The following is a 54,220-nucleotide window of genomic DNA, read 5'->3' as shown; positions in this document are numbered from 1 at the left end:
TTTGCGCTATCTTTATCTATAGTATATTGGGAGTTATTATGACGATTCTTTCAAATGTTGATACAATCCTCTTCTAATAAGTTCCTCCTCGATCAATTTTATAAAATCATGATTTAATTCCAATTTTTGTGCTTTCTTATAGGATTCAACTAACAATTGATCAGATAATTGTTCCATATTCGCCCTCGCCGTATTGGCTCGCACCTCCTTGAAAGTCGTCCACCTTGTAACAGTTATTATCCTATCATTAATCAAAAATTAGAACAACTTGAATAACTTGTTGATAACCTGTGTATAAAGTGTTCACAATTACTGAATATAACGGTAAGAATATTGTTTGAAAGCTGTGTATTATGTTGATAATTTTATCCACAGGTTGAAAAATGATATAATTTGTCGAACGATTTTTAGAATATTTCGATAAAAATAAATAATTAGGTATTGAGTTATTAGCAAAATTTTCTTTGAAACATGCTTCTGAATTGTATATGATGAAGGTTAGTTACAGAATTATTGAGGTGAACGACTTTGTTAAAATTATTTTTACCAGATGATCATGTTGAAACCGTTTTGGAGGTTACTCCAGAATTTCTACAAAATAAAGGAATTAAAGGTGTCATAACTGATTTAGATAATACACTCGTTGCTTGGGATCAACCTGAAGCAACCCCAGAAGTAATAGAGTGGTTTAGTGAACTGCGAAGAGCAGGTATACAGGTAACCATTATTTCAAATAACACTGAAGATCGAGTATCTTTCTTTTCTAAACCATTAGAAATCCCTTTTATATCTAAAGCAAGAAAGCCAATGCAGACGGCATTTCACAAAGCCATAAAGGAAATGGGACTATCCAAAGATAAAGTGGTCGTCGTTGGTGATCAGTTACTGACGGATGTATTTGGAGGTAATCGGGCTAACTTACATACTATATTAGTAGTACCTGTTGTCCAAACAGATGGTTTTTGACGAAATTTAATCGAAAAATAGAACGACGGTTGTTAGAGTATTTTAAAAGAAAAGGGAAATTAAACTGGGAGGATAAATAATGGAAGAGTTATATTGTCAAGGCTGCGGTGCTCCTATCCAGACTGAAGATGAATCAAAAGTAGGGTATGCTCCTAAATCAGCTTTAACGCGAGATGAAATTGTTTGTAAACGATGTTTTAGACTTAAGCACTATAATGAAGTACAAGATGTCGATATGACAGCAGATGACTTTTTAGATATGTTACATGAGATTGGGCAGAGAGATGCATTTGTTTTAAAGGTTGTTGATTTATTTGATGTACATGGAAGCTTTATACAAGGATTGAACCGTTTTGCAGGAAATAATCCAGTTGTTTTAGTTGGAAATAAGGTAGACTTGTTACCTAAATCAATCAATTTTAACAAGGTTAAAAACTGGATGAGAAGAGTCGCTAAAAACTTTGGGCTAAAAGTTCAAGAGGTCTATTTGGTGAGTGCAACTACTGGAACAAATATGAAAGAATTAGCCTTTGAATTGGAACGAATTAGAGAAGGTAAAGACATATTTGTTGTTGGAAGTACCAATGTTGGTAAGTCAACTCTTATCAATTATTTTATTCAAAACTCAACAGAAGAAAAAGACGTCATCACAACTTCTTATTTTCCTGGTACAACGTTAGGTTTTATTGATATACCTCTTGACGACAGATCTAGCATGATCGATACACCTGGAATTATTAATCACTATCAGATGTCACATTTTCTATCTAAAAAAGATTTAAAAACCGTAACTCCGAAGAAAGAGGTCAAACCTAAAGTATTTCAGTTAAATGAAGGTCAAGCGTTGTTTATCGGTGGTTTAGCTCGTTTCGATATTGAACAAGCTGACCACAATATTGGCTATGTATGTTATTTTTCAAATGATTTAAACATTCACCGAACGAAATTAGAAAAGGCAGATGAATTATATGAAAATCATCTAGGTGAGTTGTTATCCCCTCCATCTGAAGAAACGTTAAAAATGGCCTAAGATGACAAAAGAAACATTTAAAATTAATGGTCAACAAAAAAACTGATTTGGTATTTTCGGGACTTGGCTGGATTACAATTCCAGAAGGACCTGTAACCGTAACTGCATATGTACCTAAAGGTGTAAGAGTTATTAAACGTGAAGCGATAATCTAGGGAGGCTTTACATTTTGTATCGACTAGGACTAATTGGTCATCCAGTGAATCATTCTAATTCGCCGGACATTCATCATTTCTTTTTAAAACAAACAAATAATAATGGAACCTACCGTTTATTTGATTTGCAAGCAGAAGAACTTGAAGAGTTTCTAAAGAACATGAGACATTCAGATTTAAATGGAATAAATGTTACGGTACCTTATAAAGAAAGAGTGATTCCCTTTTTAGATGACCTTGATGAACATGCCCAAAAATTAAACGCAGTCAATACAATTAAACGAAAGGGAAATCGTTTAATCGGGTATAATACAGATGGAGAAGGTTATATAGAATCCCTAAACCAGACCTACCCTAATTTTTATAACCAGATTAATAATCAATCAATATTGATTCTGGGTGCTGGAGGGGCTGCTAAAGGGATTTTTTATAGCCTTAAGTCTCATGCTCCTAAACAGTTAGATGTTGCCAATCGTACAATTTCTAAAGCGAGTAAGATGACTAACCATTATGAGCATAGTCAGGAAATGGATTTGGAGTATGCAGAAAAACAACTTGATCAATATGATTTAATTATCCAAACAACCAATGTAGGCATGGAACCTAATGAGAATGAATTAATTATTAGCCCAAAACTATAAAAGAAAAACGCAATTGTAAGTGATATTGTTTATAAACCTAAAAGGACTTTATTTCTTACAGAAGCGGAAAGGTACGGTGCTCATTTAATGTTTGGTGAATCCATGCTTTGGTATCAAGCTGCAAAATCATTTAATATATGGACTGGAGAATCTGTAGAACATACGATTCGAATATAAATTAGAAAGGCGTGCATAATTTGCTTACTGGTAAACAAAAACGGTTTTTAAGAAAAGAAGCTCATCATCTTAATCCAATTTTTCAAGTTGGTAAGGATGGAGTTAATGATAATATGATAGAACAAATCAATGATACTCTAGAAAAAAGAGAATTGTTAAAAGTGAGTATTTTACAGAATTGTTTTGAGGATAAGCATTCAGTGGCTGAACAATTAGTAAAAGGAACTGGGGCAGAACTAGTCCAAATTATAGGAAACATAATCGTTTTATATAAGGAATCAGAAGAAAACAAAACTTTAGAACTTCCATAAAGGGTGCTAATGATGAAAAAAGTGGGTTTATTTGGTGGTACATTTGATCCGCCGCATAAAGGGCATCTTAAGTTATCGCAAACAGTCCTAAATACGTTAAATTTAGATGAAATTTGGTTTATACCTACCTTTAATCCGCCCCATAAGAAAGGTGCAGTCGCGACACCTGAGCAGCGTCTAACAATGCTAAATAAACTTTTAGAAGATGATCAAAGGTTAAAGGTATCTACGATTGAATACGAATTAAAGGGTAAATCTTATACGTATGAGACTGTCAAACGCCTTTGTAAAGAATATCCAAATACAATGTTTTATTTCATCATCGGCGGGGATATGGTTGAGTATTTACCTAAGTGGTACAAATAGAAGAATTAAACGTTTAATTCAATTTGTTGGTGTTAACCGTAAAGGGCATCACGCTGTCAATCAAAGAGGCGTTCTGATGGTTAACATGGATGAGGTTCCTGTTTCTTCTTCAGAAATACGGAAGGATATTAAAGAAGGTAGACTTCCTCAAGGGTTAACTGAAAGTGTGTTACATTATATAAGGGAGAATGAGCTTTATGAAGATTGATCAAGCTTTAGCCGAGTCAAAAAAAAAGTCCTGACAACTAAACGTTATGAACATGTTGAACGTGTAACAGAAACAGCGATTAATCTAGCCAAACGATATAATGGTGATGAATATAAAGTAGGGTTAGCAGCAGCTTTACACGATTATGCAAAAGATATGGACCCCCATATCTTGAAGTCTGGATTGAAGCGGAAGTAGACTTACCAAAAGATTTATTACATTATCATCCTGAACTTTGGCACGGGCCGGTAGGGTCTAAAATGGCAAATAAGCTGTTTTTAATTCAAGATCAAGATATACTTGGTGCTATTCGTTATCATACGACAGGACATCAGTTAATGAGTTTAGTTGAAAAGATTGTCTTTTTAGCTGATTATATTGAACCAGGTAGGAACTTCCCTGTCGTCCACCTCGCAAGGGAATTGTCTGAAAAAGATTTAGATCAAGCATGTCATTATGCTTTAGAGAATTCAATACAATTTTTAATAAGTAAAAACATCATGTTTATCCTGATACATTTTTGCTTATAACGCTTTAACAAACAAGCTGTCAAAATAAATATTGGAGGTTTAAAGATGGATAGTGAGCAATTATTAGAAATAGCAGCAAAAGCATGTGATGATAAACGTGCAGAAAATATTGTTGCATTAGATATGAAAGATGTTTCACTTATTGCCGATTATTTTTTAATTTGTCATGGAACTAATGAACGTCAGGTAGATGCCATTAGTAAAGGGATTAAGGATGCCGTAGAAGAACAAGGCTTTCATGTAAAGAAAATTGAAGGACGAGATCAGTCACGCTGGGTTCTAGTTGATTTGGAACATGTTGTCGTCCATATTTTCCATAAAGATGAACGTGAATATTACAATTTAGAGAAACTTTGGGGCGATGCTGATCGAGTTCAGTTAACTCTTTAATTTAGGGGCAAAATAATGTATGACAAATTAGCAGAAGTATATGATTTACTATTGGAAGACGCTCCGTATGAGGAGTGGATAGCATTTACAAAAATGTTTTTACCTAACTCCTCATCTCGTATGTTAGATATGGGCTGTGGTACAGGTACAATCTCTTCTCGATTATCACAGCTTGGTAATAAAGTTGAGGCATTTGATCTGTCGCCTGATATGATTGAAGTTGCGCAAAGTAAGCACCCATCCATTTCATTTATACAAGAGGACCTTAGAACGTTCAATTACGATCACAAATTTGATGCAATCATTAGTTATTGTGATGTTCTCAATTATATAACGAACGAAAATGAATTATTTCATATATTTGAACGAGTTTATAAGCATCTAAATGATGATGGAGTTTTTAGTTTCGATGTGCACTCTATAAGCTATATAAACTGGTTAATTGACCAAGAAATTTTCTCAGAAGTACGTGAGGACGTCAGTTATATATGGATGACTCAGGAAGGTGAATCATTTGATGAAGTGAATCATGATTTGACCTTTTTTGTGAAAGATTCTTCAGGTTTGTTTAAACGGTACGATGAATTTCATACACAGAGGGCTTTTTCAACTAATATTTATAAAGATTTACTGAACCAAACTGGGTTTCAGAATGTGAGGATATACGAAGATTTTAATCCTAACCCTGTTGAAAGGATCAGTGAAGACGCAAATCGCATCTTCTTCGTTTGTAATAAATAAAATAAACTAAAAAAATTCAAGTAGAATCTAATGCTGTAAAAGCAAAAGTAAACTACTTGAATTTTTTTAGTTTTTGAATAAAATATTTAATATCAAAGCTATTTTGGATTTGTATTGTTAACTAGATGGTCGATGTGTTCTTTCTCGGTATAAAACTTATCATGCGTAGCATTGAAGACATGATCAAATACGTTAATGAACGAATCTTCTAAAGCTACCATACCTTCCCCTGTAATACCGCCTTTCACCATTACTTTTTCTTTTAATGATGAAAAATCATATATTTGATCTTTGAACAGTTGACCATAACCAATGATCATTTGTTCCACTAAAGTAGTAGCTTGATCTTTGGATATTCCTGTTTTATCTACAGCTGATTTAATCATTTCTTCAAGAATATAACTTATAAATGCTGGACCACAAGAAACAATATCTGAAGCTATTCTTACGTGTTCCTCTTCAATTTCAACAGGTTTAGAAAAGTGTTTACACGTTTGCCAAATAATTTGTTTTTGATCATCGTTCATCTGTTCTGAAAAGGTTAATAAAGTAACCCCACTAAGTGCCCGATTAGTAATACTAGGAATCATTCTGGTTACGGAACATGGCAAGATGCTTTCAAGGTTCTGAACAGAAACCGAGCTTGTGATAGAAATGACACATTGATTTTCACTTAATTCGTCTTTTAACTTATATGCGATATCAACTATTTCTTTAGGTTTTGCGCAAAGAAAAATCATATCGCATTCAGATGCAATTGATTCTAATGTTTGAACGACATGAACATTAGGATAATCTCGTTTTAAACCATAGGCTTTCATAAATGTTCTATTATATAAAAAGAGTTGATGTTGGTCGACAGCTTGACTAGAGGTTAGACCATGTAAAATGACTTGCCCCATATTACCTGTGCCAACTATTCCCCACTTCATTGAATTACCCCCTTAGTAGACGATAGACGAATCAAAAATACTAACTCACCACTATGTATATGAAGGAAGGTTTAAATCATGCCTATAAATAAATTATGGTTATGGATACCCGTTGGATTAATACTAATAGTTTTTCTGTTTTGGCCAGAACAGGACGAGGAACTAGTCGTTCATAATTCCATGGATCAAACTGAAATTGTAGAAACCAATATAGAAAGTAAAGAAAGTGATGACCTAGAACGTAATCAAGTTGTGGTTGATGTTAAAGGTGAAGTCAACAAACCTGGAGTTTATGAATTGAACCAAGGACAAAGGGTAGTGGACGTAATTGAAATGGCGGGCGGAATGACAGCAAATGCTGATGAAACAAGTGTCAATTTAGCCATGTTATTATCTGACGAAATGGTTATTCATGTTTTAGCAAAACAACAAAATATCGGTGATGGAGATCAATCTGTTACGACGACTAATCAAAATAACAAAATTAGAATTAATGTCGCAGGAGTTGATGAACTTACACAAATACCGGGTATTGGCGAGGCGAAAGCAGCGGCGATTGTTCAGTACCGAGAGGAGAATGGATACTTTAAGACTGCTGAGGACTTACTAAATATTAGCGGGATTGGTGAGAAAACGTTAGAGAGAATGAAAGAATTTATTATGGTACCATAGGACAAATCATTTATAATGAAATGTATAAATGGATAGGGGGAATCGAAATGGAACGTATATCTTGGGATCAATATTTTATGTCACAAAGCCATTTATTAGCTTTAAGAAGCACGTGCGAGCGATTATCTGTAGGCGCCACAATCGTACGGGATAAACGAGTGATTGCTGGTGGCTATAACGGAAGTGTATCAGGAAGTGTACATTGTATTGATGAGGGATGTAAAGTGATCGACGGTCATTGCGTAAGGACGATTCATGCTGAAATTAATGCGATTTTACAATGTGCAAAATTTGGCGTTCCTACTGAAGGGGCTGAAATTTATGTCACTCATTTTCCTTGCTTAAATTGTACCAAAACGATTATTCAAAGTGGGATTAAGAAGATTTTCTATGCAACAGATTATAAAAATCATCCTTATGCACTTGAGTTGCTTCAAGAAGCTGGTGTAGAAGTTGAACAAGTAGAGTTAGACTATCTTCATATTGACACAAATACAAAAGATAAATTATATTTTATTTCTCAGTTACTGCGAAAGCTTGAGGAGAACGGTTCAGAAGAAGATGATTTAAAACAATTAAGACACGAGGCAAATCGTTTATTTTCTAATGTAGAATGATGAAAGGTCATTGGTGGCTAGTAGCCCTATTCTACATGGTGGGCTATTTACCAAATGGATGGGATTTTGTTTAATCTGTCTTTTAATGATTATTTGGCATAGAAAGATTATACGAAATCCCTTTCTATTGATTATGGCTCTTGCTTTTTTCATAATTGCTTCAATAACTTCCCTGCAAATTAAGATTCCTCATAAAGATTTTGGCTTATACGAAGGCCACGTTAAAATTGTGTCAAATCCTGAATTAGAGTCGGATCAAATTAAATTTATAGGAGAAACATCATTTTCAAAAGTATCATTTATTTCAAAAGAAATCGGTAAACCCGTTTATCACGGTGCTACATGTCGTATTACGGGACATTTAACAGTACCAGAACCTGCTACAAATTCTGGTCAATTTGATTATCAAGACTATTTGGCCAAGCAGGGAATAAGTTATGTAGGATATAATGTGCAAATATTGGAATGCGAAGATAGGTCATGGCTGTCTTATTTATTTCGGTTTAGAGATGTATTAAAAGAGCAATTAAACCTACATCTTAGTGAAGAGACGCAAAGTTGGGTAGTCGCGCTTTTATTTGGCGATCGCAACCAACTTTCTGATGAGGTCATTGACACTTTTCAATACTGGGGATTGTCACATTTACTGGCGATTTCGGGACTTCATGTTGGCATTATCTTAAGTATTTGTTACTTGATATTAAATAAATTATTACATGTTACAAGGGAACAAAGTAATATATTACTTTTACTCATGATACCAATCTATATAGTGTTAGCCGGTTCACAACCACCTGTGATGAGAGCCGGAATGATGGCTATTTTAATAATCTTATTTAGTTTAAGTAAAAAAATTAAAATGGATTCTTCTGATTTAATTTCTATAGTTTTAATTGTCTTGCTCATTATGGATCCTTATTTAATGTATCAATTATCTTTCCAATTTTCGTTTGCTGTTACATTTGCATTAATCCTTTCAAAAAGGCTGTTGAAAAATCAATCTTGGATCATGCTATCCCTCAGAATCAGTCTTATAAGTCAATTGGTCATCCTTCCCTTACAGTTTTATTACTTTTATTACACTAATGTGTGGTCGTTTTTAATTAACTTAATTTACATTCCATATTTTACACTACTCGTGATTCCAGCAGTCATGGTTATATTTATAACTGTGTTGCTCATCCCTAATATTACACCTTTTTGGATCAGCTTTTCCTAACCATTCACAACAAAATGACTGATCTATTGTTTCTTATTGGCCAACCTAAGTTTTCGTTATGGGTTGTTGGTAGACCTCATTTGTTGTTAATCATTGTTTACATCCTCATATTTATATACTTCATGAAAAGTTGGGAAGAAAAGAAGTCTAATCGAACAATTATATTGGCTATATGTCTTGTAGTGATTTGGTTCATTCCATTCGTTCAGAAAACATTAGATGACTCGCTCACTATTACAATGTTAGATGTAGGACAGGCAGAGTCCATCGTAGTTGAATTACCACGTAATCAAGGTACCTATGTTATTGATGTGGGCGAAGAAGTGACGTTTTCGAACGAAATAAAACACAATAATTATAAGCAAATTATAAAACCTTTTTATGGTCGAAAGGAATATCTGCAGTAAATGGTTTAATCATTAGCCATTTTGATCATGACCATGCAGGATCGATAAAACCATTCATTAAAGAATTTAATCCATCGATCTTATATACCCATCCATTTAACAACAGTAACTATGTTCAGCATGTGAAGCTTGAGAGTGGCGATATGATTAAAAAAGGTGAATTAATAATAAAAATTCACTCACCTAGTCAGGCTAATATAAGTCATGAAGAGAATGACCGTTCTTTAGTATTTGAATTTAATTATGAAGATTTTAATATGTTATTTACGGGTGATATTACGAAAAGTGTGGAAAAAAGTTCTCATATCTTCAAAGACCATTCAAGATATTGATGTACTTAAAGTAGCTCATCATGGAAGTAAAACATCTACGACTATGGAATTTATTAATGCTATACAAGCAGAAGTTTCATTAATTTCTGTTGGAAAACGCAATCCATTTGGTCACCCTCATAGCTCGGTACTTGAACACTTAAAAGCTTCTGGTATGACCATTTATAGAACTGATCTTAATGGCGCAATTACTTTAAAATATGCGGATGGACAAAGCACAATTATTAAGAATCATCCATAAGTTAAATTAAAGCATAAAAAAGACTGCATCTAATGATACAGTCTTTTTAACCATTCATTGTTCAATCTCTACTCTTTATTAAGAACCAACCACTTTGAATACAGTTCCAATAAAGAAAATAACCAAGAAGAAAATGAATGAGAAGCTGAAACCTTTGATTGAATCGACGACATCATTATTTTTGATTGTACATCATTTTCAAATTCGTTCACGGTTATCCCTCCTACGCTACATTTTAGTATAATTCATCTTCTTAAAAAAATCTATTACTTTTTACGTTTTCAAAAATCTGTAGAAATTTGTGAACTGTTAAGAGTTAACAGCAATATTCTAATCGATAACGCACAAAATAATAATACAACAAACGCCGCTAAAAATAAAATTACCCGGGATTTTATTTTTGGCGTTTATATAGATATTGGGGGGGAGCTATCATGTTCCCCTCTTTATAATGTTATAACCTCTTGTCAACTGTGCCTCTTCGTTATACGATAAAATGGCATAGAAAGGTGTTGAATAAGATGCACGCACAGGAATTTATTAATGGTAAATCCCATCAACTGGTTCCTATTTATGTATTATATGGAGAAGAATCCTACTTTATACAAGAAGTAAAAAGACGCATAGAAAGTCAACTCAAAAAGAAAGATCCAGAATTTGACCGAAATACATATGACATGGAAACGACTGCTGTTCAAGAAGCCATTCATGATGCAGAAACTTTTCCCTTCTTTAGTGAGAATAAGTTAATTGAAATCCAAAGAGCTTATTTTTTAACAGGTCAGAAGGTTAAAACTGAAATAGAACATCAAATAGACGTTTTAGAAGAGTATGCGAATAATCCTGTTGATTTCTCAACTTTAATTATGATCGTACCTTACGAAAAGATGGATCAACGTAAAAAAAATCGTTAAAAACGTTAAAAAAACAAGCAACATTTATCGACTGCAGCTCACCAAAAGCCTACGAAATGGCAGAAGTTATAAAGCAGTTAGCAGAAAACAAAGGATTGCAATTAAATAAAGATTTAATTGAATTAATGACTGAACGTGTCGGTGAACATATTGAAGCTGCTCAGCATGAATTGGACAAGCTCCAATTATATTTTATGGACAAGGAGCCCACACTAGAAGAAGCTAAAGAAATTATTTCTATACACGCCGAAGCTAATACATTCAATTTAATTGATTATTTAGTTGAATTTAAAATTGGTGAAGCGGTTCAATTAATTAAGGAGTTAAAAAAACAAATGAAGAACCGATTGGATTATTAGCACTCGTTAGTTCTCAAATACGGTTAATTTTACAGACAAAACTTTTAAAACAAAAGGGATATCAGCAACAACAAATTGCTAAAACAATCCAATCACATCCATATGCCGTCAAAATGGCATTAAAGAGGGAAAGGAAATTTACGGACCGAGCTTTGAAAGATATGTTATTGGAAGCAACTATAACAGATGAAAAATGAAAACAGGTAAGGTAGAACAATGGCTCGCTTTAGAGCTGTTTTTACAACGTGTTGTGCAAAGGTTAAAGCAAGCTAGCTAAAACAATCTAATAAATCATATAAAAGAGGTTGGGACAAAAGTAATATAGCTTTTCTATAAACGAATATTGAGTGTTATTAGCGTAGTCAAAATGCAAGACTCCTGCAGGAACAGCACGAGCTGAAAATCACGCCAAACGAACGGGAGTGAGTTTGGGGAAGTTGAAGCCGTGCCTGCGGAAAGCGAAGCATTTTGACGCAGCTAAAAATGAAGACGAATATTAGGGATTGATCTCTCCTCTAATATTCGTCTTCTTCTAGATTAATTAATATTTTGTCCCAGCCTCTTTTGCTCTGTATTAGTTAGCTAGTTGATTAACTTTTGTCATTAGTGAGCTCTTCTTACGGTCACCATTGTTTTGTGAATGATGCCTTTTTGAACGGCTTTATCAATTTTGCTAACAGCTGTTGTTAACGCTTCTTTCGCAGCATCAGCATTTTTCTCATGAACTGCTTTTTCTACACTTTTAACTGCAGAACGCATGTCTGATTTTACTGATAGATTGCGCATACGAGCATCGTGGTTTACGCGGATACGCTTAGTAGCTTGTTTTGTGTTTGCCACTTTTCTTCACCTCCTGATGAAAATGTCCCGTGATCAATTTTCTTAATTATGGACAAAAGTCATTTTATCAAAGCCAGCGTAAGTTTTCAATAGTTTGCTGTTAAGATATTTCTCTTGTCATGTTTTTGCATAGCTTCATCGTTTAATTTGAATAACTCTGGCAACAATAAGGTTGATAGGAGGGATATCAAATGGAACGACGAGAATTTAAACCTAGAACTGACCTTGCTGTTGAAGCTCAAGAGATGTTTGTAGAACAAAATCCAGATAAGAAACACGAATTAGACGGTATTATCATTAATGAGTATAAAAAGGAGAATACAAATTAACACGTGTTGAGATTGATAAGAAAGGATCTGAACGAGTCGGTAAGAAACCAGGAAATTATATCACGATTGAGTCTCAAGAACTAAGGAAAATGGATCCAGAATTCGGTAGAAAATCTTCAATCATTTTAGGAGAAGAGATTAAAAGATTAATGGAAGAACATACAATTCCAGACGATGCAAGGTGTTTAATAGTCGGGTTAGGTAATGGGTATGTGACCCCTGATGCTTTGGGACCAAATACAGTAAATAAGCTATATGTAACGTCGCACTTATTTAAATTACATCCAGAGATGATTGGGGAAGGTGATCGATCAGTATCTGCGTTTACACCTGGCGTAATGGGTCTAACAGGAATGGAAACTAGTGATATTATTTTCGGAGTGGTTAGAAAGACGAATCCTGATTTTATGATCGTTGTTGACGCACTAGCAGCTCGTTCTATTGATCGAGTTAATACAACCATTCAGCTGTCGGATACCGGTATTAATCCTGGCTCAGGTGTTGGAAATGACCGAAAAGAAGTTAGTAAAGAAACATTAAATATTCCTGTGTTTTCTTTAGGGATTCCAACAGTAGTTGATGCTGTTACGATAACTAATGACACAATTGATTATATTTTAAAGCATTTTGGACGAGAGATGGAGGAAGGAGACAAACCTGGTAATGCTTTAACACCAGCGGGAATGGATTTTGGTGAGAGACGTGAATTTACTGATGAGGATTTACCAGATGAGGAAGCTAGACAAACTTATTTGGGTATCGTAGGTGCTTTAAAAGAGGACGAGAAAAGACAACTTATTAGAGAAGTTCTAAGACCTACTGGACATAACTTAATCGTCACCCCAAAAGAAGTAGATGAAGTTATTGAGTATATGAGTGAAGTTGTTGCATCAGGCATTAACCAGGCCTTACATGATTCGGTAACACCTGAAAATGCAAAGCATTATTTAAATTAAATGGTTCTACCTTTTCAACTTACTGAATAGAGTTTTAATAGAACTTCAGTAGAAAGGTTGAAAAGGTGTATGAATAAAAAGTTCCAAATAAATTGGTCCAAGTTACAAAAAGTTAAGAAACACCCTTTTCTATTATTTCAAGTCTTCTTTATTTGTTTAATCTTGTTTGTACCAATCTTTTCTATAAAACCATTTAGTGAAGCATCGACGAACTTTTTTAGAAGGTTGGCTCAATCAAATCGACGGTGCTTCCTATTCATTTTTATGACAATCGATCAACCGATTTTGGACGGGCTGAACGACCAACACACCGAACCTCTAACATTATCCAGTTTCGCTTTTCCAATCTTTACGAATTTGCCCTATCAAGATACGCGATTGTTATTTGGGCATGAATTACCAAGATTTCCGAACACAAATAGCACCATTGCCATCGCTGGTGAGGGAACCAATATGTTTTCAACAGTTATAGAAACTGAACCGCCAGATTACATGTTTGATAATCAAGAATCAGATCCTCAAGAAGAACAACCTCAAGTAAATGTTGATGATGAAAACATACTTGTATATACCACTCACAATCGAGAATCCTTCTTACCGCATTTACCAGAAGGTACTTCAATTAATACGGTATATCATGAAACTAAAAACGTGATGCAGCTCAGCAAAAGATTTGGAGATAAACTTAAGGCATTTGGATTAAATCCGTATATTGATCGTACAGATTATTGGAAACAGTTACCACCGGGTGGTTACGGCAAATCCTATGATTATTCCAGAAATATTGTAAAAGAGGTTATGAGTAAGAATAATGACATGAAATACCTTATTGATATTCATAGAGATGCCATGCCTAGAAGTAAGACAACTGCAAAAATCAACGGTAAATCAGTAGCTCGCCTCGCTTTCGTGGTAGGCGGCGAAAACAAAAATCATGAAAAGAATTTACAATTTGCATCTAAACTCCATGATTTAATTGAAAGTAAATATCCCGGCTTAAGCGTGGCGTTATTATAAATGAAGGTCCAGGAACAAACGGTGTTTATAACCAGGATTTATCTAATAAAGCGGTGATCGTTGAAGTTGGTGGGATCGAGAATAACTTTGATGAGCTAAATTTTGCGATTGATGCGCTAGCAGAAGCATTTGGTGAGTATTATTTTGAGCAAGAAGGCGCAGTAAATCAATAATTAAAGGAGGATGATGATGAGAGTATTATTTTGGGTAATCGTCTGCTTTTTTATCTTTTACTTAGGGATGCAAACGGCTAATAACCATGCTGAGCCAGAGCAAAATATTATAGAAACAGAGGCTGATTTTAATCAGTCTAGCGTGACAGAGGAATCATTTAATGACGTTCATGATCAAGTTTTGAGTGATGATGTAGAATCTAAATCCAGTTCGTTTTATAGCATTGCGGTATTTTTAGAAGATGTCGTTAAAACATTATTCTCAGTCATCTTCCAATTCCTTTATCGATTTAGTGCCATGTTTTTTGATTAAATACTGACGATTAAGTTTTGTAAAGAAACTCACCTTTGTAGGTGGGTTTCTTTTTGCTCAGTAAAAGATTGAATAATATAGGCTCAATTGCTATAATCGAGCTAGTGTTATTGGACGTAGAAACAGGAGTGATGAAAGTTGACTAAACAACAGAATGTCCGAAATTTTTCGATTATCGCCCATATTGACCACGGGAAGTCAACATTAGCAGATCGAATATTAGAGAAAACGAAAGCTCTGACTGATCGAGAAATGAAAGAACAGTTTCTTGATGCAATGGATTTAGAACGTGAACGTGGAATTACCATTAAACTTAATGCCGTACAGCTTAAATACGGAGCAAACGATGGTGAAGACTATTTATTTCATTTAATTGATACACCTGGACACGTCGATTTTACATATGAAGTTTCGAGAAGTTTGGCCGCTTGTGAAGGTGCTCTACTAGTAGTTGATGCTGCTCAAGGTATTGAAGCTCAAACGTTGGCCAACGTATATCTTGCACTTGATAATGATTTAGAAATTATTCCAGTGATCAATAAAATTGATTTGCCAAGTGCCGATGTTGATCGAGTAAAACAAGAAATAGAAGACGTAATAGGTATAGATGCTGACGATGCAATTCTAGCTTCAGCAAAAGATGGAGTTGGAATTGATGAAATCTTAGAGAGAATCGTCACAGATATTCCTGCTCCAGCAGGTAAACCTGAAAAACCAACAAAGCACTTATTTTTGATTCGTTATATGACCCTTATAGAGGTGTCATCGCCTACATATGTGTGAAAGAAGGTAGCGTTAAAGTTGGCGATCAAATCAAAATGATGCAAACAGGTAAAACCTTCGAAGTTAATGAACTTGGTGTTTTTACACCTAAACCTATTAGTAAGAAAGAATTATCGGTAGGAGATGTCGGGTTCTTAACGGCTTCCATTAAGAATGTTGGAGACTCACGTGTTGGTGACACTATTACATTAGAGAACAATCCTGCTGCCGAACCATTACCAGGGTACAAGCGTTTAAACCCGATGGTATATTGCGGCTTATTCCCGGTAGATGCTGATAATTACAACGATTTACGTGAAGCATTAGAGCGTTTGGAATTAAATGATTCATCTTTACAATATGAACCAGAAACATCGCAAGCACTAGGTTTTGGCTTTCGTTGTGGATTCTTAGGCTTATTGCATATGGAAATTATTCAAGAACGAATCGAACGCGAATTCAATATTGATTTAATAACTACAGCTCCAAGTGTTATTTATGAAGTAGAATTAAATGACGGTCAAATGATTAACATTGAAAATCCTTCACTAATGCCAGAAACTAAAAATGTTAAAGAGGTACGTGAACCATTTGTTCAGGCTACTGTGATGGTCCCAAATGATTTTGTTGGTCCAGTTATGGAGATTTGTCAGAAGAAGCGCGGCCAATTCATTGATATGCAATATTTAGACGATAATCGTGTAAATATTGTATATGAAATTCCTTTATCTGAAATTGTTTATGATTTCTTTGACCAATTAAAATCTCAGACTAAAGGTTATGCTTCGTTTGATTATGAATTAAGTGGCTATAAACCATCTAATTTAGTTAAAATGGATATCTTACTGAATGGTGAACCGGTTGACGCGTTATCATTTATCGTTCACCGTGAATTTGCTTACCATCGCGGGAAACATATTGCCGAGAAATTGAAGAAGATTATTCCTAGACAGCAATTCGAAGTACCAGTCCAGGCGGCAATTGGAAATAAAGTGGTTGCAAGAACAACCATCAAAGCCATGCGTAAGAACGTATTATCTAAATGTTATGGCGGAGACATTTCGCGTAAAAGAAAACTTCTTGAAAAGCAAAAAGAAGGTAAAAAAAACGTATGAAAATGGTTGGTAAAGTTGAAATTCCACAGGAAGCATTTATGTCTGTTTTAGAAATGGATGATGATTCTTAAGGGCGGCCAAATGGTCAGCCCTTTTATCTTGTGTTAAAGGAGGTGGCAAAATGGATCGTTCAGTATATATACACATTCCTTTTTGTCATGAGATTTGCCATTATTGTGATTTTGCTAAAATATATTATAATCGTGATTTGGCAGATCAATATCTTAAGAACTTAAGGAAAGAGATGGAATTTTACTTAGGAAATCAAAAAATTTCACCTCGAACTATATATCTAGGTGGAGGGACACCTACTAGTCTGAATTCGGAACAACTTGAATATTTAATGAAGTCGATTCATAAGTTCATTGATGTAAAACAAGTTGAAGAGTTTACAATTGAAGCAAATCCTGGAGAGTTTGAAGAATCACATGTTAAAGTTATGAAAGATTATGGGATTAACCGCGTGTCATTAGGTGTACAAGTGTTAGATGATGATTTTCTGAAAATGTTAAACCGTAATCATACTGTTGATGATGTACAAAATACGGTAAGAATGTTAAAGGGGTTCAATCTAAATAATATTAGTATGGATTTTATATATGCATTACCAGATCAATCAATCGAACACTTTAAGAAAACCTTAAATTTAGCATTAGACTTTGATTTGCCTCACTACTCAGCTTATGCACTTCAAATAGAACCTAGAACGGTATTTCATATGAGACATCAGCAAGGTAAGTTAACTAAACCCCCAGAAGAGGACGAGGCAGAAATGTTGTCTATGCTCATGGAGATGATGGAGCAAGCTGGTAAATCACACTATGAAATAAGTAATTATGCTGAAGAAGGCTATGAAAGTAGACATAATTTAACTTATTGGAATAATGAGGAGTATTATGCATTTGGAGCCGGTGCTCATGGTTACGTTAATGAAGAACGTTATGTCAATATAAGACCTGTTAACCATTACAATGAAGCAATCGAAAAAGGAAAAAACCAATATTACACGTTGACCCTATTACCTTAAAAGAAAAAATTGAAGAAGAGATGTTCTTAGGGTTAAGAAGAGCACTAGGAGTTGATAACCGAAGTTTTACTAAAAAGTACGGTGTTTCAATGTATGAGTTATATAAGAGGGAAATACAAGATTTATTACAGAAAGGCTGGATTGAGAAACAAAATGAGCGAATCTTCCTTACCAAAGATGGTATGATGTTTGGTAATGATGTCTTTGCATCATTTTTATTGGATGAACAGACATATAAAAAAGTCTTTAATAATTGACAGGTTTATATGATTTTGATAATTTATTATTAGAATTAGCACTCGAATCAATTGAGTGCTAACAGGGGTGATAGATTATGCTAACAAATCGTCAACTACTAGTATTAAAAGTGATTGTTGATGACTTTATTGAGTCAGCTCAGCCTGTTGGTTCTCGTAATATTGCTAAGAAAGAGCAAGTTTCTTTTAGCCCTGCTACAATCCGGAATGAAATGGCGGATTTAGAAGACATGGGTTTTTTAGAAAAAACTCATTCATCTTCAGGACGAATTCCTTCTGAAAAAGGGTATCGTTATTATGTGGATCACATTATGTCACCACTTAAATTATCTAATCATGAGGTCAATCAGATTCAACAATCTTTTAGTGAAAGAATGATGGAGCTAGAACGAGTGATGCAAAATTCTGCTCATATTCTATCTGAGTTGACGAGATATACAACACTTGTATTAGGGCCCCAAGTATATGAAACGAAATTAAAACAACTTCAAATTGTTCCTTTAAATAATCAATCAGCAATTGCGATTTTGATTACGGATAAAGGACATGTTGAGCATCGTTCATTTGCTATTCCAAAAGATTTAGACCATTCAGATTTAGAGAAAACGGTTAATATCTTAAATGAAAAGTTAAGCGGTGTTCCAATTATTTATTTAGACAGATTTATAGATACTGAAGTAAAAGGGTTATTGAAAAAGTATACTAGTGATTTTCAAAAATCATATCAGTTACTTAATCAGGCCTTATTTACAGAACAGCCGACCAACCTTTATGTAAGTGGTAAAACAAATATATTAACCCAACCTGAATTTACAGATGTCGATAAAATTAGATCACTATTTGACATTATGGAAAGTGAAGAGCAAATTGCACCAGTTCTAAAAAGTGAAGATGAAGGTTTGCATATTTATATTGGCCGGGAAAACAAAATCAAAGAAATGAATAATTGTACACTAATTACAGCTACTTATTCATTAGATGACGACCAAGTTGGTACAATTGCATTACTTGGGCCAACTCGCATGGATTATGCAAAGGCCGTTTCGATCCTGGATTTATGGAGTGGTCAAATGACGAAGACACTGCAAACCTGGTTTAATGACTAGTAAAAGAGGAAATGCTTATATTGTTAGTGTCATGTGTTAATTATTTACCGTTATAAGGTAATAAAACTTGGCTTATGCGTGGCCAAGTTTTATTGCGGTTAAATACTTGTCATTTTTAAAATTAATGGTATATTTAACAATTGGAAATGGAAGGGAATTCGCTGGAGGTGACGAAATGGATGAAAAAACAATGAATCAAGAACAACAAGAAGAATTGACAAATGAAGAGCCTAAAAATGATCAAAATGAATCTGTTAATGAATCACAAGATTCAGAACAGGAATCACTAAAAGACCAAGTTAAACAACTTGAAACCGAAAATGAGGAATTAAAAAATAAATACTTAAGAACTCAGGCTGACTTTGATAATTTCCGTCGTCGAACGCAGAAAGAACGCGAAAACGACTTGAAATATAAGTCACAGGAACTTGTAGGTGAAATCTTACCTGTTTTAGATAACTTTGAAAGAGCCCTACAGACAGAAGTCAGTGGTGAAGGTAGTCAGTCGTTTGTCGATGGAGTAAAAATGGTTTATAACCAGTTAAATCAAGCACTTGAAAAAGCAGGGGTTGAAGAAATTCAAGCAGAGAATGAAGAATTCGATCCCAATATGCATCAAGCTGTCATGCAAGTAAGTGAGGAAGGTTATGAATCAAATCAAATTGTAGAAGTCTTACAAAAAGGCTATAAATTAAAGGATCGGGTTATCCGACCAGCAATGGTTAAGGTTAATGAATAATAAACAATAATTGACGTTATGAATAAGGGAGGATTTAATAATGAGTAAAATTATCGGTATTGACTTAGGTACAACAAACTCATGTGTAGCAGTTATGGAAGGTGGCGAAGCTAAAGTCATCCCAAATCCAGAAGGAAATCGTACGACACCATCAGTTGTTTCATTTAAAAATGGTGAGCGTCAGGTTGGTGAAGTAGCAAAACGTCAAGCAATAACTAACCCAAATACGATTCAATCAATTAAGCGTCACATGGGAACTGATCATAAAGAGGAAATTGAAGGAAAAGAATATACTCCTCAAGAAGTCTCAGCAATCATTTTACAACACATTAAATCTTACGCTGAAGATTACCTCGGCGAAGAAGTAACTAAAGCAGTTATTACCGTACCTGCTTATTTCAACGATGCTGAGCGTCAAGCAACTAAAGATGCAGGTAAAATTGCAGGATTAGAAGTTGAACGTATTATTAACGAGCCGACTGCTGCAGCATTAGCTTATGGAATTGATCAGGATCAAGACCAAACAGTTCTAGTATATGACTTAGGCGGCGGTACTTTTGACGTATCAATTCTAGATATTGGCGACGGTACGTTTGAAGTTGTTTCTACTGCTGGTGATAACAAACTTGGTGGTGACGACTTTGACCAAGTCATTATTAACCATATGGTAGAAGAATTCAAGAAAGAAAATGGCATTGACCTTTCTCAAGATAAAATGGCATTACAACGCTTAAAAGACGCAGCTGAGAAAGCTAAGAAAGATCTTTCAGGTGTTGCGCAGACACAAATCTCTTTACCATTCATCACAGCTGGTGATGCTGGGCCATTACACTTAGAGATGAACTTAACTCGCGCTAAATTTGAAGAGTTAGCTTCTGATTTAGTAGAAAGAACAATGAAACCTACACGTCAAGCGTTAAAAGATGCAGATATGAGTGCTTCAGAAATTGATAAAGTTATTTTAGTAGGTGGTTCTACTCGTATTCCAGCAGTTCAGGAAGCTATTGAAAAATCAGTTGGAAAAGAACCTTCTAAAGGTGTAAACCCAGATGAAGTTGTAGCTTTAGGTGCAGCTATTCAAGGTGGCGTTCTTCAAGGTGACGTTAAAGACGTTGTTCTATTAGACGTAACACCACTATCATTAGGTATCGAAACAATGGGCGGCGTATCAACTAAGCTAATTGAACGTAATACAACAATTCCAACTAGTCACTCACAAGTGTTCTCAACAGCTGCAGATAACCAAACAGCTGTAGACATTCACGTCTTGCAAGGTGAGCGTGAAATGGCTCAAGATAACAAAACACTTGGTCGTTTCCAGTTAACGGATATTCCACCAGCGCCTCGTGGTGTACCTCAAATCGAAGTTAAATTCGATATTGATGCCAATGGTATTGTTAACGTAAGTGCTAAAGATATGGGTACAAACAAAGAACAGTCTATTACAATCAAATCTTCTTCAGGTCTATCAGATGAAGAAGTTGAACAAATGGTTAAGGAAGCAGAAGAAAATGCGGAAGAAGATAAGAAGCGCCGTGAACAAATCGAACTTCGTAACGAGGCGGATCAGTTAGTCTTCCAAACAGATAAGACGATTAAAGATTTAGGCGACAATGTCACTGATGAAGAGAAACAAAAAGCAGAGGATGCAAAAGAAGAACTTAAAAAAGCTTTAGAAGGCGAAGATTTTGAAGATATTAAAGCTAAGAAAGAAGCTTTAGAACAAGAAGTTCAAAACCTTTCTGTAAAGCTTTATGAACAAGCACAACAACAAGCTCAGCAAGAACAAGGTAAAACTGATGAAGGCGATGAAGTTGTTGATGCTGACTATGAAGAAGTAAACGAAGACGATAAAAATAATGTACTAAAAAGTCAAAGTCAGGGCATTCTTGGCTTTGACTTTTTTCAGCACAATATGATTTTAAGGTTTGATTCTAAATATTCTTATAATCACTTAATGAATTGCAGTAACTTAGACTGTAATGTTATGATAAAATTTATGCGATAAGGTACGGGAGAGTGATCAGAGGTTGAGTAAACGAGACTATTATGAAGTGCTTGGTGTATCAAAGGATGCATCAAAAGATGAAATTAAAAAAGCATACCGTAAACTAGCCAGAAAGTATCATCCAGATGTGAGTCAAGAAGAAAACGCAGCAGATAAATTCAAGGAAGTCAAAGAGGCTTATGAAGTATTAAGTAATGCCCAAAACGTCAGCAGTATGACCAATTTGGCCACGCAGGGACACAGCAAGGTGCAGGTCAAGGTGGCTTTGGTGGCTTCGAAGACTTTGGTGATTTTGGTGATATTTTTGATATGTTCTTCGGGGGTGGCGGAAGAAGAAGCCGTGACCCAAATGCCCCAAGACAAGGTCAGGACTTACAATATACAATGGAAATTGATTTTGAAGAAGCGATTTTTGGTAAGGAAACTACAATCGAAATACCAAAAGAAGAAACGTGTGACACATGTGATGGTTCTGGAGCGAAACCAGGAACATCCGTTCATACATGTCAGCACTGTAATGGCACAGGTCAGTTAAACGTGGAACAAAATACTCCATTTGGTAGAGTCGTGAACCGTAGAGTTTGTCATCATTGTCAAGGAAGCGGTAAGCAAGTTGAAGAAAAATGTAACACATGCGGTGGAGATGGGAAAGTAAAAACTCGCAAGAAAATTGATATTCGCATTCCTGCTGGTGTGGATGATGGACAGCAAATTCGTGTTACTCGTCAAGGTGGACCTGGGGTTAACGGAGGACCTTCAGGTGATTTATATGTTGTTATTCGTGTCAGACGACATGAATTCTTTGAGCGTGACGGTGACGATATTCTCTGTGAAATGCCTATTACATTTACCCAGGCTGCACTCGGTGACGAAATAGAGGTACCGACTGTGCATGGCCGCGTTAAATTAAAAGTACCAGCTGGTACACAAACGGGCACGCATTTTAGACTAAAAGGCAAAGGGGCACCTAATGTTCATGGACATGGTCAAGGTGACCAGCATATTTTAGTAAAAGTAATTGTGCCTAAGAAATTAAATGACAAGCAAAAAGAATTACTAAGAGAATTCCATGAATTAAGTGGCGATGAGTCATTAGATGAACAACAAGATAATCTATTTCAGCGAATGAAACGCGCCTTTAAAGGGTAATGTTTATCAGGTTAAAAAAAGTCGAAGTGAGTGATTCGTATGAAGTGGTCCGAGTTAAAAGTTCACACCACAAACGAAGCAATAGAACCGATTTCTAACATTCTTCATGAAGCGGGAGCAAGCGGAGTCGTTATTGAAGATCCACAAGATTTATATCTAAAGGACGATGTTAAGCTATTCGGAACAATATATGAACTTGACCCTAATCAATATCCTGAAGAAGGCGTATATATTAAAGCGTACCTTCCAGTTAATAGTTTTTTAGGTGAAACAGTAGATGAAATTAAGCTAGCCATCAGTAACCTAGTTAAATATGGTATTGATATTGGTAAAAACAATGTAACGATTTCAGAGGTTAATGAGGAAGATTGGGCAACCGCTTGGAAAAAGTATTATAAGCCAGTTAAAATATCTGAAAAAATTACCATTATACCGACCTGGGAGGAATACGAACCTGTCAGCAGTGATGAAATTATCATAGAGCTAGACCCAGGTATGGCTTTTGGTACTGGTACACACCCAACAACTGTATTATCTATACAAGCATTGGAACAATATGTTGATGAAGGGGATATAGTCTATGACGTTGGGTCTGGCTCAGGTGTTTTAACCATTGCTGCTGCGCTGTTAGGTGCTAGACATATCAAAGCTTATGACTTAGATGAAGTAGCTGTTAAAAGTACGCAAAATAATGTTAAACTAAATCAAGTACAAGACCGCATCGAAGCTAAACAGAATAACCTGTTAGAAGATGTTGAAGCTGGTGCAGATGTCATTGTGTCTAATATTTTAGCTGAGATTATTTTAGAATTTATTGACGATGCCTTCAGTAAAGTGAAACCAGGTGGTTATTTTATTACTTCAGGTATAATTCAAGGTAAGAAAAATGATGTGAAAGATGCATTAACATCAATTGGATTTGACATTGTGGAAGTGAATGCAATGGAGGATTGGATTTCAATCGTAGCAAAAAGCCTGAATAAAAGAGGTTTAAATTATGCAACGTTATTTCGTTCCATCCCATCAATGGTCTGAGCAAAATTTAGTTATTAAAGGTGATGACTATCACCATATTGTAAATGTCATGCGCATGAAAGAAGGACACTCCATTATTTGTGTTACAAATGGTGTGTCTTATGTTTGTGAAGTTCATGACATTCAGGATCAAACGGTAGAATGTTTAATTATTAAAAAATTAAACGAAAATCAAGAATTACCTGTTAAGGTGACATTAGCACAAGGATTGCCTAAGGGTGATAAATTAGACTTAATAGTCCAAAAGTCAACAGAACTAGGACTTGAGCATTTTATTCCATTACAAATGGATCGTACTATTGTAAAATGGGATCATAAAAAGGAACAAAAAAGCTAGAACGACTTGAGAAAATTGCTAAGGAAGCAAGTGAACAATCACATAGGTCTGTCATCCCTACAATTAATCAGAAACTAACCTTAAAGGAACTATTTAATAACCCTAGTATGATCACCTTTGGGTTGCTAGTGAACTAGTCGCAAAAGACCACAAGAACTGTTCACTTAAATTTAGAAATATGATCAATCAAGTTGAAAAGGGAGACCACATTTTAATAATAATTGGCCCTGAAGGTGGATTTTCTGATCAAGAAATCGAGTTCTTAAGTGACCATAACTGTCAGTCTATTCGACTTGGCCCAAGAATATTGAGAACAGAAACAGCGCCATTATATGCTTTATCAGCTATTTCATTTTATTTTGAAGAATGGAGGTGCGAAGTGTGACTACTGTTGCGTTTCACACTTTAGGGTGTAAGGTAAACCATTATGAAACAGAAGCCATTTGGCAATTTTTTAAAGAACATGATTATGAGCGCGTTGATTTTAACCAACGTTCTGATGTTTACGTGATTAATACGTGTACTGTAACAAACACTGGTGATCGTAAAAGTCGCCAAGTAATACGTCGTGCCGTCAGAAAGAACCCTGAAGCGGTCATTTGTGTTACAGGTTGCTATGCACAAACGTCCCCAGATGAAATTATGGAAATCCCTGGTGTCGATATTGTGATTGGTACACAAGAACGCCGTAAAATGCTTGAGTACATAGAACAATACAAACAAGATCGCGAGCCAATTAATGGTGTTAAAAACATTATGAAAACTCGTGTGTTCGAAGAATGGATGTACCACAATTTACAGATCGTACAAGAGCATCATTAAAAATCCAAGAAGGTTGTAATAACTTCTGTACATTTTGCATCATTCCTTGGGCTAGAGGGTTAATGCGTTCTCGTCCACCTGAGGAAGTCGTTAAACAAGCTCAGCAATTAGTAGATGCTGGATATAAAGAAATTGTTCTAACGGGTATTCACACAGGTGGATACGGAGAAGACTTAAAAGACTATAATTTAGCACAGTTACTACGCGACTTAGAGTCTCAAGTAGTTGGTCTTAAAAGAATTCGAATTTCATCAATAGAAGCTAGCCAAATTTCAGATGAAGTAATCGAGGTTTTAGACCAGTCAGAAAAGGTAGTACGTCATCTACACATCCCGTTACAATCTGGTTCTGACACCGTGCTTAAACGTATGCGCAGAAAGTACACGATGGAATTTTATATGTCACGTGTCAAAAAAGTAAAAGAAGCCTTACCAGGTTTAGCCATTACATCTGATGTAATTGTTGGATTCCCGGGTGAAACTGAAGAAGAATTTATGGAAACATATCGTTCAATTCAAGAGATTGGTTTTTCTGAACTTCATGTGTTCCCTTATTCACAGCGTACTGGTACTCCTGCTGCACGTATGAAAGACCAAATCGATGATGAGATCAAACACGAACGCGTACGTCAACTAATTGAGTTATCAAACCAGCAAGCTAAAGAATACGCATCACAGTATGAAGATGAAGTATTAGAAGTTATACCTGAAGAAAAGTACAAACGCGATCCTGAAAGTGGACTATATGAAGGCTATACTGATAATTACCTAAAAGTTGTATTCCCTGCAACTGAAGATATGGTAGGAAAGATTGTTAGAGTGAAAGTTAAAAAAGCTGGCTATCCATATAATGAAGCAGAATTTGTACGCGTAATGGATGATGCCCCAATTAAAAGGCAGTTAATCAATAAGGAGTGTATGAACATGACAAAAACGAATTTAGCATCCATGATTGACCATACTCAATTAAAGCCTGAAACTCAGGCGGAAAAGATTAACCAAATTTGTAAAGAAGCTAAAGAAAATAGCTTTGCATCGGTTTGTGTAAATCCAACATGGGTTTCACATTGTCATGAGTTATTAAAAGAATCAGATGTAAAAGTATGTACAGTAATTGGATTCCCACTAGGAGCAACAACTTCAGAAACAAAAGCTTTTGAAACTAAACAAGCAATTGAAAATGGTGCTACTGAAGTGGATATGGTAATCAACATTGGTTCACTTAAAGATAACCGTTATGAAGAAGTTGAACGTGATATCCAAGCGGTGGTTGATGCTGCAAAAGACCAAGCACTTGTTAAAGTAATTATTGAAACGTCACTTTTAACTAAAGAAGAAAAAGTAAAAGCATGTGAACTTGCTAAAAAGGCAGGAGCCGATTTTGTTAAGACGTCAACTGGATTCTCAGGTGGCGGTGCAACCGTTGAAGATGTTCGTTTAATGAGATTAACAGTTGGACCTGAAATGGGCGTTAAAGCCTCAGGTGGCGTAAGGAGTTTAGAAGATGCTAACGCTATGATTGATGCAGGAGCAACACGTATAGGTGCTTCATCAGGCGTTGAAATTGTAAAAGGCGAAACGTCAAATAGTGATTATTAATTAGAAAAGGTGATCCCATCTCGGGGTCACCTTTTTACTAAATATTATTATTAATGACTATTCTGGTAGAATGGTTTGGGCTTTCCGGTGGTTTGTGTATAAACGTTAATAATTTAATAAATGGTTTCATGAAAATGAAGAACAAAATCCCTGTTAACACGTTATAACCAACCGCGGTCCATACGATTTGTTGCTGCGGAACTGCTGAGACCCATTCTGCAAAATGTATGATTGGGTTCGCAATAAAATAGGGAACGTAATTATAGCCCCTAAGACATTTATCCAAATGTGTGCATAAGCTGTTATTCTAGCATGGTATGGTTGTTTAAGTGACACTAAGTAAACGGTAAAGCACGTCCCAATATTCGCTCCGATTAGAACATAGTAAATTTGTATTAATGGAACCGTTCCTTCGCTCGAAAAGCTCATTAACATCCCAGTTGCAACTGTAGATGATTGTATAATCATAGTAAATAACATCCCAAAGATTGATAGAGATAAAGGCGTATTATGCTCAGAATTAACAATATATTGAATACGTTCAGTAGGAATAATATTAGCTAAGCTTTCAAAACCATTTAATGCACTGAAAATAACTCCAAGCCCAAAAATAATTAATCCAGCTAACAATATTTTTGATTTGAAATAAAGATCATGAAAAAGCCTACGAGCAGACATAAAAACATGAGATGAACTTCATTCCAAACAAATAGTTGTGCCGTAAAGGTTGTCCCAATATTTGCTCCGATTAAATAACTAATTGAAAAAGGCAGATTTGTTTTCAGCGCAGCTAAAAAACGTGATGAGTAATGCTATTGAAGCAGAACTACTTTGAAGAATTAAGGTTAAGAATAGACCTAACAATAGCCCATTAAATGGTGATAAGTTTGGTCTTAATTTTTCAAGTTGTTGATAGGTCAACCCTTTTATACCTAGTCTCATGACAGTAATTCCAAATAAGAAAATTCCTATAAGTAAGAAAACCTGCATTATAATATTGTACATGCTTCAACACCTCATTTAATCTTATGGAAAAGTGGTCTAAACATGAATAAAAATTTGATGGATATTGATTTTTGTAGAAATGTTTAATATAATAACTAAAGATGTGCATAAGGGCACACGATGTTTTATTTTGTGTTTATTTGGAGGGAGGGTTGAGCATGTCAAATACAACTCGCGTTAAAAAGAATGAGTCGATTGAAGATGCTCTTCGACGCTTCAGACGTAGTGTTTCAAAGAACGGCACGTTGTCTGAGTATCGTAAGCGTGAATACTACGAAAAGCCTAGCGTACGTAGAAAGAAAAAGTCAGAAGCTGCTAGAAAGCGTAAAAAATAGAAGAGGGTGTAACATGGAATGACTTTGCTTGAACGTTTGAATCAAGATATGAAACAAGCATTAAAGAACAAGGAAAAAGATCGTCTCGCTGTTATTCGCATGGTTAAGTCTTCATTACAGAATGAAGCGATCAAAAAAGGCGGAGAGTTATCTGAAGGCGATGAAATGCAAGTTTTAACGCGTGAAGTAAAGCAAAGAAAAGATTCCCTCCAGGAGTTTAAGAATGCCAATCGTGATGATCTAGCAGAGAAAACTGAGCAAGAATTAGAAATTATTCAAGCTTATTTACCAGAGCAGTTGACTGATGAAGAGCTAGAGCAAATTATCATTAACACAATTAATGAAGTTGGTGCTACATCCAAACAAGATATGGGGAAAGTGATGAGTGCCGTAATGCCTAAAGTTAAAGGTCAAGCAGATGGCTCTAAAGTAAATAAATTGGTCATGAACCATTTACAATAATGACTAAGAGTAAAATACCTAACTTTTAAACAAGTTTTTTAATTTGTTTTTAGTTAGGTATTTTATTTTTGAAACGAAATTGGTTGCTATTTCGTATTAATGTTTAGGATAATAGAGAGAAAGGGGGGAGCAAATGAGAAAAAAGGTTCTATACGTTTATCATCTTAATGTGTTCTTTCTTATGGCTGAATCAATTATCAGTTGATGCCGATCAACATAATGATTCTACATCTATTCACGTCATACCAGTTAAGAATGATGTTGAACAAGGGTTAGTTGCTTTCTTAGAGAGGTCAATTAAAGAAGCTGAAGACAGCTTTGCTGATTTAATTGTATTTGAGATTGATTCTCCAGGCGGACGTGTTGATTCAGCAAATGACATAGCGAATTTAATTACTGGAACTGATATACCTACCACGGCTTATGTCATCAACCAAGCTGCCTCTGCTGGTTCATACATAGCGCTTAATGCTGATAAAATTTATTTTAAGCCAAAACGCTAGAATGGGGGCAGCTGGAGTCATTACCTCTGACGGTAATGCGGCAAGTAAAAAGCGCAATCTGATTGGATTAAAGCCATGAGGGCATCGGCTGAAGCAAATGGAAGAGATCCAATTTATGCTGAAGCTATGGCAGACTCTAGTATCGACTTACCTGAATATGGCGCACCTGAGGGTGAATTTTTAACGTTAAGTGCGGAAGAAGCTGTTGAAGTTGGATATGCAGAGGGGATTGCAGAAGACAGACGAGCGTTGTTTGACCAACTTGATATTAACAACCCAAAAGTCACTGAAGCAGAATTAACCATATCTGAACATATTGCGAGATTTATTACTAATCCGGTTGTCATTCCAATCCTTTTATCAATTGCAAGTATTGGACTAATTGTGGAATTATATTCACCAGGATTCGGTATACCGGGAATATTAGGATTAGTCTCCTTAATATTATTTTTCTATGGACACTTAGTGGCAGGTTTAGCTGGGTATGAGTCAGTTATATTATTATTAGTTGGGCTCATATGTATTATACTGGAGATCTTTGTCCCAAGTGGAATTTTAGGAATTATTGGCGGTGGTGCCATATTAGGTGCGTTATTAGTATCTGGTGCAGATATGGGGCACATGGCATTTAGTATCGGAGTCGCTTTACTAGTATCAATAGTTCTAGCGATTGTTTTATTTAGAAAATTAGATTTTAATAAAGGAATATTAAGGCATATCGTGTTATCAGATTCGACTAAGTCAGAATTAGGTTATGTTTCAAATGAGAACCGCATGGATTTAATCGGTTTAAGAGGCCGCGCATTAACGTTTTTAAGGCCGTCTGGATCGGCAGTGTTTAATGGTGAAAGACTTGATGTGGTCTCAGAAGGTTCATTTATTTCGAGAGATGCAGAAGTTGAAATTGTTAAAGTTGAAGGTTCTCGAGTTGTTGTTCGAGAAATTCAATCATAAAAAAATATGTAGGAGGAGTTTATGAATGGGGACTGAACAATTATTTCCACTCATTATTGTGGCAGTTATAATTATTGCCATTGCTATTTTATTTACTTTCGTACCAGTCATGCTATGGATTAGTGCACTAGCTGCTGGTGTACGTATTAGCATTTTTACTTTAATTGGGATGAGGTTACGCCGGGTTGTACCAAGAATGGTCATCAACCCACTAATTAAAGCACATAAAGCTGGGTTAGACGTAAAACGAACCAATTAGAGAGTCATTATCTAGCTGGTGGTAATGTTGACCGAGTGGTAAACGCGCTAATTGCTGCTCACCGTGCAAATATTGAATTAAGCTTCGAACGTTGTGCTGCAATTGACTTAGCAGGTCGTGACGTATTAGAAGCCGTTCAAATGAGCGTTAATCCAAAAGTGATTGAAACACCATTTATCGCAGGTGTCGCAATGGATGGTATTGAAGTTAAAGCAAAAGCTAGAATTACGGTTCGTGCAAACATTGATCGTTTAGTCGGTGGTGCAGGTGAAGATACTGTTATTGCACGTGTTGGTGAAGGTGTTGTAAGTACAATTGGTTCATCTAAGAGCCATGGTGAAGTACTAGAAAATCCAGATTTGATCTCTCAAAATGTATTATCGAAAGGTCTAGATGCAGGTACTGCATTTGAAATCTTATCAATTGATATAGCTGATGTTGATATTGGTAAAAACATCGGAGCTATGCTACAAATGGACCAAGCAGAAGCAGATAAAAACATTGCTCAAGCAAAAGCAGAAGAACGACGTGCAATGGCGGTTGCTCAAGAACAAGAGAACATTGCTAAAGTTCAAGAGATGCAGGCGCGCGTTGTAGAAGCAGAAGCAGAAGTACCTTTAGCACTTGCTGAGGCATTACGCAGTGGCAATATGGGTGTAATGGATTATGTTAACTATAAAAACGTATTAGCTGATACAGATATGCGCGACATGATTAGTAAACTTAATAAAGATGACGATGATCATACAGATGAGCAAAAATAATCCCGATTGGTTAGGTGATAATGATGGGGTTTATTGATTTAATATTTGATAATATCGTCTTTTTAATAGCGATTCTTGCGGGTATCATGAGTTTGTTTAAAAAGTCGGGTGACAATGAAGATGCTGGCCCAGTTAGATCTGAGAGGCCAAAACCAGTCACTTATGAAAAGTCAGACTCCAAACCGGCAAAAGTTAGTATCGATACCATTTCTTCATCCAGTTCAGATGAAGATGATGAAGTTCAAATTGATCAAACCAATCAATGGTATGAGCAATTACAGGAATCAAGAGAGAGAAGAGAACAAAGCAAAACAGATAAAAACCTTGATAAAATTAAACAAAGCTCTATTCACAATAAGGATAGGCAAACAGTTGAAAATGTATCGATACGTAGAAATTTAAATAACCGGCGATTAGTAGAAAGCTTAATTATGAGTGAAGTCTTAGGAAAGCCAAAAGCTAAACAAAATCGATAATTCAAAAACAGGGTTGTGAATACACAATCCTGTTTTTTTATGCCTTCAATTTCTGACCTCAACGTTCAAATTCAGTTAAAGCGCTAATAATTTTCAATTATTCTACCTAGATATAGTGATACATTTATAAGTTCTTTCATAAATTGGTGATGATAGGGGGATTTTGAATGAAGCCTATGCGCAAACATATAAATCAATGGTTAACAGGGCGATTACAACTACCAGCTGATATCGTTTATGACTACCCACGCATTACGTTAGTGGGTGATATTCATTTATACATAGAAAATCATAATGGACTTGTTACTTTTGAATCTGACTTAATTGAAGTAAAGCAACAAAACGGACTGATTAGAGTACATGGTGAGAATTTGGTCATCAAGAACTTATTAAAGAAAGAGATTGTTATCGAAGGTAAAATTTATAACGTTCAGCATAAAAAATAAAGAGATTGGAGGGGACGACCATTAGTAAATCATTTATAAACGGTTACGTTGATGTCAAAATTACGGGGAACAGGCCTGGTCAAATGCTTAATCATTTACACAGGAATGGAGTGCCTTTTTACAATGTAAAGAAAATAGATTCATCTACCATTACACTAAGAATGAAATATATTGATGCATTGAAGTTAAAACCTGTTAGGAAAGACTTTAAATGCAAAATATCATTTCAAAAGAGAGGCGGTGCACCTCATTATTACCAAAAAGAAAGAAAATTGCCCCAATCTTTTTAGCTTATGTTTAGTCATTGGATTCATATTCCTATTATCAAACATGATATGGAAGGTAGATATTCAAGGGGGCTCACCAGAAGTACGGTATGAAGTTAGTGAACTAATTGAAACTTTAGGAATGAATCGAGGTTCGTTTATTCAAAATATGGAATCCATTAGTTCCATTGAAAGAGAAATTATGAATAAAGTAGAGGAAGTTTCTTATGTGGGAATAAAAGGACAGGCACATCATTTCACATAATGATCGAGGAAAATAAAAATAATACAGTTAAGGCTGATCGAGAGCCAAGTAACTTAGTAGCAACTAATTCAGGCACCATCAAAAAATGTATGTTCAAAGTGGACGGCCACTCGTACGAGTTAATGATGTTGTGAAAAAAGGGGATTTATTGGTTTCTGGTAATTTGGATGATGAAAATGATGTTTATACCTACTCGGAAGGGGAAGTTATTGCAGAAGTTTGGTATAATATAACAGGCACGATCAATTTAGCTAGTGAAAAGAAGGACCTTATAGATGATGTTGAAACGAAATACGGCCTAGGATTTGGCAATCATTCATGGTTTTTCAATAAGTCAGATCAAAAAAGGTTATTATTAGAGGAATCTAAATCCATTTACTTTTTAATATGGGAAACGCCTTTTTCTATAAATAAGAAGCACTATTATCCTGAGGATGTTTCAGTTGAAACAATTGAAGATGAACAAGTGATCGATGAAGTTATCGAAGAGCAATTAAAAAGGAAACTAGGACAATCGGTTGAAGTGCTGTACCAAAAAGTTTTGCACCAGAAAAAGGACAATGATAAAGTAAAATTAGAAATGTTTGTTAAAGTATTAGAGGATATCACCAAAGAACAAATTATTGATCAAGGAGACTGATGTATGGCAGAGACGACAAAAACGATTGACTTACATTTAGAGGATCATTCAGATACATTGAATCTGTTTGGCACTAATGATCGTCATATAAAACAAATCGAACATTTTATTCCCGTTAAAATCATCACTCGTGGTGGACAATTAAAATTAACGGTGAAGAAAAAGATGTTGATATCGTTTTTTCATTATTAGAATCAGTTTTAAATGTTATTAAGAAAGGAATTAACATCACTGAGCGTGATGTCATATATGGATTAGAGCTAGCTAAGTCAGGAAAGATTGAACAATTTGAAACTTTATTTGAGGATGAAATTACAAAAAACCAACAAGGCAAGCCAATACGTGTAAAGACATTAGGTCAACGCGACTATGTACAGTCGATTAAAAAAAGAGATTTAGTCTTTGGGATTGGCCCGGCAGGTACAGGTAAAACGTACTTAGCAGTTGTAATGGCAGCTAAGGCCTTAAGAAATGGAGATGTTAAACGATTAATTTTAACTCGACCTGCTGTTGAAGCTGGTGAAAGCTTAGGTTTTCTACCTGGCGACTTAAAAGAGAAAGTCGATCCTTATTTAAGACCATTATATGATGCCCTTCATGATGTTATAGGGGCAGAACATACAGCCAGGTTATTAGAACGAGGAACAATTGAAATTGCTCCATTAGCATATATGCGAGGACGTACTTTAGATGATGCATTTGTCATTTTAGATGAGGCTCAAAATACAACGCCAGAACAAATGAAAATGTTTATTACACGTTTAGGATTTGGGTCTAAAATGGTCATTACAGGGGATATTACACAAATTGATTTACCTAAAGGTGTTACTTCAGGTCTTAAAGTATCAGAAGACCGACTAAGTAACATTGATGGAATTTCTTTTAATTATTTAAAAGGTTCAGATGTGGTCAGACACCCACTCGTTCAAAAAGTAATTGAAGCATACGAAAAATAATGTGGTAAAGTTGGTGTAATTGATGAAATTAGTAAATCGTCATAAACCATTAGTTTTATTTAATGTACGTAAACTAAAATATAGTGATTTGCTTTCAATTTTCATTACACCAACTTTGTTTATCGCATTTATGATTCTTCATTATATTCAAAGCTTAGTTACTTTCAATGAATTTCTTATAGGTATTAGTATTGGTATACTATTAGGATTTGTATTACATATTGAAGTGAAACAAAAGGAAAGCTGGTCTAAACAAGAAGCTATAACGTTCACGTTTCTTGGAACTGGCTTGCTATTAACCATGTATGCCTTACAAGTTATTAGCCTCGACTTACCAAATATCTTTTATTTGACTCCAATTGCTGCTTTTTCAATTTTAGTTAAGCACTTCATGACAGAACGCTTCGCATTAATGACATCAGTTGTGACGTCAATCTACGGTAGTTTTATTTTTATGACTACCGATTTTAATATGTATCAGCTGTTTGTTTATTTATTACTTTCGCAATGGTTTGCTGTTTTTATGTTTCAATCAATTAAAGATCGAAAGACATTACTTAAAACAGCTACATCCTTAATATCTGTTCATTTAATTTTAGTGACTATATTTGAATTGGAGCCTTGGAATACATGGATGGCCATGACGCCGGAGTTTATGCTATCCCTTGTATTTTCGATGGTTTCGGTTTTATTGGCAGTTATTCTAACGTTTAGGCATTTTACCGTTAATTGAAGCGGCATTAACATGTTAACAGAGAGTAAGCTATTAACATTATCTAATCCGAATCATCCTTTGCTACGTAAAATGCTAGTTGAAGCACCTGGAACTTACCACCATAGTGTTATGGTTGCAAATCTAAGTGAATCAGCATGTGAATCGATTGGTGCTAATGGATTATTAGCAAGAGTGGCAGCTTATTATCATGATATTGGTAAAGCGCTTAAGCCTCATATGTTTATTGAAAATCAAAGCGGAAATAATCCGCATGATTCATTACCACCTGAAGAAAGTGCGAGAATCATTCTTCAGCATCCTAATGATTCTGCACGTCTATTAAAAGAATACGGTTTACCTAAAGAAATCATCGAGATTGCTCAAGAGCATCATGGTACGACGCTTTTAAAATTCTTTTACCATAAGGCGAGAGAACGTCAACCAAACGTGGATGAGGATAATTTTAGATATGATGGACCAATCCCACAGTCAAAAGAAGCGGCAATTATTAATATCTGTGATTCTGTTGAAGCGGCTGTGAGATCAAAGCAACACCCAACTAACGAAGAAATCCATAAAATAGTGCGAACTATAATTTATGATCGTCTGTTAGATGGACAATTTAACGATTGTCACTTAACAATTGATGAAATTTTAACAATCGAAAATGATATATGTGATATGTTAAATGGAATCTTCCACCAAAGAATTGATTATCCTAAGGATAAAAAAATTTGCAGTCAACTCTAGGAGGTCACTAAATGAATATCGATTTTATTGATGAGATGAACCAAGTAACTGAAGATGAGCTTAAGCTCCTTAGGGATTTACTTAATTATGCAGCAGATATGGAAGAAGTAAACTCAGAAGCTGAAATATCCATTACATTTGTTAATAATGAACAAATACAGAGTATTAACAGAGATTACAGACAAAAAGACACTGCCACAGACGTTATTTCATTTGCGATGCAAGAAACAGGTGAAGAAGAGCTTCAAATTGTGGGTGATAATTTACCTGAACATCTTGGAGATATTATTGTTTCATTAGAGAAAGCTAAAGAACAAGCAAAAGAATATAATCATTCCTATCAACGTGAATTAGGATTTTTGATTGTGCATGGTTTTCTACATTTATTAGGTTATGATCATCAAACTGTTGAAGAAGAAAAAGAAATGTTTGAGAGGCAAGAACATATTTTGGAAGAATTTGGTTTGAAACGTGATGCGTAAAATAGGTTTTAAGCATGCTTTGCGTGGTATATATAAAGCAATAGAACTTGAATTCAATATGAAAATACACATTGTTAGCATGTTAGTAGTCATATTCACAGGAATATGGTTAAAAATTGAACCAATTGAATGGTTATTTATCATACTTGCAATAGCAGTTGTTTTGATAGCTGAAACATTGAATACAGCAATTGAAAATATAACAGACGTTTTTGTTTAAAGAACGTGACGAACAAGCTAGAAATATTAAAGACATTAGCTCCGGGGCTGTATTATTAGCTTCTATTTTTGCAGCCATTGTAGGTGTGATTATCTTTGTTCCTAAAGTTATAACTTTCTTTTAATTTGGAGTATTCGTATTTATAGAATACTCTTTTGTCTTTTATCGATATCTTTTGTCGAACAAAATGAAATCTTCTTTTCTTTATAGTAAAATAAAATCAAACCAAGCTAGGAGAGACAAAAATATGAATAATGGCAACTTTAGATCTGGATTTATAGCGATTATTGGACGACCAAATGTTGGGAAATCAACTTTTTTGAACCATGTGTTAGGACAAAAATAGCGATCATGAGTGATAAACCACAGACAACAAGAAATAAAATTCAAGGCGTATACACAACTGAACATTCTCAATTTGTTTTTATTGATACTCCTGGAATTCATAAACCTAAGCACAAACTTGGAGATTTTATGGTTCAATCTTCAATTAATACCCTCAATGAAGTTGATCTTATTATGTTTATGATTAATGCAAAAGAAGGTTTTGGCAAAGGTGATCAATTTATTATAGATAAGTTAAAAGAGGTTAATCAACCTATATTCCTTGTCATTAATAAAATTGATGAAGTTCACCCTGATGAATTGCTTCCTCTTATTAGTTTATATAAAGAGAAGCTTGATTTTCAGGAAATCATACCAATTTCTGCCTTAAACGGAAATAATGTAAATCATCTATTAGAGGTTATGGAAGGTTACTTACCTGAAGGACCTCAATTTTATCCGGAAGATCAAATTACAGACCACCCAGAACGATTTATTATTAGTGAGTTAATTCGTGAAAAGGTCTTGCATCATACTAGGGAGGAAATACCACATTCTATAGCCGTTGTCATTGAGGGTATACAACCAGAAGAAAACAGCCATGTCATCAATGTACAAGCTATGATTATTGTGGAACGGTCTTCTCAAAAAGGAATAATAATAGGTAAACAAGGTCAAATGTTGCGTCAAATCGGAACAGAAGCACGTAAAGATATTGAAAGCTTGCTTGGTTCCAGAGTTTATTTAGAGCTTTGGGTTAAGGTTCAGAAAGATTGGCGTAATCGAATGACTCATTTAAAAGATTATGGCTATAACGAAGATGAGTACTAATGTCAACTGGTAATTTTTTTAACTAATGAAGTCCGTTATATGAGAGACAATATGACTAAATCATAATGTTTTCATCCTGATTGAAAACACATTTGACAAAGTGTGTATCAAGCAGAGTGGACATTTGTTTGTGATCAATAAATCTGAAAGGTGGAGATTTTGATGATCGATTTACCTTGGAAAGTTTTTAGTAAAACTGGTAGTGTTGAAACGTATTTATTGATGAAACAAATGGAGGAAGCCTATAAAAGTACGCACCAAAAGAGCGATTTAAATCAGTCCAAGACATCATTAGCAAATAATAACCAATAAAGGTATGGGAGACGGATGTTTGAAAAAGTTGAGGGAATCGTATTAAGAACAAAAGACTACGGAGAAACGAACAAAATAGTCACGTTATACACTAAGGAGTTTGGTTTAATTAGTGCAGTTGCAAGAGGTGCTAAAAAGTCTAAAAGTCGAATGGCTGCTATTACGCAGCCATTTATATATGGATCCTTTCTAATTCAATTAGGTAAAGGTCTAGGGACAATTCATCAAGGCGAAATAATACACAGCATGAGGAATATAAGAGAAGACATTATGTTAACAGCATATGTTTCTTATATGTGTGAATTGTTATCAAAAATCGTAAACGAGAGAGAACCCAGTAAGCATATTTTTGATGAATTATATGTCAGTTTAGAGCGAGTATCAGAGGGTGACCCTCCACAAGCGATCACGCTGATGTTTGAATTGAAGATGTATTATGTAGGAGGGTTCGCACCTGTCTTAGACACTTGTGTTAATGGTCACGATGATAGACCCATTGCTGCTTTTTCAATTACTGAAGGTGGCGTTATTTGTGACCAGTGCATTTATCGTGCAGAAGATTATTTTAAACTAACACCTCATATACATAAAATTATAAAACTGATGAGTCAAACGAGCATTAAGCGTATCCGTAATTTAAATATAAAAAAGAAAACGTTAGTCTTTATTAGAGAGCTTTTAGATCAATATTATGACAGGTTTGGCGGTATGCCAATTAAATCAAAACGATTTCTTGATCAAATGCATTTACTTGAATAAAGTAAAACTTAGTTTTACTACCTCATTCGTCCATAAACTGATTGATTTAAGCTTTTTACATGATTAGAAGCTTAAATAAGTTTAAGGGGCGAATTTTTCTTTCTTTATTCGATCAATAAATTAGTATATAATATTTAAATATAGTATGTCAGATTTTGTAGAGGTGGTAAAAATAATGGAATTAACACACCGACAAGAACAAATTATAGAAATTGTAAAAGAAAACGGACCCATTACTGGAGAAAATATCGCAGATCGTTTAAATTTAACTCGGGCAACGTTACGCCCTGACTTAGCGATTCTGACGATGGCTGGATTTTTAGATGCTAGACCTCGAGTAGGTTATTTTTATACAGGGAAAACAGGTAGTGAAATCATTTCAGACCAAGTAAAGAAGTTAAAAGTTAGAGACCAACATTCTGTTCCAGTGGTTGTCAATGATCAAGTATCTGTGTATGATGCTATTACAACCATGTTTTTGGAGGATGTTGGTACGTTATTTGTCGTGAATCATCAAGCACATTTAGTAGGTGTTTTGTCTAGAAAAGATTTATTACGTGCAGCTATGGGAAATCAAGAGTTGTCAGATGTACCTGTACATATTATTATGACACGAACCCCTAAAATTAAGATATGTTATAAAGATGATTTATTAGTCGATGCGGCAACGAAGTTAATCGAAAATCAGATCGATGCACTTCCAGTTGTCGTAGAACGTGAAGATGGTCAAGAAGTGGTCGGCCGATTAACAAAAACCAATGTCACTAAAGCATTTGTGGATTTAGTCAGAGATGAGTAAGAATCAAGGAGGATGGCTGATATGATTTTTATGTGTTGTCAGATTCGGTAGGTGAAACCGCGGAACTTTTAGGGAAAGCTGCTTTGAGTCAATTTGCCAATCAAGATATTAAAATCCAAAGAATCCCATATGTTGATGATGAGGCTACAATGGTAGATGCCTTTAATTTAGCTAATGAGAATAATGGAATTATCGCATATACATTAGTGAAACCAGAATTTAGACAGAAAATGAAAGATTTATCTGCTCAGTATAATATTAAAGCTATCGATTTAATTGGTCCTTTATTAGAGGAGTTAGAACAACATTTACAAGAAAACCTACACTTCAACCTGGCTTAGTACATAAATTAGATGAAGATTACTATAAGCGTGTTGAAGCAATAGAATTTGCTGTTAAATATGATGATGGCCGAGATGCTAAGGGCATATTAAAAGCAGATTTAGTACTTATAGGTGTATCAAGAACCTCTAAAACACCATTATCACAGTTCTTAGCGCACAAGCGGTTAAAGGTTGCTAATGTACCAATTGTACCTGAAGTAGAACCACCAGAAGAGTTATTTCAAGTAGATCCAGATAAGTGTATTGGTCTTAAAATTAGCTCAGAGAAATTAAATCATATCCGGACTGAACGATTAAAAGCTTTAGGGTTGAATGGTTCGGCTAACTATGCAAAAAAGAACGTATACAAGAAGAAATCAATTATTTTAATAGAGTTGTTGACAAAATTGGCTGTGATACGATTGATGTTTCCAATAAAGCAGTTGAAGAAACAGCGAACGTTATTTTACGAAAACTCAAGAAATAACACTAGATGACATTTTAAAAATTGAAACACTAATATGTGATATCGTGGATATCTGTATTGGTGTTTCTTTTTTACTTTATAATAATTTGAAGTTCCAGCTTTATCAATATATTTAAAATATTAAGACTTCAATCAAAGTATTCGCATAATCGAATTGAATAAGTTATAATCGTTATTTGTGGAAAGAAGTAGAATTATAGATTAAATCGACTTTAATTAGTTTCTCACTTATGAGTGAGGGGTATACATAGAATATAAAGTCCATCCGTTTGTGACAATATTTTTAACAACATAATTTTGTCGATGTTTGAAGGTATTTAGGAAAGAATATCGAATTTAATCACATGGTGATGTAGATGGTGAACAGAATTCCTCAAGAAAAAATAGATGAAATAACTCAGAACAACAATATTGTAGATGTCATTAGCGACTATATTAAATTGACTAAAAAGGGGCGTAATTACTTCGGTTTATGTCCTTTTCATGGAGAAGATACACCATCATTTTCCGTCTCACCAGAAAAACAAATTTTTCATTGTTTTGGTTGTGGTAAAGGCGGCAATGTAACGTCGTTTGTCATGGAAATTGAGAACTTATCCTTTGTTGAGGCAATAAAACATTTAGCTGATAAAAGTGGTGACTCTCTACCAGATGAATGGATCAGGCAGCAAGGACCTTCTTACTCTAGTGAGGAACAAAACATATTGGACGCTTATGAGTGGTCTAATAAATTGTTTCATCATGTACTGAAACACACTAAAGATGGCAAAGATGCTCTTACTACGTTAAAAATAGAGGATTTTCTAAAGACGCTATCGAAGAGTTTCAATTAGGGTATTCACCCTACAAAGACCAATTTTTAAGTGCATTCCTTAAAGGAAAAGGGTTTGAACTCGAAAATTTGGCACAATACGGTTTATTAAACAGCCGAGATGGGAATAGCTTTTTGACAGATTTCAAGGCAGGGTTATTTTTCCTATCCACAACCATCAAGGAAAAGTTGTCGGGTTTGGAGGAAGATCGATTCAAGATCATCTAGAACCCAAGTATTTAAATAGCCCTGAATCAAAGTTATTTCATAAAGGAAAAATCTTATATAATTTCCACAGAGCAAGAAAATATTTTCAAAAACTTAATCAAGTTGTTTTATTTGAAGGATATGCAGATGTGATAAAAGCTTATCAAGCAGGAGTTCACCATGCTGTTGCAACAATGGGTACAAGCTTATCTGAAACACACGCAAAGATATTAAGTCATTATGTCGATGAAGTCATTATATGTTACGACGGAGATGCTCCAGGTAGAGAAGCAAGTTTTAAAACTGCAAAATCATAAAAAAATGCAGGAATGAACGCAAGAGTGGCGAATGTACCTAATGAGATGGACCCTGATGATTTTTTGAAAAACATGGTCCAGAAGCATTTCAAAATTTAATTCAGTCAGCAGAGAATGATGTATCGTTTTCGTTGCAGTATATAAAAAAGAACTACAATTTAAATATTGACCATGATAGAGTCCAATACGTTGAGAAAGCTTTAGATATCATTGCGACAGTCAATCAAGCAGTTGAACGTGATTTTATTTAAATGACTTAGAGGAAATGTTTAAGCTTGACCGATCGACATTACTTCAAGAAATTGAAAATCGCAGAAGAATAATGCAACGTACAAAAGACCATGATAATCATGTTAATAATAAGAGCATTGAGCATAATAAGTGGAAGAAACCTCAGAAATTATATAGTGCGTATCAGAATGCTGAACGTCACTTAATTTCTCATATGTTACAGAATGAATATGTAGCTGATAAAGTTCAACAACGATTAGGTTCCTCATTTAATCTTGAGGATCATCAGGTATTAGTAACTTATTTATATGCATATTATGAGGAAGGGAACGAGCCGAGTGTAAGTCAATTCTTAGAAAGACTTAATGATGATCACATCAAACAATTGGCTACAGAATTAGCTTTAATTCCTATAAATGAATCTTTAGTGATCAAGAATTGGATGATTACATTCGAGCAATAAAGCGAGAAAGTGAATCCAGTCAAGAGCTTAGGACATTAAAGCAGATGTTGATACAGGCAGAAAAAGAAAATGATCATCAATCCGCAGCTCGAATCGGTATGAAATTAATTGAATTAAAAAGAAAAACATGACATGAATTGAACAGTAACCAGTTTGGAAGGAGGGGTTATAAATGGCAAACAAGCCAGTAGATCAAAATCAAGATCTTGAACAACAAGAGCTAACACTTGACCAGTCAAAAGAACAACTACTTGAGATTGGTAAAAAGCGAGGTGTTCTCGTATATGAAGAAATAGCTGATAAATTAGGCCATTTCGAATTAGACTCTGAACAGATGGATGAATTTTATGAAACCCTAGCAGAAGAAGGAATTGACGTTATAGGAGAAAATGACGAAGATCCTAACATGCAAAAAATCGAAAAGGAAGAAGAGTTCGATTTAAACGACTTAAGTGTCCCACCAGGCGTTAAAATAAATGACCCTGTAAGGATGTATCTGAAAGAAATTGGGCGAGTTGACCTGTTATCAGCTGACGATGAGATTGATTTAGCTCATCGCATTGAACAAGGCGATGAAATTGCTAAACAAAAACTAGCTGAAGCTAACTTGCGTTTAGTTGTTAGTATTGCAAAACGTTACGTTGGTAGAGGCATGCTGTTTTTAGATCTAATCCAAGAAGGTAATATGGGCTTAATTAAAGCCGTTGAAAAGTTCGATTACCGTAAAGGTTTTAAATTCAGTACCTATGCAACATGGTGGATTCGGCAGGCAATCACACGTGCTATTGCGGACCAAGCAAGAACCATTCGTATTCCTGTTCACATGGTAGAAACGATTAATAAATTAATTCGCGTTCAGCGTCAACTCCTTCAAGATTTAGGTCGTGAACCTACTCCTGAGGAAATTGCTGAAGAAATGGACTTAACACCAGATAAAGTAAGAGAAATCTTAAAAATTGCTCAAGAACCAGTATCTTTAGAAACACCAATTGGTGAAGAAGATGACTCTCACCTCGGTGATTTTATAGAAGACCAAGAAGCTCAGTCACCATCAGATCATGCTGCTTATGAGTTGCTAAAAGAGCAACTGGAAGATGTATTAGATACACTAACTGACCGAGAAGAAAATGTATTACGTTTACGTTTTGGTTTAGATGATGGTAGAACAAGAACTCTTGAAGAAGTTGGTAAGGTCTTTGGAGTAACTAGGGAACGAATTCGTCAAATTGAAGCTAAAGCCTTAAGAAAGCTTAGACACCCTAGTCGTAGTAAACGCTTAAAGGACTTTTTAGAATAATTGTCTAAGTTTAACATGGGGAAAGCATGAATTTTGATCGTAAAGAGGTCATTATTAAAGAAATAAAGTATTGGAAAGAGTCCAAACTTCTACCAGAAAAATATTGCGACTTTTTATTAATGCTATATACTCAGGGGGAAGGTAATTCGGAATCAGAAGTATCTAAGAAGCAGAGCAATATTTGGTATTATATTGACTTAACCTTCTTAGTGCTCTTACTCCCTGTTTCAACTTTTTTATTATTAAATGATGAATTTCAACAATGGGTTAAATTATTTGTTATAATTTTTACAGTAAGTATTGCATCTTTTCATATGTTGATCTTTTATAGATTGAATCAATTTATTTTCCATTTATCGATTATAGTCCTGTTATCTATTGTATTAACGGGATCATTAAATTTAAACATTATTTTTAATCTGGGTATTCATCCAGCATTAATAACTTTAATAAATTGTTTTGCTTGGATAACAATTGGTTTTGGAAACGATTTAGTTATTTAATCTTATCAGGTATGACTGGTATTATAATTTTACTAATAAATTATTATGTTATATAAAATATTCACAATTTCTCCCTTTTAGTTTATGGATTTTTCGAGTAAAATAAATATAGTTTGAATTTATATCCGTATACATATAGCGCAACGAAGGAGGGCAAATAACATGAAGAAAAATTTAGTTATGCCATATGCACTTATTGCTTTACTAGGGATTGTTACAATGGTTGTAATGGGTGGAGTTGGACTAGCTCAAATGGACCAAGCAGAGGGTGAAGGTGGTAATGAAGGTACCCTGGATCCGGCAGAGTTAGTACAACAAAACAACTGTACATCTTGTCACGGTGCTGACCTAAGCGGTTCAGGTAATGCGCCTAACTTAAATACTGTTGGAGATCGTTATTCTAAAGAGGAATTAGTTGATATCATTAACAACGGTGTTGAAGGTAGTAACCTAATGACAGGTGATTATGCGAATGCTGAAGAAGCAGAAGTCATAGCCGAATGGCTGTTAAATGGGAAAGAGTAGAAAAGTAATGAAAAGTCCAGGACATATTCCATGTTTCTGGACTTTTTTTAAACTGAAAGAGGATTTCATACAAATGACGAAAATTAATTTATCTAAACGATTAATGACTGTAGCAAACTACATACCGAAAGACACTAAAGTTTTAGCTGATATCGGTTCTGATCATGCCTATTTACCTTGTTACGTATGTTTAAAGCATGAACATGTAAATGCAATAGCTGGAGAAGTGAATGGAGGACCATTTGAATCGGCTCAACAGCAAGTCAATCAAATTGGGCTTAAAGGACAAATTGACGTTCGTTTGGGAGATGGACTCGACATATTAAAAGAGGGTGAAGCAGACACAATTGTCATTGCTGGAATGGGAGGATCACTTATCACGTCAATATTGGATAACGGTAGATCTAAACTATCTAATGTTAAACGACTAATCTTACAACCAAATATTGATGCACAATCTGTAAGGAGCTTTGCTAAGAATTACAATTTTAAAATAGTTGAAGAGGAAATCTTGGATGAAGAAGGCTATATTTATGAAATTGTTGTTTTGGAACCTGATAATCAGTCCACCCAATATACTCCTAAAGAGCTGTATTTAGGTCCAATATTACTCCTTAAGAAACCCGATGCTTTTTATAGAAAATGGGAAAATGTATTACATAAAAAAGAAAAATTATTGAACAAATGAAGCAATCTACTAATGTTAGTAGTGAAAAACTTGAGGAATTCGTTCAACAAGTAAAATGGATTAAGGAGGAAATCAATTATGGCGACCGTTAAGGATGTCATTAACTTGCTTGAAGACTTCGCACCAAAATCTTATGCCTTTGAAGGGGATAAAATTGGTCTTCATGTAGGTAAGATGAATGCTAAAGTTTCTAAAGTAATGATTGCTTTAGATGTTTTAGAAAGTGTTGTTGATGAAGCGATTGAAAACGACGTCAATCTGATTGTTGCACACCATCCCCTTATTTTTAAACCTTTAAAAAAGATAGATCTAAATAGTGAAAAAGGAAGAATTATTCAAAAGTTGATAAAACATGATATATCTGTTTACGCTGCACATACGAATTTAGACATTGCAACAGGTGGCGTAAATGATATGCTTATGAATCAGCTTGGTATTAAGCATACAGATATTTTAGTTGAGACAGGGGAAGAACCTTTATTTAAGTTAGTGGTATTTGTCCCTCAAACTCATGAAGACCAACTAAGAGATGCTCTTTCTAATGCTGGAGCGGGACACATAGGGGATTACAGTCACTGTACATTTAATTCAACTGGAACAGGAACGTTTAAACCATTAGATGGTACTAACCCATATATAGGACAAAAGGTGAACTCGAAAAAGTACAAGAAGTACGAATGGAAACAATTGTTCCTAAGTCGATTTTAAGAAAGGTGATAGATGCCTCAGTGGATGCTCATCCGTATGAAGAAATGGCCTATGATGTTTACCCAGTAGAATTACCAGGCATAAAGCGTGGATTAGGTAGAATTGGAAAGTTAGATCAACCTTTAGCACTTGAGGATTTTGCTGAGTATGTTAAAAAGTCATTCGATGTACCTTATGTAAGAATGGTGGGAGAACATTCTAAGAAAGTACAAACAATTGCTGTAATTGGTGGCGATGGAAATAAATATATTGATCAGGCTAAAATTAAAGGAGCAGATGTTTTAATTACAGGTGATTTGTATTACCATACGGCCCATGATGCACTTGGTATAGGATTAAATGTTATTGATCCTGGTCATCACATCGAGAAAGTTATGAAAAGCGAACTACTGAAAATCTTAAAAAGAACGTAGTCAGGATTTAGATGTAGACTATATATCATCTTCCACAATCACAGAGCCGTTTACTTTTATCTAAAACAAGCAGGGGTTATTTTATAACCTCTGCTTGTTTTCTGTTTATTTTGAATCTTATAACTTATTTCCTCCATGTTGACATTTAAGATGTAACGTTGATAATCTTATTTAAAATGAAATAAGGGGGGAGGATTAAAATAATGGTTTGGGAGCAAAAGTTTCAAAAAGAAGGTTTAACATTTGATGATGTTTTATTACTACCTTCTAAATCAGATGTGTTACCTCGAGAAGTTGACCTTAAAGTAGAGTTAACCGATTCACTAAAATTGAACGCACCGGTTATTAGTGCGGGTATGGATACGGTGACTGAAGCCAAAATGGCTATTGGAATGGCCCGTGAAGGTGGACTTGGGATTATTCATAAGAACATGTCCATCGAGGAGCAAGCTGATCAAGTTGATCAAGTTAAACGTTCTATTAGGGGAGTCATTACAAATCCATTCTTCTTAACGCCAGAGCATCAAGTTACGATGCTGAACACCTAATGGGTAAATACCGCATCTCTGGAGTTCCAATTGTGGATGATGAAGATAACCAAAAACTAGTTGGCATCATTACAAATCGAGATTTAAGGTTTATTCAAGATTATTCATCTAGAATCGCTGATGTGATGACTAAAGAAGACTTAATTACTGCACCTGTTAATACGACATTAGAAGAAGCAGAGCATATCTTACAAGAACACAAAATTGAAAAGCTTCCTTTAGTAGATCAAGCTGGGACATTAAAAGGGTTAATCACCATTAAAGATATTGAAAAAGTTATTGAGTTCCCTCACTCAGCAGTTGATTCACAAGGGCGTCTAATCGTCGGTGCCGCTATTGGAGTGACTGGTGACGTGCTCGTTAGAGCTGAAAAATTAGTTGAAGCAGGAGTTGATGCTCTTGTCATTGATACAGCGCACGGTCACTCTCAAGGAGTTTTAGAGTCGATTAAAACAATTAGAGATGCCTTTCCAAACGTTAATCTGATTGCAGGTAATGTAGCTACTGCTGAAGCTACGCGAGAGTTAATACATGCTGGCGTAGATGTAGTAAAAGTCGGAATTGGACCAGGATCTATTTGTACAACAAGAGTCGTTGCAGGTGTTGGAGTACCGCAAATTACAGCTATTTATGACTGTGCATCTGAGGCTAGAAAGCATGGCGTACCTATCATAGCTGATGGTGGTATTAAGTTTTCAGGCGATTTAGTTAAGGCACTAGCAGCTGGTGGTCATGCTGTAATGCTTGGTAGTATGCTAGCAGGTACAAGTGAAAGCCCTGGACAAACTGAGATTTTCCAAGGCCGCAGATATAAAGTGTACAGAGGAATGGGCTCTGTTGGTGCAATGGAAAAAGGAAGTAAAGACCGATATTTCCAAGAGGAAAATAAAAATTTGTCCCAGAGGGAATAGAAGGAAGAGTTCCTTATAAAGGTCCAGTTGCAGATACACTCTATCAGTTAGTTGGCGGGCTGCGCTCAGGCATGGGATATTGTGGTGCGTCAAATCTAAAGTCATTAAGAGAAGAAGCACAGTTCGTTAGAATAACAAACGCAGGACTAAAAGAAAGTCATCCACATGATGTACAAGTAACAAAAGAAGCTCCTAATTATTCATTTTAATTTTGTATTTTAAACCCCTTATAAAAACGGAATCACTTCATATATCCTTGCTAATATGGAGCAAGAGTCTCTACCGGGTTGCCGTAAACAACCTGACTATGAAGGTAAGAATCTAGAATTCTGCCTTTGTAGCTACTTGAGGTGGAATTCTAGTTTTTTATATAGGGAAATAATGCGAGGTGTTTAAACATGAAGTCAATTGATGAAAAAATCATTGTACTGGATTATGGAAGTCAATACAATCAGCTCATCACTAGACGAATTCGTGAACAAGGCGTCTTTAGTGAACTAAAGCCTAATGACATAACAGCTAAGGAATTAAAGGGTTTAAATCCAACGGGAATCATTCTATCTGGAGGCCCAAATAGTGTATATGGAGATCAAGCCTTTACGATTGATCCTGAAATCTTTGAACTAAACATCCCCATTTTAGGTATTTGCTATGGGATGCAGCTTATGTCTTATCATTATGGCGGAAGTGTCGAACGTGCTGGTAGACGAGAATATGGAAGAGCAGTGATTAAGCGGTTAAATGATTCAGAGTTATTTTTAACGTTACCTGAAGAGCAGCAGGTTTGGATGAGCCACGGTGATCATGTCACAAAAGAGCCAGAAGGTTTTCAAGTGGATGCTTCAAATGAATCTTGTCCAATTGCAGCTATAAGTCATCCAGATAAAAACTCTATGGTGTGCAATTTCATCCTGAAGTAAAACATTCAGAATATGGAAATGATTTACTTAAGAATTTTGTTTTAAATATTTGTGGTTGTTCCGGAAATTGGACAATGGAAAATTTTATTGAACTCGAAGTTGAAAAAATTAGAAATCAAGTACAAGATAAAAAGGTTCTTTGTGCGTTAAGTGGCGGTGTTGATTCATCCGTTGTCGCAGTCTTATTACACCGTGCTATTGGTGATCAACTAACATGTATCTTCGTTGACCATGGGTTACTTAGAAAGAATGAAGCAGAAGACGTCATGAAGATGTTTAGAGAAGGTTTTAATATAAATGTTATTAAAGTAGATGCTCAAGACCGGTTTTTAGGAAAATTAAAAGGTGTAGATGATCCTGAAGAAAAACGCAAAATCATCGGTAATGAGTTTATTTATGTATTTGAAGATCAAGCCTCAAAATTACATGACATTGATTATTTAGCTCAAGGAACACTCTATACTGATGTCATTGAAAGCGGAACTCAAACAGCACAGACGATTAAATCACATCATAACGTTGGCGGGTTACCAGAACGTATGAATTTTGACTTAATCGAGCCTTTAAATACTTTATTTAAAGATGAAGTTCGTGTACTAGGGGAAGAGCTTGGCATTCCAGAGCATATTGTATGGAGACAGCCATTTCCAGGACCTGGACTAGCAATTAGAGTATTAGGTGAAATTACTGAGGATAAACTTGAATTAGTTAAAGAATCTGATGCAATTTTACGTGAAGAAATTAAGCACGCTGGTTTAGACAGAGACGTATGGCAGTATTTCACAGTCCTACCAGGCATACAAAGTGTTGGAGTGATGGGGGATGAACGAACTTATGATCATGCAATCGGGATAAGAGCAGTAACATCCATTGATGGCATGACATCTGACTGGGCGAGAATCCCTTATGATGTTCTTGAAAAAATTTCAACGAGAATCGTTAATGAAGTCAAACATGTTAATCGAGTGGTTTATGACATAACAAGCAAGCCACCATCAACAATTGAATGGGAATAAACAAAATCCGGCTAAGGCCGGATTTTTTTAAGCGCGTTTTTTCTTTGTTGATTTAACTTTAGGTAAAATTTTATTATTTGTAACAAGTGATTCGCGTTCCCATGAACTCTCATCTTCATGATTATAATTTTCGATAAAGCGAATTACTTCTTTAGTAATTGGAGTTGGTGTTGAAGCGCCAGCCGTTACGGCAACTTTTTCGCAATCTTGAAGCCATTCCAACTTAATTTCAGAAACATCTGCAATTCGATAAGCTTCAGTTCCGGCAATTTGTTTAGAAACTTGGGCTAAACGGTTGGAGTTATTACTCATAGGGTCACCAACTACTAACGTTAAATCTGCATCCTTAGCTTGTTCAGCAACAGCTTCTTGTCTAACTTGCGTTGCCATACAAATTTCTTGAACCATTTCAGTCTGCGGATATAACTCTTTAACTTTTTGCATAACGTCATAAACATCCCATTGACTCATCGTCGTTTGGTTCGTTACGATAATTTTTGTATCTTCGTCAAAGTTTAACTCTTTAGCATCTTCTTCAGTTGTAATCAAATGAACGTGACCTGGCGCAACTCCAACGGCTCCTTCAGGTTCTGGATGACCTTTTTTACCAATATAAACAACTTCATATCCCTCTGAAACTTTTTCGCGAATCAAATCATGTGTGCGAGTCACATCAGGGCAAGTCGCATCAAGCACAGTTAATCCTTTACTTTCAGCAACTTCTTTTACTTCTGGTGAAACACCATGTGCTGTAAAGACGACCGTACCTTCATTAATATCTTTTAAAAGCTCTAAACGACTTTTACCTCGTTGATCTAATGTGACAATTCCTTCATCTTTAAAAGCTTTTGTTACATGACTATTATGAACGATCATTCCTAAAATGTAGATCGGTCTTGGTAAGTTTGGGTCTTTGGCAGCGTTGCTTGCAATGACCATGGCATCTACAACACCGTAACAATAGCCCCTTGGTGCAATTTTTATAACTTCCATGAAAATGGCCTCCCCATTTATACTCTCTATGCTTATTATAAAGGCTATAAGCTTTATTGACAAAATGTTTATTCGGTGGCATTTAAAGTATGTCTCCTTTATAATAAATATTGTTAGGAATAAAGGAGAATGTAAAATGAATAGATATTTTCAATCATATCAATTAAGCCCTAATATGTTAACAGTTATACAGGGTTTAAGATTTAAACAACCTACTGAAATCCAGCATCGAGTTATACCAGCTGCTCTACGCTACGAAAACGTGATTGGGCAGTCACAAACTGGTACTGGTAAAACGCATGCTTATTTAATTCCGTTAATTGATCAGCTTAACTTAAACGAACAAACAACACAAAAAATGATTGTTGCCCCGACTCGTGAGTTAGCGATGCAAATTTTTCATGAAGTTAAAAAGATGCAGGATCATTCTGAACTTGAATTTACTTCACGTTTAGTCATTGGCGGAACTGATAAAGAGCGCGAACTTCAAAAGTTTCAGAAACAACCTCATTTAATTGTAGGGACTCCAGGAAGGATTTTAGACTTTATTGAAGAGAATGCCATTAACCCCTCAACTGTTAATAGTGTAGTAATTGATGAAGCGGATTTGCTTATTGATTTAGGCCTAATGGAAGAAGTAGACCAAATTGTAAGTCGTATGTATGCCGACGTTCAAACAATGGTGTTTTCAGCCACCGTCCCTAAAAAATTACAACCATTCTTGCGTAAATATTTAATTAATCCAAATTATATCGTGATAGACGATCAAGAGAATGCTTCTAAATTAGAACATCGATTAATTCCAAGGCGACACCGCCGGGCGGCTGATATAATTGTTGAAACATCTAAATTAATTCATCCATACATTGCATTAATTTTTGTCAATAAAAAGGAACACGCCGATGATTTAAGTAAAGATTTATTAGACAAAGGACTGGAAACGGGTGTAATACACGGTGGACTTAAGCCAAGAGAGCGTAAAAGAATGCTAAATGACTTACGTTCTTTAAAATATCAATATATTGTTGCTACAGATTTAGCAGCAAGAGGTATTGATATCCCGGGTGTTAGTCATGTATTTAATGCTGAATTTCCTCAAGATGTAGATACCTACATTCACCGTGTTGGTAGAACTGCAAGAGCAGGTAATGAAGGAACAGCTGTTACATTTTATGATGAGAAGGATTTGCCTATTATAGAAAAACTTGAAGAGACTGGGATCGAATTTCACAACTACGATATTAAAAAAAGGCGAATGGGTGCCAGTTAAAGAATGGAACGTAAGAAAAAAACGAGAGCAGCAAGAAAACGAACTTGAAAAAGAAAGCATGGAAAAAGGTTAGGAAACCAAAAAAAGGTTAAACCTGGTTATAAGAAAAAAATGAAACAAGAAAAAGACCAAATTAAAAAACAACTAAAACGAGAGAAATTCCGAAAGATGAATAAAGGGAGGAGAAAGTAATGACATTAAAAATAGGTTCACACGTATCAATGAGTGGGAAGAAAATGCTTTTGGCTTCTAGTGAAGAAGCGGTTTCTTATGGTGCAAACACGTTTATGATTTATACAGGAGCTCCGCAAAATACGAGACGAAAAGATATTGAAGACCTTAACATCGAAGCAGGGCAAAATCATATGAAAGAAAACGGTATTGATGAATTTATTGTACATGCACCATACATTATTAACATAGGTAACACAACTAAACCTGCAACATTCAAGTTAGGCGTTGATTTCTTGCAATCAGAAATTGACCGAACAGAAGCTTTAGGGGCGAAACAAATTGTTTTACATCCTGGAGCTCATGTTGGAGCAGGAGCAGATGCTGGGATTGATAAAATTATTGAAGGGTTAAATGAAATTCTTCAAAAAGATCAAAACGTTCAAATCGCTCTAGAAACAATGGCTGGTAAAGGATCAGAGTGTGGACGTTCATTTGATGAAATTGCCAGAATTATTGATGGTGTCAAAAATAATCAACATCTATCCGTGTGTTTTGATACTTGTCACGTTCATGATGCAGGGTACGATATTGTAAATGATTTTGATGGAGTACTTAAAGAATTTGATGACACTATTGGCATAGAAAGAATGAAAGTTATTCATATTAATGACAGTAAAAATGAATGTGGTGCAAGAAAGGACCGACATGAAAATATTGGCTTTGGTCACATCGGGTTTGAAGCTATTCACCAAGTTGTCCATCACCCTGACTTAATGCATTTACCTAAAATTTTAGAGACGCCATATGTTGGTGAAGATAAAAGAATAAAAAACCGCCTTATAAGTTTGAGATTGAAATGTTAAGAAATGGAACTTTTGATCAAGATCTCAAAGAAAAATTATGAATCAATAATTACAATAAATGATCTAAATTATACTGTTTAGCAAGTTGATTCAATAGGCGTTCAGCTTGTTGTGCTTCTTGACGACCAATATGTTGTTCCACATATTGATAAGTTTTCGATCGGTCCTGTTTAGAAAATGGGTCGATCGATTCTTTTTTTTATAAATTGGAGTAATTGGTTTGCTTGTTGTCTCGTTAACGAAATGCCGTACTGTTTGCTGTATTTCATCAATTCATCTGGGGTTGAAGCATACAATTTCGTTCGAATTAGATGCTTAAGCATGTAAAACTTCCTTTCAATAAAAGTCATCATTATGTATATGCTAAATATTAAAAATTGATCATTTCCAAAATTACTTATGTAAATTATTAAAACCTCACACACTATAAATACCACGTAGAAAGTGAGGTAAGATAATTATGGCTGATGATCAGTACCCAACAAGTTTTGATGATGATCAGGATTATTTTCCAAATAAAGGTGAAAAACAAAAAAAGGTCTATAAGGACTATAATGAATATGATGAAAGAGATCGTGGGTATGATACGGAGTTTGCAAGTGATGCTGCAACATTCAACCCAAATGAATTAGATGAAGAAAAATTAAGAAAGAAGAGAAAGAAACGCGTTTTGAAGAACATGTTGATGCAGGTTGGGGTTGGATTGCGTTAGTTGTATCACTACTATCTTTCTTCGTATGGACGTTACTGTTTGCTGTAATTGGTGCTGTAATGGGCATCTACGCAAAAAGACGTGGTGCAGATACACTGGGTAACATTGCGATAGGTATTGCTATCTTAGCTGTCGCATTACGGTTATTCGTCTTTCCAATAATGTAAAAATAAAATCCCCTAAGATTAATGTCTTAGGGGATTTACTTTAGGCATTTTGTTTTTCTTCTTCTTGTTTTTTATAATGTTCTTCAGCTAATTTATCGACTTCTTTTTTAAGCTCCTCAACCATCGTTTCCTCAGGAACTTTTCGAATAATTTCTCCATGCCTGAATAATAGACCTTCACCACGCGCGCCTGCGATTCCAATATCAGCTTCACGTGCTTCACCTGGTCCATTAACAGCGCAACCCAGTACGGCTACTTTAATAGGTGCTTTAATCGTTTGTATATACTCTTCAACTTCATTTGCAATACTAATCAAGTCGATTTCAATACGGCCACAAGTAGGACATGAAATTAAAGTC

Annotated in this window: 59 protein-coding genes, 20 pseudogenes and 1 riboswitch (1 of these 80 running past the window's edge); of the genes and pseudogenes, 69 read left to right on the top strand and 10 right to left on the bottom strand. The window is 35.2% G+C overall.

Annotation, left to right across the window (positions count from 1 at the left end):
• Positions 1 to 36: 36 nt before the first annotated feature.
• Complete coding sequence (gene sda / locus JCM13188_RS18395; protein WP_279401516.1) at positions 37 to 177, bottom strand: sporulation histidine kinase inhibitor Sda; 141 nt, start codon at positions 175 to 177, stop codon at positions 37 to 39.
• A 351-nt stretch (positions 178 to 528) separates the two neighbouring features.
• Between sda and JCM13188_RS06945 the strand changes: the two are divergent.
• The 11 genes and pseudogenes from JCM13188_RS06945 to JCM13188_RS06910 all read left to right on the top strand — a co-directional run bounded on the left by JCM13188_RS06945 (position 529) and on the right by JCM13188_RS06910 (position 5,515).
• Positions 529 to 1,046, top strand: a pseudogene (locus JCM13188_RS06945) (YqeG family HAD IIIA-type phosphatase).
• Positions 1,046 to 2,151, top strand: a pseudogene (gene yqeH, locus JCM13188_RS06940) (ribosome biogenesis GTPase YqeH). Before JCM13188_RS06945 ends, yqeH begins: the two co-directional pseudogenes overlap by 1 nt.
• Before the next feature lie 14 nt (positions 2,152 to 2,165).
• Positions 2,166 to 2,792 (top strand): shikimate dehydrogenase, encoded by a 627-nt coding sequence (gene aroE, locus JCM13188_RS06935; RefSeq protein WP_054753060.1) that lies wholly within the window; start codon positions 2,166 to 2,168, stop codon positions 2,790 to 2,792.
• A gap of 87 nt (positions 2,793 to 2,879) precedes the next feature.
• The gene (locus tag JCM13188_RS20635; protein ID WP_369404872.1) at positions 2,880 to 2,969 is read left to right on the top strand and encodes a hypothetical protein; all 90 of its coding nucleotides are present in this window, start codon (positions 2,880 to 2,882) and stop codon (positions 2,967 to 2,969) included.
• A 20-nt stretch (positions 2,970 to 2,989) separates the two neighbouring features.
• On the top strand, positions 2,990 to 3,280 hold the full coding sequence (gene yhbY, locus JCM13188_RS06930; protein WP_054753058.1) for a ribosome assembly RNA-binding protein YhbY: 291 nt from the start codon (positions 2,990 to 2,992) through the stop codon (positions 3,278 to 3,280).
• A 12-nt stretch (positions 3,281 to 3,292) separates the two neighbouring features.
• Complete coding sequence (gene nadD, locus JCM13188_RS18390) at positions 3,293 to 3,646, top strand: nicotinate (nicotinamide) nucleotide adenylyltransferase (RefSeq protein WP_279401515.1); 354 nt, start codon at positions 3,293 to 3,295, stop codon at positions 3,644 to 3,646.
• The gene (locus JCM13188_RS18385) at positions 3,618 to 3,854 is read left to right on the top strand and encodes a nucleotidyl transferase family protein (protein ID WP_279401514.1); all 237 of its coding nucleotides are present in this window, start codon (positions 3,618 to 3,620) and stop codon (positions 3,852 to 3,854) included. Before nadD ends, JCM13188_RS18385 begins: the two co-directional genes overlap by 29 nt.
• 30 nt (positions 3,855 to 3,884) lie before the next feature.
• The gene (locus JCM13188_RS18380; protein WP_369404877.1) at positions 3,885 to 4,052 is read left to right on the top strand and encodes an HD domain-containing protein; all 168 of its coding nucleotides are present in this window, start codon (positions 3,885 to 3,887) and stop codon (positions 4,050 to 4,052) included.
• Positions 4,037 to 4,384 carry a bis(5'-nucleosyl)-tetraphosphatase (symmetrical) YqeK gene (gene yqeK / locus JCM13188_RS18375; protein WP_279401525.1) on the top strand — a complete coding sequence of 116 codons (348 nt, stop codon included), beginning with the start codon at positions 4,037 to 4,039 and terminating at the stop codon, positions 4,382 to 4,384. The genes JCM13188_RS18380 and yqeK overlap by 16 nt, the downstream gene beginning before the upstream one ends.
• Positions 4,385 to 4,429: 45 nt before the next feature.
• Positions 4,430 to 4,774, top strand: a complete 345-nt coding sequence (gene rsfS / locus JCM13188_RS06915; RefSeq protein WP_054753056.1) for a ribosome silencing factor — start codon at positions 4,430 to 4,432, stop codon at positions 4,772 to 4,774.
• A gap of 15 nt (positions 4,775 to 4,789) precedes the next feature.
• Positions 4,790 to 5,515 (top strand): class I SAM-dependent DNA methyltransferase, encoded by a 726-nt coding sequence (locus tag JCM13188_RS06910; RefSeq protein ID WP_279401513.1) that lies wholly within the window; start codon positions 4,790 to 4,792, stop codon positions 5,513 to 5,515.
• A gap of 98 nt (positions 5,516 to 5,613) precedes the next feature.
• On the opposite strand, the gene comER is transcribed toward JCM13188_RS06910, so the two are convergent.
• Positions 5,614 to 6,447 carry a late competence protein ComER gene (comER, locus tag JCM13188_RS06905; RefSeq protein ID WP_054753051.1) on the bottom strand — a complete coding sequence of 278 codons (834 nt, stop codon included), beginning with the start codon at positions 6,445 to 6,447 and terminating at the stop codon, positions 5,614 to 5,616.
• Positions 6,448 to 6,525: 78 nt separating this feature from the next.
• Here comER and JCM13188_RS06900 point away from each other — a divergent pair, with 78 nt between their 5' ends.
• From JCM13188_RS06900 to JCM13188_RS06875, 5 genes are all read left to right on the top strand, one after another.
• A complete protein-coding gene (locus JCM13188_RS06900; protein ID WP_054753050.1) occupies positions 6,526 to 7,119 on the top strand; it encodes a helix-hairpin-helix domain-containing protein in 594 nt (197 codons plus the stop codon).
• Between the two features lie 47 nt (positions 7,120 to 7,166).
• The gene (locus JCM13188_RS06895; RefSeq protein ID WP_054753049.1) at positions 7,167 to 7,736 is read left to right on the top strand and encodes a ComE operon protein 2; all 570 of its coding nucleotides are present in this window, start codon (positions 7,167 to 7,169) and stop codon (positions 7,734 to 7,736) included.
• A gap of 13 nt (positions 7,737 to 7,749) precedes the next feature.
• The gene (locus JCM13188_RS06890) at positions 7,750 to 8,955 is read left to right on the top strand and encodes a ComEC/Rec2 family competence protein (RefSeq protein WP_054753048.1); all 1,206 of its coding nucleotides are present in this window, start codon (positions 7,750 to 7,752) and stop codon (positions 8,953 to 8,955) included.
• A gap of 26 nt (positions 8,956 to 8,981) precedes the next feature.
• Positions 8,982 to 9,362, top strand: coding sequence for a hypothetical protein (locus JCM13188_RS06885; RefSeq protein ID WP_054753044.1), 381 nt, complete (start codon positions 8,982 to 8,984; stop codon positions 9,360 to 9,362).
• Positions 9,363 to 9,647: 285 nt separating this feature from the next.
• Positions 9,648 to 9,935: a ComEC/Rec2 family competence protein gene (locus tag JCM13188_RS06875; protein WP_279401512.1), complete on the top strand. Its 288-nt coding sequence runs from the start codon at positions 9,648 to 9,650 to the stop codon at positions 9,933 to 9,935.
• 78 nt (positions 9,936 to 10,013) lie between these two features.
• Here the strand turns inward: JCM13188_RS06875 and JCM13188_RS21765 are convergent, their stop codons facing one another.
• Positions 10,014 to 10,094 carry a hypothetical protein gene (locus JCM13188_RS21765; protein WP_439646620.1) on the bottom strand — a complete coding sequence of 27 codons (81 nt, stop codon included), beginning with the start codon at positions 10,092 to 10,094 and terminating at the stop codon, positions 10,014 to 10,016.
• 362 nt (positions 10,095 to 10,456) lie between these two features.
• On the opposite strand from JCM13188_RS21765, the gene holA reads away from it, so the two are divergent.
• Genes holA through JCM13188_RS20625 form a run of 3 tightly spaced genes read left to right on the top strand, consistent with a single transcriptional unit; the run spans position 10,457 to position 11,405 of the window.
• Complete coding sequence (gene holA / locus JCM13188_RS06870) at positions 10,457 to 10,849, top strand: DNA polymerase III subunit delta (protein ID WP_054753038.1); 393 nt, start codon at positions 10,457 to 10,459, stop codon at positions 10,847 to 10,849.
• A 26-nt stretch (positions 10,850 to 10,875) separates the two neighbouring features.
• Complete coding sequence (locus JCM13188_RS06865) at positions 10,876 to 11,208, top strand: DNA polymerase III subunit delta (protein WP_279401524.1); 333 nt, start codon at positions 10,876 to 10,878, stop codon at positions 11,206 to 11,208.
• The gene (locus JCM13188_RS20625; RefSeq protein WP_369404875.1) at positions 11,196 to 11,405 is read left to right on the top strand and encodes a hypothetical protein; all 210 of its coding nucleotides are present in this window, start codon (positions 11,196 to 11,198) and stop codon (positions 11,403 to 11,405) included. The genes JCM13188_RS06865 and JCM13188_RS20625 overlap by 13 nt, the downstream gene beginning before the upstream one ends.
• Positions 11,406 to 11,811: 406 nt before the next feature.
• On the opposite strand, the gene rpsT is transcribed toward JCM13188_RS20625, so the two are convergent.
• Positions 11,812 to 12,048, bottom strand: a complete 237-nt coding sequence (rpsT, locus tag JCM13188_RS06860) for a 30S ribosomal protein S20 (RefSeq protein ID WP_369404871.1) — start codon at positions 12,046 to 12,048, stop codon at positions 11,812 to 11,814.
• A gap of 191 nt (positions 12,049 to 12,239) precedes the next feature.
• Here rpsT and gpr point away from each other — a divergent pair.
• From gpr to deoC, 14 genes and pseudogenes are all read left to right on the top strand, one after another.
• Positions 12,240 to 13,333, top strand: a pseudogene (gene gpr, locus JCM13188_RS06855) (GPR endopeptidase).
• 69 nt (positions 13,334 to 13,402) lie between these two features.
• Positions 13,403 to 14,523, top strand: a pseudogene (gene spoIIP, locus JCM13188_RS06850) (stage II sporulation protein P).
• Positions 14,524 to 14,539: 16 nt separating this feature from the next.
• Positions 14,540 to 14,836: a hypothetical protein gene (locus JCM13188_RS06845; RefSeq protein WP_054753032.1), complete on the top strand. Its 297-nt coding sequence runs from the start codon at positions 14,540 to 14,542 to the stop codon at positions 14,834 to 14,836.
• A gap of 138 nt (positions 14,837 to 14,974) precedes the next feature.
• A pseudogene (lepA, locus tag JCM13188_RS06840) lies at positions 14,975 to 16,784 on the top strand (translation elongation factor 4).
• A gap of 50 nt (positions 16,785 to 16,834) precedes the next feature.
• Positions 16,835 to 17,997: pseudogene (hemW, locus tag JCM13188_RS06835) on the top strand (radical SAM family heme chaperone HemW).
• A gap of 77 nt (positions 17,998 to 18,074) precedes the next feature.
• On the top strand, positions 18,075 to 19,103 hold the full coding sequence (hrcA, locus tag JCM13188_RS06830; RefSeq protein ID WP_054753030.1) for a heat-inducible transcriptional repressor HrcA: 1,029 nt from the start codon (positions 18,075 to 18,077) through the stop codon (positions 19,101 to 19,103).
• 175 nt (positions 19,104 to 19,278) lie between these two features.
• Entirely contained in the window at positions 19,279 to 19,842 is a 564-nt protein-coding gene (gene grpE / locus JCM13188_RS06825) for a nucleotide exchange factor GrpE (RefSeq protein ID WP_054753064.1), read from the top strand.
• Positions 19,843 to 19,882: 40 nt separating this feature from the next.
• A complete protein-coding gene (gene dnaK / locus JCM13188_RS06820) occupies positions 19,883 to 21,850 on the top strand; it encodes a molecular chaperone DnaK (RefSeq protein ID WP_279401511.1) in 1,968 nt (655 codons plus the stop codon).
• A 22-nt stretch (positions 21,851 to 21,872) separates the two neighbouring features.
• Positions 21,873 to 22,999, top strand: a pseudogene (gene dnaJ / locus JCM13188_RS06815) (molecular chaperone DnaJ).
• Positions 23,000 to 23,038: 39 nt separating this feature from the next.
• Positions 23,039 to 24,034: a 50S ribosomal protein L11 methyltransferase gene (gene prmA / locus JCM13188_RS06810; protein ID WP_054753028.1), complete on the top strand. Its 996-nt coding sequence runs from the start codon at positions 23,039 to 23,041 to the stop codon at positions 24,032 to 24,034.
• Positions 23,997 to 24,508, top strand: a pseudogene (locus JCM13188_RS06805) (RsmE family RNA methyltransferase). Before prmA ends, JCM13188_RS06805 begins: the two are co-directional and overlap by 38 nt.
• A 41-nt stretch (positions 24,509 to 24,549) precedes the next feature.
• A complete protein-coding gene (locus tag JCM13188_RS20615; protein WP_369404868.1) occupies positions 24,550 to 24,756 on the top strand; it encodes an RsmE family RNA methyltransferase in 207 nt (68 codons plus the stop codon).
• Positions 24,753 to 26,074 (top strand): annotated as a pseudogene (gene mtaB, locus JCM13188_RS06800) (tRNA (N(6)-L-threonylcarbamoyladenosine(37)-C(2))-methylthiotransferase MtaB); the annotation flags it as partial. The gene JCM13188_RS20615 and the pseudogene mtaB, both read left to right, overlap by 4 nt.
• Positions 26,066 to 26,791, top strand: coding sequence for a deoxyribose-phosphate aldolase (gene deoC / locus JCM13188_RS18360; protein WP_369404874.1), 726 nt, complete (start codon positions 26,066 to 26,068; stop codon positions 26,789 to 26,791). The pseudogene mtaB and the gene deoC, both read left to right, overlap by 9 nt.
• A 153-nt stretch (positions 26,792 to 26,944) precedes the next feature.
• Here the strand turns inward: deoC and JCM13188_RS06795 are convergent, their stop codons facing one another.
• Genes JCM13188_RS06795 through JCM13188_RS06790 form a run of 3 tightly spaced genes read right to left on the bottom strand, consistent with a single transcriptional unit; the run spans position 26,945 to position 27,796 of the window.
• Positions 26,945 to 27,469 (bottom strand): Na/Pi symporter, encoded by a 525-nt coding sequence (locus JCM13188_RS06795; RefSeq protein ID WP_054753026.1) that lies wholly within the window; start codon positions 27,467 to 27,469, stop codon positions 26,945 to 26,947.
• On the bottom strand, positions 27,415 to 27,540 hold the full coding sequence (locus JCM13188_RS20610; protein ID WP_369404873.1) for a hypothetical protein: 126 nt from the start codon (positions 27,538 to 27,540) through the stop codon (positions 27,415 to 27,417). Before JCM13188_RS20610 ends, JCM13188_RS06795 begins: the two co-directional genes overlap by 55 nt.
• A 7-nt stretch (positions 27,541 to 27,547) precedes the next feature.
• A complete protein-coding gene (locus JCM13188_RS06790) occupies positions 27,548 to 27,796 on the bottom strand; it encodes a hypothetical protein (RefSeq protein WP_054753025.1) in 249 nt (82 codons plus the stop codon).
• Between the two features lie 158 nt (positions 27,797 to 27,954).
• Here JCM13188_RS06790 and rpsU point away from each other — a divergent pair, with 158 nt between their 5' ends.
• The 33 genes and pseudogenes from rpsU to guaA all read left to right on the top strand — a co-directional run bounded on the left by rpsU (position 27,955) and on the right by guaA (position 49,682).
• The gene (rpsU, locus tag JCM13188_RS06785) at positions 27,955 to 28,131 is read left to right on the top strand and encodes a 30S ribosomal protein S21 (protein WP_054753022.1); all 177 of its coding nucleotides are present in this window, start codon (positions 27,955 to 27,957) and stop codon (positions 28,129 to 28,131) included.
• Positions 28,132 to 28,149: 18 nt separating this feature from the next.
• Entirely contained in the window at positions 28,150 to 28,593 is a 444-nt protein-coding gene (locus JCM13188_RS06780; protein WP_054753018.1) for a GatB/YqeY domain-containing protein, read from the top strand.
• A 167-nt stretch (positions 28,594 to 28,760) separates the two neighbouring features.
• Positions 28,761 to 29,768 (top strand): annotated as a pseudogene (locus JCM13188_RS21760) (NfeD family protein); the annotation flags it as partial.
• A gap of 102 nt (positions 29,769 to 29,870) precedes the next feature.
• The gene (locus JCM13188_RS21755) at positions 29,871 to 30,050 is read left to right on the top strand and encodes an NfeD family protein (RefSeq protein WP_439646619.1); all 180 of its coding nucleotides are present in this window, start codon (positions 29,871 to 29,873) and stop codon (positions 30,048 to 30,050) included.
• A 25-nt stretch (positions 30,051 to 30,075) separates the two neighbouring features.
• Positions 30,076 to 31,073: pseudogene (floA, locus tag JCM13188_RS06770) on the top strand (flotillin-like protein FloA).
• A gap of 23 nt (positions 31,074 to 31,096) precedes the next feature.
• Complete coding sequence (locus JCM13188_RS06765) at positions 31,097 to 31,549, top strand: YqfB family membrane protein (protein WP_054753016.1); 453 nt, start codon at positions 31,097 to 31,099, stop codon at positions 31,547 to 31,549.
• Positions 31,550 to 31,716: 167 nt separating this feature from the next.
• Positions 31,717 to 31,995 (top strand): sporulation protein YqfC, encoded by a 279-nt coding sequence (yqfC, locus tag JCM13188_RS06760; RefSeq protein WP_054753014.1) that lies wholly within the window; start codon positions 31,717 to 31,719, stop codon positions 31,993 to 31,995.
• Between the two features lie 83 nt (positions 31,996 to 32,078).
• Positions 32,079 to 32,526: pseudogene (locus JCM13188_RS20600) on the top strand (sporulation protein YqfD).
• An 85-nt stretch (positions 32,527 to 32,611) separates the two neighbouring features.
• On the top strand, positions 32,612 to 33,166 hold the full coding sequence (locus JCM13188_RS06745; protein ID WP_279401509.1) for a sporulation protein YqfD: 555 nt from the start codon (positions 32,612 to 32,614) through the stop codon (positions 33,164 to 33,166).
• Between the two features lie 3 nt (positions 33,167 to 33,169).
• A pseudogene (locus JCM13188_RS06740) lies at positions 33,170 to 34,122 on the top strand (PhoH family protein).
• 22 nt (positions 34,123 to 34,144) lie between these two features.
• Positions 34,145 to 34,855, top strand: coding sequence for a hypothetical protein (locus JCM13188_RS06735; protein ID WP_054753006.1), 711 nt, complete (start codon positions 34,145 to 34,147; stop codon positions 34,853 to 34,855).
• 12 nt (positions 34,856 to 34,867) lie between these two features.
• On the top strand, positions 34,868 to 35,587 hold the full coding sequence (locus tag JCM13188_RS06730) for an HDIG domain-containing metalloprotein (protein WP_054753005.1): 720 nt from the start codon (positions 34,868 to 34,870) through the stop codon (positions 35,585 to 35,587).
• An 11-nt stretch (positions 35,588 to 35,598) separates the two neighbouring features.
• The gene (gene ybeY / locus JCM13188_RS06725; protein WP_054753003.1) at positions 35,599 to 36,069 is read left to right on the top strand and encodes an rRNA maturation RNase YbeY; all 471 of its coding nucleotides are present in this window, start codon (positions 35,599 to 35,601) and stop codon (positions 36,067 to 36,069) included.
• Positions 36,062 to 36,289, top strand: coding sequence for a diacylglycerol kinase family protein (locus JCM13188_RS06720; RefSeq protein WP_279401521.1), 228 nt, complete (start codon positions 36,062 to 36,064; stop codon positions 36,287 to 36,289). Before ybeY ends, JCM13188_RS06720 begins: the two co-directional genes overlap by 8 nt.
• Positions 36,282 to 36,413 carry a diacylglycerol kinase gene (locus JCM13188_RS20595; protein WP_369404865.1) on the top strand — a complete coding sequence of 44 codons (132 nt, stop codon included), beginning with the start codon at positions 36,282 to 36,284 and terminating at the stop codon, positions 36,411 to 36,413. Before JCM13188_RS06720 ends, JCM13188_RS20595 begins: the two co-directional genes overlap by 8 nt.
• 123 nt (positions 36,414 to 36,536) lie before the next feature.
• A pseudogene (gene era / locus JCM13188_RS06715) lies at positions 36,537 to 37,444 on the top strand (GTPase Era).
• A 162-nt stretch (positions 37,445 to 37,606) separates the two neighbouring features.
• Positions 37,607 to 37,756, top strand: coding sequence for a YqzL family protein (locus JCM13188_RS18355; RefSeq protein WP_279401508.1), 150 nt, complete (start codon positions 37,607 to 37,609; stop codon positions 37,754 to 37,756).
• Positions 37,757 to 37,771: 15 nt separating this feature from the next.
• Positions 37,772 to 38,515 (top strand): DNA repair protein RecO, encoded by a 744-nt coding sequence (gene recO / locus JCM13188_RS06710; protein WP_054752999.1) that lies wholly within the window; start codon positions 37,772 to 37,774, stop codon positions 38,513 to 38,515.
• 175 nt (positions 38,516 to 38,690) lie between these two features.
• Positions 38,691 to 39,314 (top strand): transcriptional regulator CcpN, encoded by a 624-nt coding sequence (gene ccpN / locus JCM13188_RS06705; RefSeq protein ID WP_279401507.1) that lies wholly within the window; start codon positions 38,691 to 38,693, stop codon positions 39,312 to 39,314.
• Positions 39,315 to 39,346: 32 nt separating this feature from the next.
• Positions 39,347 to 40,124 (top strand): annotated as a pseudogene (locus JCM13188_RS06700) (pyruvate, water dikinase regulatory protein).
• 359 nt (positions 40,125 to 40,483) lie between these two features.
• On the top strand, positions 40,484 to 40,957 hold the full coding sequence (locus JCM13188_RS18350) for a CHC2 zinc finger domain-containing protein (protein WP_279401506.1): 474 nt from the start codon (positions 40,484 to 40,486) through the stop codon (positions 40,955 to 40,957).
• Positions 40,939 to 41,180 (top strand): annotated as a pseudogene (locus tag JCM13188_RS20590) (DNA primase); the annotation flags it as partial. The gene JCM13188_RS18350 and the pseudogene JCM13188_RS20590, both read left to right, overlap by 19 nt.
• A gap of 111 nt (positions 41,181 to 41,291) precedes the next feature.
• Entirely contained in the window at positions 41,292 to 41,459 is a 168-nt protein-coding gene (locus JCM13188_RS18335) for a toprim domain-containing protein (protein WP_279401505.1), read from the top strand.
• A gap of 131 nt (positions 41,460 to 41,590) precedes the next feature.
• Positions 41,591 to 41,710: a hypothetical protein gene (locus JCM13188_RS18330; protein ID WP_279401504.1), complete on the top strand. Its 120-nt coding sequence runs from the start codon at positions 41,591 to 41,593 to the stop codon at positions 41,708 to 41,710.
• 14 nt (positions 41,711 to 41,724) lie between these two features.
• Positions 41,725 to 42,153 carry a hypothetical protein gene (locus tag JCM13188_RS18325; protein ID WP_279401503.1) on the top strand — a complete coding sequence of 143 codons (429 nt, stop codon included), beginning with the start codon at positions 41,725 to 41,727 and terminating at the stop codon, positions 42,151 to 42,153.
• Entirely contained in the window at positions 42,129 to 42,284 is a 156-nt protein-coding gene (locus JCM13188_RS18320) for a hypothetical protein (protein ID WP_279401502.1), read from the top strand. The genes JCM13188_RS18325 and JCM13188_RS18320 overlap by 25 nt, the downstream gene beginning before the upstream one ends.
• Positions 42,285 to 42,325: 41 nt before the next feature.
• The gene (gene rpoD / locus JCM13188_RS06690) at positions 42,326 to 43,450 is read left to right on the top strand and encodes an RNA polymerase sigma factor RpoD (protein ID WP_054752996.1); all 1,125 of its coding nucleotides are present in this window, start codon (positions 42,326 to 42,328) and stop codon (positions 43,448 to 43,450) included.
• Positions 43,451 to 43,476: 26 nt separating this feature from the next.
• Positions 43,477 to 43,953, top strand: a complete 477-nt coding sequence (locus tag JCM13188_RS06685; RefSeq protein ID WP_054752994.1) for a hypothetical protein — start codon at positions 43,477 to 43,479, stop codon at positions 43,951 to 43,953.
• Between the two features lie 162 nt (positions 43,954 to 44,115).
• Entirely contained in the window at positions 44,116 to 44,478 is a 363-nt protein-coding gene (locus JCM13188_RS06680) for a c-type cytochrome (protein WP_054752992.1), read from the top strand.
• Positions 44,479 to 44,551: 73 nt separating this feature from the next.
• The gene (locus tag JCM13188_RS06675) at positions 44,552 to 45,166 is read left to right on the top strand and encodes a tRNA (adenine(22)-N(1))-methyltransferase (protein ID WP_279401501.1); all 615 of its coding nucleotides are present in this window, start codon (positions 44,552 to 44,554) and stop codon (positions 45,164 to 45,166) included.
• Positions 45,167 to 45,244: 78 nt separating this feature from the next.
• Positions 45,245 to 46,351 (top strand): annotated as a pseudogene (locus JCM13188_RS06670) (Nif3-like dinuclear metal center hexameric protein).
• A gap of 139 nt (positions 46,352 to 46,490) precedes the next feature.
• Positions 46,491 to 47,955 (top strand): annotated as a pseudogene (gene guaB / locus JCM13188_RS06665) (IMP dehydrogenase).
• A gap of 17 nt (positions 47,956 to 47,972) precedes the next feature.
• Positions 47,973 to 48,074, top strand: a riboswitch (purine riboswitch).
• A 70-nt stretch (positions 48,075 to 48,144) separates the two neighbouring features.
• Positions 48,145 to 49,682: pseudogene (gene guaA, locus JCM13188_RS06660) on the top strand (glutamine-hydrolyzing GMP synthase).
• A 27-nt stretch (positions 49,683 to 49,709) separates the two neighbouring features.
• On the opposite strand, the gene JCM13188_RS06655 reads toward guaA, so the two are convergent.
• Positions 49,710 to 50,675, bottom strand: coding sequence for a 4-hydroxy-3-methylbut-2-enyl diphosphate reductase (locus tag JCM13188_RS06655; protein WP_054752987.1), 966 nt, complete (start codon positions 50,673 to 50,675; stop codon positions 49,710 to 49,712).
• 136 nt (positions 50,676 to 50,811) lie between these two features.
• Here JCM13188_RS06655 and JCM13188_RS06650 point away from each other — a divergent pair, with 136 nt between their 5' ends.
• Entirely contained in the window at positions 50,812 to 51,945 is a 1,134-nt protein-coding gene (locus JCM13188_RS06650; protein WP_279401500.1) for a DEAD/DEAH box helicase, read from the top strand.
• Positions 51,946 to 52,166: 221 nt separating this feature from the next.
• Positions 52,167 to 53,023 (top strand): annotated as a pseudogene (locus JCM13188_RS06645) (deoxyribonuclease IV).
• Positions 53,024 to 53,152: 129 nt separating this feature from the next.
• On the opposite strand, the gene JCM13188_RS20585 reads toward JCM13188_RS06645, so the two are convergent.
• The gene (locus tag JCM13188_RS20585; protein WP_369404864.1) at positions 53,153 to 53,305 is read right to left on the bottom strand and encodes a DUF2624 family protein; all 153 of its coding nucleotides are present in this window, start codon (positions 53,303 to 53,305) and stop codon (positions 53,153 to 53,155) included.
• Between the two features lie 137 nt (positions 53,306 to 53,442).
• Here JCM13188_RS20585 and JCM13188_RS06635 point away from each other — a divergent pair, with 137 nt between their 5' ends.
• Positions 53,443 to 53,694, top strand: coding sequence for a hypothetical protein (locus JCM13188_RS06635; protein ID WP_054752983.1), 252 nt, complete (start codon positions 53,443 to 53,445; stop codon positions 53,692 to 53,694).
• Between the two features lie 207 nt (positions 53,695 to 53,901).
• Here JCM13188_RS06635 and ispG read toward each other — a convergent pair whose 3' ends face one another.
• A protein-coding gene (ispG, locus tag JCM13188_RS06630; RefSeq protein WP_054752981.1) for a flavodoxin-dependent (E)-4-hydroxy-3-methylbut-2-enyl-diphosphate synthase crosses the window boundary here: on the bottom strand, positions 53,902 to 54,220 show its end. The gene runs 788 nt beyond the window's last position; the window shows 319 of its 1,107 coding nt (coding positions 789–1,107); its start codon lies off the right edge, out of view — the gene reads right to left on this strand; it ends in the stop codon at positions 53,902 to 53,904.

This window comes from Piscibacillus salipiscarius JCM 13188 (assembly GCF_001311865.1).
GTDB classification, from domain to species: domain Bacteria; phylum Bacillota; class Bacilli; order Bacillales; family Alkalibacillaceae; genus Piscibacillus; species Piscibacillus salipiscarius.
This window is presented reverse-complemented; position numbering and strand designations above follow the sequence as displayed.

Excerpts from the sequence above, each read along its gene's own strand:
- grpE (WP_054753064.1), top strand. The coding sequence starts at position 19,279 with ATGGATGAAAAAACAATGAATCAAGAACAACAAGAAGAATTGACAAAT.
- ccpN (WP_279401507.1), top strand. The coding sequence starts at position 38,691 with ATGGAATTAACACACCGACAAGAACAAATTATAGAAATTGTAAAAGAA.
- JCM13188_RS18325 (WP_279401503.1), top strand. The coding sequence starts at position 41,725 with ATGTTTAAGCTTGACCGATCGACATTACTTCAAGAAATTGAAAATCGC.
- JCM13188_RS06735 (WP_054753006.1), top strand. The coding sequence starts at position 34,145 with ATGAAATTAGTAAATCGTCATAAACCATTAGTTTTATTTAATGTACGT.
- JCM13188_RS21755 (WP_439646619.1), top strand. The coding sequence starts at position 29,871 with ATGGATTTAATCGGTTTAAGAGGCCGCGCATTAACGTTTTTAAGGCCG.
- hrcA (WP_054753030.1), top strand. The coding sequence starts at position 18,075 with ATGCTAACAAATCGTCAACTACTAGTATTAAAAGTGATTGTTGATGAC.
- holA (WP_054753038.1), top strand. The coding sequence starts at position 10,457 with ATGCACGCACAGGAATTTATTAATGGTAAATCCCATCAACTGGTTCCT.
- JCM13188_RS06680 (WP_054752992.1), top strand. The coding sequence starts at position 44,116 with ATGAAGAAAAATTTAGTTATGCCATATGCACTTATTGCTTTACTAGGG.
- JCM13188_RS06675 (WP_279401501.1), top strand. The coding sequence starts at position 44,552 with ATGACGAAAATTAATTTATCTAAACGATTAATGACTGTAGCAAACTAC.
- JCM13188_RS06895 (WP_054753049.1), top strand. The coding sequence starts at position 7,167 with ATGGAACGTATATCTTGGGATCAATATTTTATGTCACAAAGCCATTTA.
- deoC (WP_369404874.1), top strand. The coding sequence starts at position 26,066 with ATGGATGATGCCCCAATTAAAAGGCAGTTAATCAATAAGGAGTGTATG.
- JCM13188_RS20585 (WP_369404864.1), bottom strand. The coding sequence starts at position 53,305 with ATGCTTAAGCATCTAATTCGAACGAAATTGTATGCTTCAACCCCAGAT.
- yqfC (WP_054753014.1), top strand. The coding sequence starts at position 31,717 with ATGAAGCCTATGCGCAAACATATAAATCAATGGTTAACAGGGCGATTA.
- sda (WP_279401516.1), bottom strand. The coding sequence starts at position 177 with ATGGAACAATTATCTGATCAATTGTTAGTTGAATCCTATAAGAAAGCA.
- JCM13188_RS06845 (WP_054753032.1), top strand. The coding sequence starts at position 14,540 with ATGAGAGTATTATTTTGGGTAATCGTCTGCTTTTTTATCTTTTACTTA.
- rpsU (WP_054753022.1), top strand. The coding sequence starts at position 27,955 with ATGTCAAATACAACTCGCGTTAAAAAGAATGAGTCGATTGAAGATGCT.
- comER (WP_054753051.1), bottom strand. The coding sequence starts at position 6,447 with ATGAAGTGGGGAATAGTTGGCACAGGTAATATGGGGCAAGTCATTTTA.
- rsfS (WP_054753056.1), top strand. The coding sequence starts at position 4,430 with ATGGATAGTGAGCAATTATTAGAAATAGCAGCAAAAGCATGTGATGAT.
- JCM13188_RS06650 (WP_279401500.1), top strand. The coding sequence starts at position 50,812 with ATGAATAGATATTTTCAATCATATCAATTAAGCCCTAATATGTTAACA.
- recO (WP_054752999.1), top strand. The coding sequence starts at position 37,772 with ATGTTTGAAAAAGTTGAGGGAATCGTATTAAGAACAAAAGACTACGGA.
- JCM13188_RS06720 (WP_279401521.1), top strand. The coding sequence starts at position 36,062 with ATGCGTAAAATAGGTTTTAAGCATGCTTTGCGTGGTATATATAAAGCA.
- JCM13188_RS06685 (WP_054752994.1), top strand. The coding sequence starts at position 43,477 with ATGAATTTTGATCGTAAAGAGGTCATTATTAAAGAAATAAAGTATTGG.
- JCM13188_RS20635 (WP_369404872.1), top strand. The coding sequence starts at position 2,880 with ATGTTTGGTGAATCCATGCTTTGGTATCAAGCTGCAAAATCATTTAAT.
- nadD (WP_279401515.1), top strand. The coding sequence starts at position 3,293 with ATGAAAAAAGTGGGTTTATTTGGTGGTACATTTGATCCGCCGCATAAA.
- JCM13188_RS06910 (WP_279401513.1), top strand. The coding sequence starts at position 4,790 with ATGTATGACAAATTAGCAGAAGTATATGATTTACTATTGGAAGACGCT.
- JCM13188_RS06730 (WP_054753005.1), top strand. The coding sequence starts at position 34,868 with ATGTTAACAGAGAGTAAGCTATTAACATTATCTAATCCGAATCATCCT.
- JCM13188_RS06745 (WP_279401509.1), top strand. The coding sequence starts at position 32,612 with ATGTATGTTCAAAGTGGACGGCCACTCGTACGAGTTAATGATGTTGTG.
- JCM13188_RS20615 (WP_369404868.1), top strand. The coding sequence starts at position 24,550 with ATGATCAATCAAGTTGAAAAGGGAGACCACATTTTAATAATAATTGGC.
- JCM13188_RS06795 (WP_054753026.1), bottom strand. The coding sequence starts at position 27,469 with ATGTCTGCTCGTAGGCTTTTTCATGATCTTTATTTCAAATCAAAAATA.
- ybeY (WP_054753003.1), top strand. The coding sequence starts at position 35,599 with ATGAATATCGATTTTATTGATGAGATGAACCAAGTAACTGAAGATGAG.
- prmA (WP_054753028.1), top strand. The coding sequence starts at position 23,039 with ATGAAGTGGTCCGAGTTAAAAGTTCACACCACAAACGAAGCAATAGAA.
- JCM13188_RS06655 (WP_054752987.1), bottom strand. The coding sequence starts at position 50,675 with ATGGAAGTTATAAAAATTGCACCAAGGGGCTATTGTTACGGTGTTGTA.
- JCM13188_RS18355 (WP_279401508.1), top strand. The coding sequence starts at position 37,607 with ATGATCGATTTACCTTGGAAAGTTTTTAGTAAAACTGGTAGTGTTGAA.
- JCM13188_RS06780 (WP_054753018.1), top strand. The coding sequence starts at position 28,150 with ATGACTTTGCTTGAACGTTTGAATCAAGATATGAAACAAGCATTAAAG.
- JCM13188_RS06790 (WP_054753025.1), bottom strand. The coding sequence starts at position 27,796 with ATGTACAATATTATAATGCAGGTTTTCTTACTTATAGGAATTTTCTTA.
- JCM13188_RS06635 (WP_054752983.1), top strand. The coding sequence starts at position 53,443 with ATGGCTGATGATCAGTACCCAACAAGTTTTGATGATGATCAGGATTAT.
- dnaK (WP_279401511.1), top strand. The coding sequence starts at position 19,883 with ATGAGTAAAATTATCGGTATTGACTTAGGTACAACAAACTCATGTGTA.
- JCM13188_RS06900 (WP_054753050.1), top strand. The coding sequence starts at position 6,526 with ATGCCTATAAATAAATTATGGTTATGGATACCCGTTGGATTAATACTA.
- rpoD (WP_054752996.1), top strand. The coding sequence starts at position 42,326 with ATGGCAAACAAGCCAGTAGATCAAAATCAAGATCTTGAACAACAAGAG.
- JCM13188_RS06765 (WP_054753016.1), top strand. The coding sequence starts at position 31,097 with ATGGGGTTTATTGATTTAATATTTGATAATATCGTCTTTTTAATAGCG.